The organism is Flavobacterium tiangeerense (assembly GCF_007830355.1).
Lineage (GTDB): Bacteria > Bacteroidota > Bacteroidia > Flavobacteriales > Flavobacteriaceae > Flavobacterium > Flavobacterium tiangeerense.
In genome coordinates, this window is the sequence record NZ_VLKO01000010.1 from 115,343 (window position 1) to 173,013 (window position 57,671).

Annotated in this window: 45 protein-coding genes and 1 pseudogene (2 of these 46 running past the window's edge); 22 read left to right on the top strand and 24 right to left on the bottom strand. The window is 35.4% G+C overall.

The window, feature by feature from the left end:
- The 10 genes from IQ05_RS12640 to IQ05_RS12685 form a co-directional block, all read left to right on the top strand.
- On the top strand, positions 1–293 hold the final stretch of the coding sequence (locus tag IQ05_RS12640; protein WP_144893489.1) for a lycopene cyclase family protein. The gene continues 889 nt to the left of window position 1, outside the view; 293 of the gene's 1,182 nt are visible here — the last part of the coding sequence; the start codon falls outside the window, past its left edge; it ends in the stop codon at positions 291–293.
- Positions 294–362: 69 nt separating this feature from the next.
- Positions 363–773, top strand: coding sequence for a BrxA/BrxB family bacilliredoxin (locus IQ05_RS12645; protein ID WP_144893491.1), 411 nt, complete (start codon positions 363–365; stop codon positions 771–773).
- Positions 774–988: 215 nt separating this feature from the next.
- The gene (locus IQ05_RS12650) at positions 989–1,552 is read left to right on the top strand and encodes a helix-turn-helix domain-containing protein (protein ID WP_144893493.1); all 564 of its coding nucleotides are present in this window, start codon (positions 989–991) and stop codon (positions 1,550–1,552) included.
- Between the two features lie 106 nt (positions 1,553–1,658).
- Entirely contained in the window at positions 1,659–3,137 is a 1,479-nt protein-coding gene (locus tag IQ05_RS12655) for a serine hydrolase (protein WP_144893495.1), read from the top strand.
- Positions 3,138–3,544: 407 nt separating this feature from the next.
- Complete coding sequence (gene trhO, locus IQ05_RS12660) at positions 3,545–4,912, top strand: oxygen-dependent tRNA uridine(34) hydroxylase TrhO (protein WP_144893497.1); 1,368 nt, start codon at positions 3,545–3,547, stop codon at positions 4,910–4,912.
- 185 nt (positions 4,913–5,097) lie between these two features.
- Positions 5,098–6,453 carry a PSP1 domain-containing protein gene (locus IQ05_RS12665; RefSeq protein ID WP_144893499.1) on the top strand — a complete coding sequence of 452 codons (1,356 nt, stop codon included), beginning with the start codon at positions 5,098–5,100 and terminating at the stop codon, positions 6,451–6,453.
- Positions 6,437–6,916 (top strand): gliding motility lipoprotein GldH, encoded by a 480-nt coding sequence (locus IQ05_RS12670; protein ID WP_144893501.1) that lies wholly within the window; start codon positions 6,437–6,439, stop codon positions 6,914–6,916. The genes IQ05_RS12665 and IQ05_RS12670 overlap by 17 nt, the downstream gene beginning before the upstream one ends.
- 9 nt (positions 6,917–6,925) lie before the next feature.
- On the top strand, positions 6,926–9,235 hold the full coding sequence (locus tag IQ05_RS12675) for a penicillin-binding protein 1A (protein WP_144893503.1): 2,310 nt from the start codon (positions 6,926–6,928) through the stop codon (positions 9,233–9,235).
- A 160-nt stretch (positions 9,236–9,395) separates the two neighbouring features.
- On the top strand, positions 9,396–10,094 hold the full coding sequence (locus IQ05_RS12680; protein WP_144893505.1) for a CoA transferase subunit A: 699 nt from the start codon (positions 9,396–9,398) through the stop codon (positions 10,092–10,094).
- Between the two features lie 99 nt (positions 10,095–10,193).
- Positions 10,194–10,853: a 3-oxoacid CoA-transferase subunit B gene (locus IQ05_RS12685; RefSeq protein ID WP_144893507.1), complete on the top strand. Its 660-nt coding sequence runs from the start codon at positions 10,194–10,196 to the stop codon at positions 10,851–10,853.
- A gap of 526 nt (positions 10,854–11,379) precedes the next feature.
- Here the strand turns inward: IQ05_RS12685 and IQ05_RS12690 are convergent.
- The 4 genes from IQ05_RS12690 to IQ05_RS12705 all read right to left on the bottom strand — a co-directional run bounded on the left by IQ05_RS12690 (position 11,380) and on the right by IQ05_RS12705 (position 25,441).
- The gene (locus IQ05_RS12690; protein WP_144893509.1) at positions 11,380–12,255 is read right to left on the bottom strand and encodes a type IX secretion system membrane protein PorP/SprF; all 876 of its coding nucleotides are present in this window, start codon (positions 12,253–12,255) and stop codon (positions 11,380–11,382) included.
- 60 nt (positions 12,256–12,315) lie between these two features.
- On the bottom strand, positions 12,316–15,651 hold the full coding sequence (locus tag IQ05_RS12695; RefSeq protein WP_144893511.1) for a cadherin domain-containing protein: 3,336 nt from the start codon (positions 15,649–15,651) through the stop codon (positions 12,316–12,318).
- A gap of 73 nt (positions 15,652–15,724) precedes the next feature.
- Complete coding sequence (locus tag IQ05_RS12700) at positions 15,725–24,505, bottom strand: LamG-like jellyroll fold domain-containing protein (RefSeq protein WP_244289575.1); 8,781 nt, start codon at positions 24,503–24,505, stop codon at positions 15,725–15,727.
- Between the two features lie 9 nt (positions 24,506–24,514).
- Positions 24,515–25,441: a tail fiber protein gene (locus tag IQ05_RS12705; protein WP_144893513.1), complete on the bottom strand. Its 927-nt coding sequence runs from the start codon at positions 25,439–25,441 to the stop codon at positions 24,515–24,517.
- Between the two features lie 416 nt (positions 25,442–25,857).
- On the opposite strand from IQ05_RS12705, the pseudogene IQ05_RS15540 reads away from it, so the two are divergent.
- Positions 25,858–26,016 (top strand): annotated as a pseudogene (locus IQ05_RS15540) (IS1595 family transposase); the annotation flags it as partial.
- Between the two features lie 135 nt (positions 26,017–26,151).
- On the opposite strand, the gene IQ05_RS12710 reads toward IQ05_RS15540, so the two are convergent.
- Both IQ05_RS12710 and IQ05_RS12715 read right to left on the bottom strand, forming a co-directional pair.
- Complete coding sequence (locus IQ05_RS12710) at positions 26,152–27,216, bottom strand: helix-turn-helix transcriptional regulator (RefSeq protein WP_144893515.1); 1,065 nt, start codon at positions 27,214–27,216, stop codon at positions 26,152–26,154.
- A 439-nt stretch (positions 27,217–27,655) separates the two neighbouring features.
- Entirely contained in the window at positions 27,656–29,257 is a 1,602-nt protein-coding gene (locus IQ05_RS12715; RefSeq protein ID WP_144893517.1) for a fumarate hydratase, read from the bottom strand.
- Between the two features lie 542 nt (positions 29,258–29,799).
- Here IQ05_RS12715 and IQ05_RS12720 point away from each other — a divergent pair.
- Positions 29,800–32,556 (top strand): M4 family metallopeptidase, encoded by a 2,757-nt coding sequence (locus IQ05_RS12720; RefSeq protein WP_144893519.1) that lies wholly within the window; start codon positions 29,800–29,802, stop codon positions 32,554–32,556.
- A gap of 356 nt (positions 32,557–32,912) precedes the next feature.
- On the opposite strand, the gene IQ05_RS12725 is transcribed toward IQ05_RS12720, so the two are convergent.
- The 12 genes from IQ05_RS12725 to hemA form a co-directional block, all read right to left on the bottom strand.
- Positions 32,913–34,352 (bottom strand): nucleoside recognition domain-containing protein, encoded by a 1,440-nt coding sequence (locus IQ05_RS12725; protein WP_144893521.1) that lies wholly within the window; start codon positions 34,350–34,352, stop codon positions 32,913–32,915.
- A gap of 120 nt (positions 34,353–34,472) precedes the next feature.
- Positions 34,473–35,186, bottom strand: a complete 714-nt coding sequence (locus IQ05_RS12730; protein ID WP_144893523.1) for a 3'-5' exonuclease — start codon at positions 35,184–35,186, stop codon at positions 34,473–34,475.
- An 83-nt stretch (positions 35,187–35,269) separates the two neighbouring features.
- On the bottom strand, positions 35,270–35,740 hold the full coding sequence (locus IQ05_RS12735) for a methylated-DNA--[protein]-cysteine S-methyltransferase (protein ID WP_144893525.1): 471 nt from the start codon (positions 35,738–35,740) through the stop codon (positions 35,270–35,272).
- A 170-nt stretch (positions 35,741–35,910) separates the two neighbouring features.
- Positions 35,911–36,297: a c-type cytochrome gene (locus tag IQ05_RS12740; protein ID WP_144893527.1), complete on the bottom strand. Its 387-nt coding sequence runs from the start codon at positions 36,295–36,297 to the stop codon at positions 35,911–35,913.
- The gene (hemB, locus tag IQ05_RS12745; protein WP_144893529.1) at positions 36,297–37,295 is read right to left on the bottom strand and encodes a porphobilinogen synthase; all 999 of its coding nucleotides are present in this window, start codon (positions 37,293–37,295) and stop codon (positions 36,297–36,299) included. Before hemB ends, IQ05_RS12740 begins: the two co-directional genes overlap by 1 nt.
- Before the next feature lie 48 nt (positions 37,296–37,343).
- Complete coding sequence (locus IQ05_RS12750) at positions 37,344–37,700, bottom strand: four helix bundle protein (RefSeq protein ID WP_144893531.1); 357 nt, start codon at positions 37,698–37,700, stop codon at positions 37,344–37,346.
- Positions 37,701–37,745: 45 nt separating this feature from the next.
- Positions 37,746–38,648 carry an oxygen-dependent coproporphyrinogen oxidase gene (gene hemF / locus IQ05_RS12755; protein ID WP_144893533.1) on the bottom strand — a complete coding sequence of 301 codons (903 nt, stop codon included), beginning with the start codon at positions 38,646–38,648 and terminating at the stop codon, positions 37,746–37,748.
- The gene (locus tag IQ05_RS12760) at positions 38,638–39,171 is read right to left on the bottom strand and encodes a GNAT family N-acetyltransferase (protein WP_244289576.1); all 534 of its coding nucleotides are present in this window, start codon (positions 39,169–39,171) and stop codon (positions 38,638–38,640) included. Before IQ05_RS12760 ends, hemF begins: the two co-directional genes overlap by 11 nt.
- 1 nt (position 39,172) lies before the next feature.
- The gene (gene hemE, locus IQ05_RS12765) at positions 39,173–40,225 is read right to left on the bottom strand and encodes a uroporphyrinogen decarboxylase (RefSeq protein WP_144893535.1); all 1,053 of its coding nucleotides are present in this window, start codon (positions 40,223–40,225) and stop codon (positions 39,173–39,175) included.
- 76 nt (positions 40,226–40,301) lie between these two features.
- The gene (locus IQ05_RS12770; protein ID WP_144893537.1) at positions 40,302–40,979 is read right to left on the bottom strand and encodes a uroporphyrinogen-III synthase; all 678 of its coding nucleotides are present in this window, start codon (positions 40,977–40,979) and stop codon (positions 40,302–40,304) included.
- Positions 40,979–41,899 (bottom strand): hydroxymethylbilane synthase, encoded by a 921-nt coding sequence (gene hemC / locus IQ05_RS12775; protein ID WP_144893539.1) that lies wholly within the window; start codon positions 41,897–41,899, stop codon positions 40,979–40,981. The genes IQ05_RS12770 and hemC overlap by 1 nt, the downstream gene beginning before the upstream one ends.
- A gap of 63 nt (positions 41,900–41,962) precedes the next feature.
- Positions 41,963–43,219, bottom strand: coding sequence for a glutamyl-tRNA reductase (hemA, locus tag IQ05_RS12780; protein ID WP_144893540.1), 1,257 nt, complete (start codon positions 43,217–43,219; stop codon positions 41,963–41,965).
- Positions 43,220–43,446: 227 nt separating this feature from the next.
- Here hemA and IQ05_RS12785 point away from each other — a divergent pair, with 227 nt between their 5' ends.
- The 7 genes from IQ05_RS12785 (at position 43,447) to IQ05_RS12815 (ending at position 50,229) form a co-directional block, all read left to right on the top strand.
- Positions 43,447–44,322, top strand: coding sequence for a helix-turn-helix transcriptional regulator (locus IQ05_RS12785; RefSeq protein ID WP_144893542.1), 876 nt, complete (start codon positions 43,447–43,449; stop codon positions 44,320–44,322).
- A 99-nt stretch (positions 44,323–44,421) separates the two neighbouring features.
- Positions 44,422–45,471, top strand: a complete 1,050-nt coding sequence (gene hemH / locus IQ05_RS12790) for a ferrochelatase (protein WP_144893544.1) — start codon at positions 44,422–44,424, stop codon at positions 45,469–45,471.
- Positions 45,472–46,806 (top strand): MATE family efflux transporter, encoded by a 1,335-nt coding sequence (locus IQ05_RS12795; RefSeq protein ID WP_144893546.1) that lies wholly within the window; start codon positions 45,472–45,474, stop codon positions 46,804–46,806.
- 7 nt (positions 46,807–46,813) lie between these two features.
- Positions 46,814–47,362, top strand: a complete 549-nt coding sequence (locus IQ05_RS12800; protein ID WP_144893548.1) for a CopD family protein — start codon at positions 46,814–46,816, stop codon at positions 47,360–47,362.
- Between the two features lie 53 nt (positions 47,363–47,415).
- Positions 47,416–48,888, top strand: coding sequence for a PAS domain-containing sensor histidine kinase (locus IQ05_RS12805; RefSeq protein ID WP_370514400.1), 1,473 nt, complete (start codon positions 47,416–47,418; stop codon positions 48,886–48,888).
- Positions 48,889–48,897: 9 nt separating this feature from the next.
- Positions 48,898–49,680, top strand: a complete 783-nt coding sequence (locus IQ05_RS12810; RefSeq protein WP_144893550.1) for an enoyl-CoA hydratase/isomerase family protein — start codon at positions 48,898–48,900, stop codon at positions 49,678–49,680.
- Positions 49,681–49,824: 144 nt separating this feature from the next.
- Entirely contained in the window at positions 49,825–50,229 is a 405-nt protein-coding gene (locus IQ05_RS12815) for a hypothetical protein (RefSeq protein WP_144893552.1), read from the top strand.
- A 152-nt stretch (positions 50,230–50,381) separates the two neighbouring features.
- On the opposite strand, the gene IQ05_RS12820 is transcribed toward IQ05_RS12815, so the two are convergent.
- From IQ05_RS12820 to IQ05_RS12830, 3 genes are all read right to left on the bottom strand, one after another.
- A complete protein-coding gene (locus IQ05_RS12820) occupies positions 50,382–51,035 on the bottom strand; it encodes an HD domain-containing protein (protein WP_144893554.1) in 654 nt (217 codons plus the stop codon).
- Positions 51,036–51,124: 89 nt separating this feature from the next.
- Entirely contained in the window at positions 51,125–52,114 is a 990-nt protein-coding gene (locus IQ05_RS12825) for an acyl-ACP desaturase (RefSeq protein WP_144893556.1), read from the bottom strand.
- Positions 52,115–52,124: 10 nt separating this feature from the next.
- Positions 52,125–52,859 (bottom strand): lysophospholipid acyltransferase family protein, encoded by a 735-nt coding sequence (locus IQ05_RS12830; RefSeq protein WP_144893558.1) that lies wholly within the window; start codon positions 52,857–52,859, stop codon positions 52,125–52,127.
- Positions 52,860–52,974: 115 nt separating this feature from the next.
- On the opposite strand from IQ05_RS12830, the gene rnpA reads away from it, so the two are divergent.
- Genes rnpA through IQ05_RS12845 form a run of 3 tightly spaced genes read left to right on the top strand, consistent with a single transcriptional unit; the run spans position 52,975 to position 55,867 of the window.
- On the top strand, positions 52,975–53,355 hold the full coding sequence (gene rnpA / locus IQ05_RS12835; protein WP_144893560.1) for a ribonuclease P protein component: 381 nt from the start codon (positions 52,975–52,977) through the stop codon (positions 53,353–53,355).
- Positions 53,356–53,397: 42 nt separating this feature from the next.
- Positions 53,398–54,225, top strand: coding sequence for a DUF4349 domain-containing protein (locus tag IQ05_RS12840; protein ID WP_144893562.1), 828 nt, complete (start codon positions 53,398–53,400; stop codon positions 54,223–54,225).
- A gap of 4 nt (positions 54,226–54,229) precedes the next feature.
- Complete coding sequence (locus IQ05_RS12845) at positions 54,230–55,867, top strand: S41 family peptidase (RefSeq protein ID WP_144893564.1); 1,638 nt, start codon at positions 54,230–54,232, stop codon at positions 55,865–55,867.
- A gap of 1 nt (position 55,868) precedes the next feature.
- On the opposite strand, the gene IQ05_RS12850 is transcribed toward IQ05_RS12845, so the two are convergent.
- The 3 genes in view from IQ05_RS12850 to IQ05_RS12860 are tightly spaced (at most 47 nt apart) and all read right to left on the bottom strand, a layout consistent with a single transcriptional unit that may run on beyond the window.
- Entirely contained in the window at positions 55,869–56,315 is a 447-nt protein-coding gene (locus tag IQ05_RS12850) for a GNAT family N-acetyltransferase (protein ID WP_144893566.1), read from the bottom strand.
- A gap of 30 nt (positions 56,316–56,345) precedes the next feature.
- Positions 56,346–57,329 (bottom strand): DUF4837 family protein, encoded by a 984-nt coding sequence (locus IQ05_RS12855; protein WP_144893568.1) that lies wholly within the window; start codon positions 57,327–57,329, stop codon positions 56,346–56,348.
- A gap of 47 nt (positions 57,330–57,376) precedes the next feature.
- A protein-coding gene (locus IQ05_RS12860; RefSeq protein ID WP_144893570.1) for a LysM peptidoglycan-binding domain-containing protein crosses the window boundary here: on the bottom strand, positions 57,377–57,671 show its 3' portion. Its footprint extends 1,718 nt past the window's final position; 295 of the gene's 2,013 nt are visible here — the last part of the coding sequence; its start codon lies off the right edge, out of view; its stop codon occupies positions 57,377–57,379.

Genomic DNA, 57,671 nt, shown 5'->3' on the forward strand with positions numbered 1-57,671 from the left:
AAAGAGAAACCGACTTTACTAAGTTTCATAAAAAAACAAAATTCTGGTTTTATGATTTGCTTTTATTAGATATTTTAGATAGAAAAAACGAATTGGGTTCTCACATTTTTTCATCCATGTTCAAAAAAGGAAACCCAGCGGTGATCTTCAAATTTTTGGACGAAGAAACTACTTTAATTGAAGATATTCAGGTTATTTTAAAATGTCCGAAAATGTTGTTTATCAAAGCCATTTTTCATGTGGCTTCCAGAGCAATAAATAACAATAAAACTATAACAAAACTTTATACTTGAACACTTATTGTTGAATGTAAACTTTGTAACTTTGCAGGACTTAATTACTAATGATTTAAAATAAAAGATATGTATCCAGAAGAAATGGTAAAACCAATGCAAGCAGAACTTACTGTAGCAGGTTTTCAAGATTTACATAGTGCCGAAGCAGTAGAAAACGCATTAAAAGCAGAAGGAACAACGCTAGTAGTTGTAAATTCGGTTTGTGGTTGTGCTGCACGTAATGCACGCCCCGGAGCAAAAATGAGTTTAGAAGGTGGTAAAAAACCAGATCAATTAATTACTGTTTTTGCAGGAGTTGATAAAGATGCAGTTGATGCAGCAAGACAACACATGTTCCCTTTTCCTCCATCATCGCCAAGTATGGCTTTGTTCAAAAACGGAGAATTAGTACACATGTTAGAGCGTCACCACATTGAAGGTCGCCCAGCAGAACTAATTGCTGAAAACCTAAAAGACGCTTTCAACGAGTATTGCTAATACCTGATAAAGTATAAAATTTAAAACCACGTTTCGGCGTGGTTTTTTTATTTGGAGCCACTTCCAGCTATTCGTTTCAATCTTTTTTTTCGCTAAAAAGCGGATAAAAAAGGATTTTCACTGCTATCTGGGCTATAAGATATTTAGTCCAGTAAATAGATAAGTTGCATATCTTTGATACTATTAAATGTTAGCGGTAATTTCACAACCATCTTATGTCAAAATTAAAATTTATAAGAGACTTCCAAAATCTGACTCAGAAAGAGTTGTCTGAAAAATCAGGAATCTCAGAAAGAACCATTCAGCGAATAGAAACAGGAAAAGAACCCAAAGGTTATACACTTCGAATTTTAGCTAAAGCATTAAAAGTAGAAGAAAGCGAATTACAAACTCCCAAAACTGAAGCAGAAAACACCACGATTACTGAAAAATCAGAAGAAGCGAATTTAATTAACTATTCCTTACTAAAATTAATCAACCTTTCATCACTTCCATTTATAATAATCCCGCCATTTAATATCATCGTTCCAATTGTTCTGATGCTTGTGTTGAAACAAAAAAATGTATTAACAAAAGAACTCATTTCTGTTCAAATCCTTTGGACAATAATTGCACCTATCGTATTTATACTAGGGATTTTTTTAAAGCTTGGGAATCAATTCACACTAATTCTTATAATACTCATTGCTTTATCTAATGTTTTCATTGTCATTCGAAATGCAATAGAAATAGACAGGTCTAAAAAACTTCGTTACAATCTAAAATTTAGCATGTTATAAAAATTGTCTGGGGTTTGTCGGGTTATTGTCGGGTGGATTTTTTGGCCAAAAATGGGGAGATTCACACCTTTGTCTCAAAATAATCATAGCTTAAACAAAATCCATTATGACAAAAAAAAATCTCTTATGCTTCATAATTGCTATCACTTTTTGTTTAAACAGCAGCGCTCAAGTTGACAAAAATTCATACCTCTATAAAACAATACTATCAAAAGACAGTCTACTATTTAATATTGGTTTTAACACCTGCGACATAAAAAAGTTTGAAGTTTTATTGAGTGATGACCTCAAATTTTATCACGACAAAGACGGAATATCTGATAAAACAAAATTTCTTTTAGACTTAAAAAACGGACTTTGTAAAAGTCCAGAAACTCGCCAAGTAAAAAGATTTTTAATAAAAGAAAGTACCGAAATTTTTCCGCTTTATAAAAATGGAATTCTCTATGGTGCTGTTCATAATGGAGAACACATATTTTCTGAAAAACGAGAAAGTCAATCCGGTATTGCAAAGTTTACCAACGTTTGGCAATTGGAAAACGGGGATTGGAAATTAGCGACCTCATTTAGTTTCGACCATCAAGCCTATGAAAATAAAACAACAGAAAATCCAATTTTTGATAACGATGTTGAAATTGAAAAATGGCTGAAACAAAACAACATTCCAACACTTGGATTGGGAATTATTGAAAACGGAGAACTTAAACAAATAAAAGTTTTCGGAGAAATTACAAAAGGCGTATCAGCGCCTTACAATACTATTTTCAATGTGGCTTCATTAGCAAAACCTGTTACAGCAATGATAGCTTTGAAACTAGTTAGTTCATGTAAATGGAATTTAGATGAACCTATTTATAAATATTGGACAGACCCAGATATTGCTAACGACCCACGCAATAAAAAACTAACAACAAGACATATTTTAAGCCACCAAACAGGTTTTCCTAATTGGCGATGGATGAGTGATAACAAAAAACTCAGTTTTCAATTTGAGCCTGGAACGAAATACCAATATTCAGGAGAAGGCTTGGAATATCTCAGAAAAGCAATAGAGAAAAAATTTAAAAAATCTTTACAACAATTAGCCGATGAATTAATTTTTCAACCGCTAAAAATGGATGACACCAGATATGTATGGAGTGAAAAAATCGATACATCAAGATTTGCTATAAGTTATGCCAAAGACGGAAGTACTTATGAAATGGTTAAAAACAGAGTGCCAAATGCAGCGGATGATTTATTAACAACCATTGAGGACTACGGAAATTTTTTAGTCAGCGTAATGAATAGCGATGGATTGACACAAAAAGTATTTAATGAAATGATTTCGCCTCAAGTAGCAAGCTCAAAAGGAAAACATTTTGGACTTGGTTTTGAAATATACAATTTTAATGATGGAAACATCGCACTTACGCACGGTGGTGCAGACAAAGGCGTACAAGCCATTGCATTTATTTTCCCAAAAACAAAACAGGGATTTCTAATTTTCACAGACGTTGATGATGGTTATAAAGTGTACGAAAAATTATTATTTCATTATTTAGGTGACTATGGAAAACAGATATTTGAAATAGAAACAAAATAAACACAATACAGCGAACAACTAATGGAATGAGAAAGTAGGACTTTCATACTAAATTTAAAAATTTGGAGTTCTATTAAACATTTGCACTTTGAAGTTCCATAAACTATCGCAAATCTTTTTCTATTGCTCAAAATCATAAATACGATTTTGGAAAACGTAACCTTCAATACACCACAACTCCCCTAGCCCAGATTGCAGCGGCATCCTCTTGTTGTAGCGATAGCGGAAATAAGAGATATAGCGGAAAGCTGGAAGAAGCTCCCAAAAAAATGAAACCATTAAGACTTTAAGGAAAATTGAGAATCCGTTTATTGATTGCAAACCTTAGTCCCTTTAAAACTTTGCGCCTTTGGACCTTTTTGCTTACTTTTGCAAAAAATACATTTCTCACTTAAACTGTTTATAGCATGCAACTGTACAACACCTTAAGCGCACAGGAAAGAGCCATCATGATTGATGATGCCGGAAAACAAAGACTCACTTTGTCATTCTATGCTTATGCGCAAATTCAAGATCCAACTCAATTTCGAAACGATTTATTCCGCGCTTGGGATCCTTTAGTAGTTCTAGGCCGAATTTATGTCGCCAAAGAAGGTATCAATGCACAATTATCATTGCCTGCCGATAATTTTTATGACTTCAAGGACACGCTTGAGGAATACGATTTCATGCAAGGGATGCGCTTGAACATTGCGGTGGAGCATGACGATCACTCGTTTTTGAAACTAACGATTAAGGTGCGTGACAAAATTGTTGCCGACGGTTTGAATGATGAAACCTTTGATGTTACTAATATAGGCGTGCACCTAAAAGCAAAGGAGTTCAACGAAATTCTAGATGATCCCAACACGATTGTAGTCGATTTTAGGAACCATTACGAGAGTGAAATTGGCTATTTTAAAGGCGCCATCACTCCTGATGTAGATACGTTTAGAGAATCGTTGCCTATTATTAATGAGCAACTACAAGACTTTAAGGAAGATAAAAACTTGGTGATGTATTGCACAGGTGGCATTCGTTGCGAGAAAGCATCGGCTTACTTCAAACACCAAGGTTTCAAGAATGTTTTTCAGCTGGAAGGAGGTATTATCAACTACGCCAAGCAAATAAAGGAAGAAAATCTAGAGAGCAAATTTATAGGTAAAAACTTTGTTTTTGATCACCGCTTGGGCGAACGCATTACAGATGATATTGTTTCGCAATGCCATCAATGCGGTACCGCTTGTGATGTACATACCAACTGCGAAAATGAGGGTTGTCATTTACTTTTTATTCAGTGTGAATCTTGTAAAGAAAAAATGTACGGCTGCTGTTCTGCTGAATGTGCTACGATTATTCATTTGCCAGAAGAGGAGCAAAAAGCTATACGCAGAGGGGTTAAAAATGGAAATAAGATTTTCAAAAAAGGAAAATCAGATAAGTTGCTTTTTAAAAATAATACAGATTCGTTAGCGGCTATTCCCGACTTGACCGAACTTGCAAAACGCAAACCGGTTGCAAAAAAAGCAGCGAAAATTAAAAAAGAATACCTTGGTAAAGGCGCTCATTTTTTCCCGAAGTCAAATGTTGGACAGTTTTTAATTGAAGAAAATGAGTTGAAAATAGGCGATACGGTATTGATTAAAGGGAGCACTACTGGGGAACAAATTTTAAAAATCGAGAAAATGATGGTCAATGACACCGCACAACAAAAAGCCGTTGCTGGCGATACGTGCACGTTTCAACTCCCTTTCCGAATTCGATTGTCTGATAAATTATACCGCGTTTTAGAGTAATCCCAAAACGCTATTTGAAATATTACCAACCCATTACAATTTAAATTGTGATGGGTTTTTTAGTATAAATTTATGAATTATTGCCCTAAATTGGCGTTGTTCCATAAAATTAAAAAATACTATCTTTACACATTAAACGTTTTAAGAACTTAAGTTGTGCTCGTCACAACACTACATATAAGATTATGGCATGTACAAGTTGTTCAACTTCTGATGGTGGCGCACCAAAGGGTTGTAAAAATAATGGGACTTGCGGCACCGATAGCTGCAATAAATTAACGGTTTTTGATTGGCTTTCGAATATGAGTTTGCCCAATGGCGACGCCCCTTTTGACTGTGTTGAAGTACGTTTCAAAAACGGTCGTAAAGAATTTTACCGCAATACTGAAAAATTAACTTTGAGCATGGGAGATATTGTTGCCACGGTAGCTTCTCCAGGACATGATATCGGTATAGTAACGCTAACAGGTGAGTTGGTTCGCATTCAAATGAAGAAAAAAGGAGCGAATCCTAGCAGCAACGAAATTCCGAAAATTTATAGAAAAGCATCACAAAAAGACATTGATATTTGGTCTGCAGCTCGCGACCGCGAAGAGCCTATGAAAGTTCGCGCACGTGAACTTGCCATTGCTCAAAAACTGGAAATGAAAATTTCGGATATTGAATTTCAAGGAGATGGATCAAAAGCTACTTTTTACTATACCGCAAACGATCGAATTGATTTTAGAGCATTAATCAAAGATTTCGCAAAAGAATTCAGCACGCGTATTGAAATGAAACAAGTAGGTTTCCGTCAAGAAGCAGCTCGTTTGGGCGGGATTGGCTCTTGCGGAAGAGAGTTGTGTTGCTCTACTTGGTTGACTGATTTTAGAAGTGTAAATACCTCAGCTGCACGTTACCAACAACTGTCCTTGAACCCACAAAAACTAGCAGGACAATGCGGTAAACTGAAGTGTTGCTTGAACTATGAGCTAGACACTTACATGGATGCTTTAAAATATTTTCCTGATTTTGACACGAAACTAGTTACTGAAAAAGGAGATGCGATTTGCCAAAAACAGGACATCTTTAAAGGGCTTATGTGGTTTGCCTATACCAATAATTTTGCTAATTGGCATGTACTAAAAATTGATCAAGTCAAAGAAATCATTGCCGAAAACAAGTTAAAAAACAAAGTTTCCTGCCTAGAAGATTATGCTATTGAAGTTATTGTTGAACCAGAGAAAAACTTTAACAATGCTATGGGTCAAGAAAGTTTAACGCGATTTGACCAACCTAAACCAAGGAAGAAAAATAATAAAAAACGCAAACCTACTAGCGAAAACGCCATTGTAGCAAATGCAGGTAAACCGGCTGCTAACAAAATAACCAGCAATAAACCAGCAAATACAACAAATACAGCAAAACCTGCTAATAAAATAACCAATAACAAACCCGCAAATACGGCAAGACCTAACAATAACCGTCCTGCTCCTGCTGATAAAAAACCAGCAGAACCCCGCAAACCAATAATTATTACAAAAAATGTGGATAAGAAATAGCACCATACTCTTTTTGGTTACGATACTCTTCTTTTCTTGTGACAAAAAAAGGAGTTTTGATGAATACCACTCAGTGGGCAATGCATGGCATAAAGACAGTACTGTTACCTTTAACTTACCTATACTTGACTCTACGAAACGCTACAACTTGTTTGTAAACTTGAGGGCAAATAACAATTATCAATTCAATAATTTGTTTTTGATTGTTGCCATGGAATTGCCTAATGGATTTACCAAGGTTGATACACTAGAATACCAAATGGCTGATGTTGATGGAACACTTTTAGGAGATGGGTTTTCGGACATTAAGGAAAGTAAACTTTTTTATAAAGAAAATGTTCGATTGCGATCAAAATACAAAGTACACATTAAGCAAGCAGTACGAGAAAACGGAAAAGTTCCCGGTGTAACAGCCCTTAACGGAATCACCGAAGTAGGATTTAGAATTGAAAAAAAAGAATAAATTAGTATTATGGCTATCAAAAAAAACAACAACCCAACAAGAAACGATGATAAAAGCATCGCGTATTATCAAAAGAAATTTTGGAAAATATTCTTCATAGGTTTAGGAAGCGTAGGCTTATTTTTCCTCTTTGCTTCTTGGGGATTGTTTGGCTCCATGCCTTCCTTTGAAGACTTAGAGAATCCGGATTCTAACCTAGCTACCGAAGTTATTTCGGCTGATGGTGTGGTCATTGGTAAGTATTTCGAAAAAAACAGGTCTCAATTAAAATACTCTGATTTACCAAAAAACCTGGTTCAGGCCCTAGTAGCTACTGAAGATGCTCGTTTTTACGAACATTCTGGAATTGACGGTAGAGGAACCTTAAGAGCCATTTCAAGTTTTGGAACCAGTGGAGGAGCGAGTACGTTGACACAACAATTAGCCAAACAACTTTTTCATGGAGAAGGTTCAAAATTTTTGCCTTTTCGAATTGTACAAAAAATAAAAGAATGGATTATTGCTATTCGTTTAGAAAGACAATACACAAAAAATGAAATCATAGCCATGTACTGTAATGTATATGATTTTGGAAACAATTCTGTAGGAGTAAGTTCTGCTGCCAAAACTTATTTTTCTAAGGAGCCAAAAGATTTAACCATCAGCGAGTCAGCAATACTAGTCGGTATGTTTAAAAACTCTGGATTGTACAATCCCGTTCGCAATCCGCAAGGAGTAAAAAACCGCCGAAATGTAGTGCTTTTGCAAATGGAAAAAGCCGACATCATCTCTTCATCAGAAAAAGAAAGATTGCAAAGTTTACCTATAAAATTAAACTTTAAACTCCAAACTCACAAAGACGGAACTGCTACCTATTTTAGAGAGTATTTGCGTGATTACATGAAGAAATGGGTTGAAGAGAATAAAAAACCAGACGGTACTGATTACGATATTTACAAGGACGGTCTTAAGATTTATACCACTATTGATTCCAGAATGCAGTTGCATGCTGAAGAAGCTGTAAAAGAACACATGGCAAACTTGCAAGAAGAATTTTTTATTCAGTCAAAAGACAATAAAAACGCGCCATTTGTAAATATTTCAACTGTAGAAACACAGCGTATTATCAACCAAGCTATGAAATCTTCTAGCCGCTGGTCTATCATGAAATCATTGGACAAAACCGACGAAGAAATCATAAAGTCTTTTAGCGAAAAGACCAAAATGAAAGTCTTTACTTGGAAAGGGGAACGCGATACTATCATGACTCCTTTAGACTCTATCCGTTACTACAAACACTTTTTACAAGCTGGGTTAATGGCCATGGAACCACAAACCGGAAACATCAAGGCTTGGGTAGGCGGTATTAATTACAAATATTTCCAGTACGATCACGTAGGTCAGGGAGCTAGACAAGTAGGATCTACTTTCAAACCTTTCGTATACGCAACCGCAATTGAACAATTGAATATGTCGCCATGTGACTCTATTGTCGATGGTCCGTTTATGATTCGTAAAGGGCGTCACCACGTAACCGAAGATTGGGAACCTAAAAACTCTGACAACAAGTATCGCGGAATGGTAACGTTAAAAAGAGGTTTGGCAAACTCGATCAATACCGTATCTGCAAAACTTATCGATAAAGTAGGTCCCGAAGCAGTTATTGAATTAACGCATAAATTAGGAGTAAAATCAGAGATTGTTACTCAGCCATCCATAGCACTTGGTGCCGTAGAAATCACTGTTCATGATATGGTAGCGGCGTACAGTACCTTTGCTAATGAAGGTGTGTATAGAAAACCTCAATTTATCACCAAGATTGAGGACAAAAGTGGGGTGGTTATTTATGAGCCTATTCCAGAATCACACGATGTATTGAATAAAGACATTGCATACGCAGTAGTAAAATTACTCGAAGGCGTAACCGAGGGTGGCTCAGGTGACCGTTTGCGTACGACTGGAGGCGGTAATGGAGACAACCGTTGGACAGGTTATCCTTATTCTTTTAGAAACCCAATTGCAGGAAAAACAGGAACTACACAAAACCAATCTGATGGTTGGTTTATGGGAATGGTACCAAATCTAGTAACCGGAGTTTGGGTAGGTTGTGAAGACCGTTCTGCACGTTTCAAAAGCATTACGTACGGTCAAGGAGCTACGGCAGCTCTACCAGTTTGGGGATATTTCATGAAACTGTGTTACGAGGATCCTGCTCTAAAGGTATCTAAAGAACCATTTGAAAGACCGGCTAACTTATCTATAAAAGTAGATTGCTACGTTCCTAAAAAAGTGGTAGACACTACAGCAGTAGAACAAGATACAGAAGAGTTTGAATTGTAAAATTTTCATTTGGAGCTAATCCAGCTATACGTTGCAATCTTTTTAAATGCGATGAAAAATCGCTTTTAAAAAGGATTTCCACTATTATCTGGGCTAGGGCATTCGTACTTAAAACTCAATTCATCAATAGATTAAAATTCGATAAATAGACCTTATTTTTATGATTAACAAAAAAGTAAATACCGTTCAAGATGCACTTCAAGGCATTGAAAATGGCATGACTATCATGCTAGGCGGTTTTGGATTATGTGGAATTCCAGAAAATAGTATTGCAGAATTGGTTCAAAAAAACGTAACCGATTTAACCTGTATTTCAAACAATGCCGGTGTAGATGATTTTGGACTTGGATTGCTTTTGCAAAAGCGCCAAATCAAAAAAATGATCTCATCGTATGTGGGTGAAAATGCCGAGTTTGAACGTCAAATGCTCTCAGGAGAATTAGACGTAGAATTGACACCTCAAGGAACACTAGCCGAAAAATGCCGTGCTGCACAAGCGGGAATTCCTGCATTTTTCACACCAGCAGGTTACGGAACTGAAGTAGCTGAAGGAAAAGAAGTTCGCGAATTTAATGGCAAAATGCACATCATGGAACTGGCTTACAAAGCTGATTTTGCTATAGTAAAAGCTTGGAAAGGTGATGAAGCAGGGAATTTGATTTTTAAAGGAACTGCCCGTAATTTTAATTCTAGTATGGCTGGAGCTGCAAAAATTACCATTGCCGAAGTGGAAGAACTTTTGCCTGTAGGCGCATTAGACCCAAACGAAATTCACATTCCTGGAATCATGGTACAACGTATTTTTCAAGGAGAAACGTTTGAGAAAAGAATTGAACAACGAACTGTGAGACAAAAATAGTATTCAGTTTGCAGAGAATTATATGAACTTCATTTTTATAATTTAAGAATGCTCAAATTATAAAAACTTATTTGACTTACAAGTTTCAAAAATAAAATTATGGCTTTAACAAAAGAAGATATAGCAAGAAAAATTGCCAAAGAAGTACAAGACGGCTATTATGTTAACCTAGGAATTGGAATTCCTACCTTGGTGGCTAATTATGTTCGTACCGATATTTCGGTAGAATTTCAAAGTGAAAATGGCGTATTAGGCATGGGACCATTCCCTTTTGCTGGAGAAGAAGATGCCGACATCATCAACGCAGGAAAACAAACCATTACAACCTTGCCTGGAGCATCGTTTTTTGACTCAGCATTGAGTTTTGGGATGATCCGCTCTCAAAAAGTAGATTTAACCATTCTTGGCGCTATGGAAGTTGCAGAAAATGGTGATATCGCCAACTGGAAAATCCCTGGTAAAATGGTGAAAGGAATGGGCGGCGCAATGGATTTAGTGGCTTCTGCCGAAAATATCATTGTAGCTATGATGCACGTAAATAAAGCAGGCGAATCAAAAATCCTTAAAAAATGCTCTTTGCCATTAACGGGTGTAGGCTGCGTTAAAAAGGTAGTAACCGAACTTGCGGTACTAGAAGTTACTCCAGCAGGTTTTAAGCTTTTAGAGCGTGCGCCAGGCGTTACAGTGGAACACATCATCGCTTCTACCGAAGCAACACTAATCATTAATGGTGAAATTCCAGAAATGGCAATAGATTAATAGTAATTAACGAAAATATTTTACAACAAAATGCATCCCTAATCAGGATGCATTTTTTGTTTTCAATCTAATTACTACGCTTTATTAGAACGAAAAACCGAAACACAAAAGAGTTAGCCTGACAAACGTGAGTTTTCTTAAAATTCGCACCAACTGAAAATAAAGCAGTAAATAAAACTCAAAATACAAGCGAAGCTATTGCAGCTACCCGAAATTACGGGAAACAATCCATCAGAACTACATTAAGCGGAGCTATCTACATATTAACGGGGGCTGCACACGGATGCGAAATAATGACTTACAACATGAAAAAAGGAACAAATTATTCTAGTACTATCAACTTTGTAGATACAGAAAATAATTGGACTGCTGCAGAATTCAAAAATGTTAACAAAGAAAATGGAACATTAGACGCACATTGAGGAGCAGGAAATAAAGCAAAAAAAAACACAGACACACAAATAATAAATATTTGAATATCTGTGGTTAAAAGTTGATAAGACTAATGTTAGCCCATCTTTTACAGTTACAAATTGAAGAACAGGCCAAATTGATGGCTGTTTCCAAAAATGGCACTGACTTTGCCTTGCTGAACATAGCCGAAATTGTAACCAACTCCAAGCCCTTTTATATTCAATCCAAAGCCCATATTGATCTGGCCATTATCTACATAACCAACCTGTAGCCAACCTCTTTTTTGGTAATTCAAATTCAAACTATTGGTAAGTTCATATCGATTCCTTTGTGTTTGTGCATACAAAATGGATGGAACAAGATCAAGGTCTTTGCCTACTTTAAACTTGTACTCTGTGTAGGCAGTAACTTCATTGTTATACGGTTTTTCTTTACCTAAAGAAGGAAGCGCTACTGAGAATTGGAAGTTTTTAAACTTGTACACAAAACCAAGTTCTAAGCCCAGCTTATTTTCATAGAAATTCTCTCCAGACAAATAAGGATCATTTAAATCCACAAAACTATTTGGCGTAAAGCCAGTTTTGAAATCGATATTTTGCTGATTAAAACTCAGTCCAAAACCAACGGATAACGTTTGGTTTTCGGATAAATCCACCCGATAAGCGAAGGCTTGTTTAACTTGCATTTGCGAAAAACTACCCGCAGTTATTTTAGTAAACACCGTTGCTGTTGATAACTTACTGCCCAGTGGTAAATCAAGGGTTAGTTGCTGCCATTTGAGTGTATTAGCATCTTCGACTTTGTTTGGAGTTGATCCTGCTACGAGTGACATGCGCATTTTATCAAGCTCACCAGCATAGGCAACATTGACACCCAACTTATTTTGCTGAATCAAGCGATTGTTTAATTGGTACTGCGCTTTACCCGAAGAGATAATGAACAAGACAAGAACTACACTGTACACTATATTTTTTGCTAAATATTTCATTTATTTTTTAATTATTGATCATTTACAAAGTTTAACTTATGGTTATTTGAGGTTGTTACACTAATTGTAAACCAGCCTAACAAGCTCTTTGTAAACACGTTCTTTGTTGCTTGGGTCCTTTCCTGTAAAATATAAATAATACTCTCCTTCTGCTAAGCCATTACCCGTCCAGTCATTTTTATAATTGCTCGTACTGAGAACCATTTGACCTTTAGAATTATAAATAGCCAATACATAATTACTGTACAACTGTATATTATTAATGAGTAATCGATCATTGAGACCATCTCCATTTGGCGAAACCAAATTGTTGTACATCAAAGTATCATTAACTGTAAACTCAATAGTTACGTTTACAGTAATGGTATCAGACAGTTTAGGAGTTCCATTATCTGTTACTTTAACGGTAAAACTATAACTCGTTTTATTGTTAGGATCAATTGTACCATCAAAGCTTATAATTCCGTCTTTAGTAATGGTAAAAGGAACTTGCTGACCCGGGCTTATTTCCCAACTTAGGGCGCTATTTGCATCCACATCTGTTGCTTGTACTTTGCCAACTTCAATAGCATTATTAGACAAACCTGCTAACACAAAGTTTACTGCATTTGATCCAACATTTTTAGTGATTACTGGATTTTCGTTTACGTCTAGGGCGTAAATAGTCATTTTCTCCTTTACTTCACCACCTCTTTGATCATTACTAATAAGCTCAAATTGAAAAACGTTTTGCTTTTCGAAATCCAAACTTTTCTTTAACACCAACTGTTCACCTACAAGATCAAAGTTCAAATAATCAGAACCGCTTATAGAAAAACGATAGATACTAGAATCCTTATCTTGATCCTTTGTCTTTAATGTTCCTATGACAGTACCTGCAGGTAGATTTTCATTGATTTTATCATTACTGATTGTGATTAAAACAGGCGTATCATTGATGTCATTGATAGTAATTACATAGTTAGCAAACAGTACTTCGCCCAATGTATTTTGTGCCTTAATACGAATTTTGTAACTATTCTTAGTTTCAAAGTCAAACATTTCTTTAGACTTCAAGCTATTTCCTGTGATTTCGAATGAGGCATTATCCTCTCCGCCTACACCATCAACTAATGATAAGGCAAATACAGTGCGATTTTCCTTAATCACCGTAAAATCGCCCACTACAGAAGCAACAACTTGGTTCTCGTCAATGTTCACTTTTGACAAACTAAAAATAGTTGGTAATTTATCATCTAGTACTGTGATCGTAAAAGATTGCTCTAAAACATCTCCACGACTACTTGCCGCTTGAACACGAATTTTGTAAGTACTTTTTGATTCGAAGTCAAAAATACTTTTCACCTTCAGGCTATTACCAATAATTTCAAAAGAAGCATTATCATCTGCACCCACACCTTCGATAAAACTTAATACAAATGCAGTTCTATCTTCTCTAACAACCGTGAAGTCTCCAACTACAGTTGCAACTGGTTGATTTTCGTCAATTGTTAATTTTGATAACGTAAAAACCGTAGGTAATTTATCATCTAGAACTGTTATCGTAAAATTTTGCTCTAAAACATCTCCACGACTACTAACCGCTTGAACGCGAACTTTGTAAATATTTTTAGTTTCGAAGTCAAAAATGCTCTTCACCTTCAAACTGTTTCCTGCGATTTCGAATGAAGAATTATCCTCACCACCTACTCCGTCAACTAATGATAAGGTAAATGCAGTTCTATCTTCCTTAGCTACTGTAAAGTCTCCTACAACAGTTCCTCCAGGTTTGTTCTCATCAATAGTTGATTTAGATAAAGTAAAAACCGTTGGTAATTTATCATCTAGTATCGTGATTGTAAAATTTTGCTCTAAAACATCTCCACGACTACTAACCGCTTGAACGCGAATTTTATAAATATTTTTAGTTTCGAAGTCAAAAATGCTCTTCACCTTCAAACTATTTCCTGTGATTTCAAATGAAGAATTATCCTCACCACCTACTCCGTCAACTAATGATAAGGTAAATGCAGTTCTATCTTCCTTAACAACCGTAAAATCTCCTACAACAGTTCCAACTGCTTGGTTCTCATCAATAGTTGATTTAGATAAAGTAAAAACCGTTGGTAATTTATCATCTAGTACCGTGATCGTAAAATTTTGATCTAAAACATCTCCACGACTGCTCACTGCTTGCACGCGAATTTTGTAACTACTTTTTGCTTCGAAGTCAAAAATGCTCTTCACCTTCAAACTATTTCCTATGATTTCGAATGAAGAATTATCCTCACCGCCTGCACCGTCAACTAATGATAAGGTAAATGCAGTTCTATCTTCCTTAGCGACTGTAAAGTCTCCTACAACAGTTCCAACTGCTTGGTTCTCATCAATAGTTGATTTAGATAAAGTAAAAACCGTTGGTAATTTATCGTCTAGAACCGTTATTTCAAAAATTTTCTCGACAATTTCTTTACGATTGCTTATCCCTTGAACACGAATTTTATAAATACTTTTCGTTTCAAAATCGAAGATGTTTTTCACTAATAGTTTATTTCCTATGATTTCAAATGAAGAATTATCAAAACCTCCATCACCAGCAACAAGCGAAAGATCCGAAACGACTCTATCTTCTATCAGTACATTAAAATCGCCTACTACAGTCCCAACAGCTTGATTTTCGTTTATCGTTAATTTTGACAAAGTAAAAACAGTCGGTAAGGTTACAGGATAGGTAGGCATTTGCACCGCAACAGTCCATTCCTTCACAACATTTAGATCTTCAGAATAGACTTTAAAAACAACCGGATTGCTAAAATCCAAACTATTTGAACCCGAAGTTTGTTGCACATTTCCAATATAGACGGTAGACCCAGGGCTACTTGTAAAAGTAGTATTTAATGCTGTTACCGTTTGTCCTGGATTAAGAAACACTGTTACTTTATTACCTACAATGGTTATATCATTGCGAGTCACGCCAACAAAACCAACATCTAAAAGATCTGCACCTTGACGTAAAGCATTGTTTGAAAAAATATACGTTTGAGACAGATTTCCAAAATTAGCATTGGATGTAAAACTTGCTGTTTTAAAAACATCTTTAACAACATTTTTTTCCGAATCATACATTTTAAAACTTATCGTTTCATTATTTGTATTCGAAAAAACAGTCAGATAAGCATAGTACTTGTTTTCGGTAGCCACATAAATCAAATTAGTTACACCGCGACATTCTCCGTTTACAAATGCAGCTACTTTATCATTAACATTAGCTAATCGAACTCCATCAATATTTAAAGATCCAACAAAAGTCATTGTGTATTGAAAATTATTTTCATTCAAAGTCCAAGACGGAGACTGACCAAAAGTGCTAAAACTCACCAGAAACAGTACAATAGTACTGTATATAAAATTTTTCATAGATTAAATTTTAAATTGATTTAAATTGCCAAAACACCTAAAATGGTGTCTTGGCATCTAAATTCATTTAATACTAGTTCTTCATCACTTTATGAGTGATGATTCCTCCATTTATATTAATTTGAAGTACATAAACACCAGATGCAACGGTTGGTTGAATTTTCAATACATTTTCCCCTTTGACAACATTTTGTTTAACATCTAGTACTACTTTACCAGATAATGAATACAGTGTGATGCTAATATTTTGATCTTGAACTGCGTTCGCTCTTATAGTTATTTCATTATCAAATGGACTTGGGTAAACACTAACACCTTCTGTCATCTCTTCCAACATGATTGGTTTTGAAATTGTTCCTAGTACATCGTTTCCTTTGAAAGTAAATTTCTTCGATGTTTTCTTAGTACTTATTCCGTTACCAATGTAAAATGCTAGCTCTTCAGTAGTATCGCCATAAACCGTTATAAAACTCAGTTTACTATCATTTACAGATTGATTAGTCGCTGACCCTTTTAAGACACCTTGAGCATCATAAACAAACAATTCATTGTATCCTGCAGGTAATAAAACCACCGCATTCATGTTGTCAGCATATTGCTTAAACTCAGCTCTAATAGGTTCTTGACTAACTTCATTTGCATTGTCAGACTTTTTAGCCGTTTTGATTTTACTCGTACTTGCTAAATAACTTGGATATTTAAATGTTTGTGCTTTCGTAGATTTCACCATGTAACCTTTACCAGATTCTAAGTAAGTAAGGGTTCCATTCCATCCAATAAGCGGATCGTAAATTGCAAACAAGTTTTGTGATTTAATCACATCCCCATCTGCTGCTTCAAAATAGGCTAGAGCTTCATTTATTTGCTGGTTTCCTCCTAAAGTATACGGAAGCCAGTTCCATTTTTCTTGCATTGGAAAACTCCAATTACTAACATCAATAGCAGTTCCTTTAATAGTCAAAGGTTGCTCATGCGTTAAGTATACTTTTACCATTTTAGAATTAGTTAAACCACCATTAGCTGAAATAGTTCCAGACCAACCACTATTAGCCGGTATCGCTTCATTCTTAAAGTAGGTTTCCAAACGCGCTGGCGAATTGATCAACATACGATCAGAAGTTTCTAATTTCAATGCACTAGTCAATGTATTAAGATTAGCAAAATTAGGATCATTCACATTCAACGACAACCAAGTCCAACCCGAATTAAGATTGATTTTTTGCTCTATGACTGCAGAGTTTTCAAAAATAACTGGCAAACTAAGTTTACCTAGAATTTCATTTTCTTCAAACGGAATTGAAGCTTTCGCATTCATGTTTGCTATTAGAATTGCTCCTTGAGAAGCATCCCATATTTTAAAGTCGATATTCTCACCACTAGTAGAATTACTATATACTGTCAAGAATACAAAATATTCTTTATAGGCAGCATTGTAAACTAACTTTGTAGATCCTCTAACCACTCCATTTGAAAATGCAGCTATTTTATCGTAACTGTCCTCAGAAAATTTTCCGTCTATTTTAATTCGACCTACAATATTCATACTGTACTTATAATCGGTCGGTTTTACTGTCCAAACTGGTTCTTGACCGAGTACTCTAAGCTTAATTTGCATTTTTTCATCGTATCCAAAATCTGTTTTTAAATACAGGTTTTCTAGATATTCTCCGGGAGTTAAGTCCTTATCAATAGTAGCAGTAATTACCACCTTGCTAGCAGGTGAAATCGTACCAGATGTTTTACTTAAAGTCAACCATTTAGGTAGATTATTAATAGCAAATGGCTGCCCTTTTCCTCCTTTATTCAATATAGTAATATCAAAAGATTTTTCTTCGCCTGTTTTCTTAACAATATCGACAATATCATTATAACCTTCTGCAAACCAACTTACTTCGTTGCGTTTTACATAAGCAGTCCACGTAATAGGCGATTGTTGCATATTATTTGCACTATCAAACATTTTATCAACTGTAATATCAATAATCTGACCTTCTAATGAAGCCCAGTCTGTTACCACTGGTTCTAAAATCATTTGATCTTGATTGACCACATTGTTTACTTGAAATTTGATTAACGTACGCTCTGGCTTAATTGGAGGTACATCATCTGAATATTTAACAGTACCACTACTTAAAACAGCATTGTCTGGAAAACCAGCCTGCCCTTTATCTACATGATAATAACGAGGGCCATTAGCCGTTTTTGGATCTGGCTCGTTCATTCTAGCATAGAGCATCAATCCGATACTTTCTGGGCTAACTTCATTATATCGGTCACGAGTGATTTGCTCCACGTTACGTAAGGTGTTCCATAACTGAACTTCATCTAGTTTACCTGTATATGCACGATCAACTATTTCGGCACCACCTAAATCAGTGGTTCCACGTGCTCCTAACCAAACTTTGTTTCCAGAGAAACCACCAATATTCACCATTGGATTTGAAGAAACTGCAACAGCATCAACATACGTACGTAACGAACCTAACCTGTTAAACAGTAATGTTACGTGATGCCACGTATTGTCGGCCATATTTTGACTTGCTAATTCATACGAATTACCTTCAGTCTCCAAGGTCAATTTACCTGTAGATTTCAAGTTGATAGCCCATTTATTACTAAAACCATTGGATTGTTTTAGATCAGTACCATCACCTTTTCCGTTCGAGAACAAAGTTGCTTCTTGCGAAACACCCGTTTTCATCCAGAAAGAAACCGTAGCATCCATCTCTTTAGTTAACTGCACAGAGCCAACTTGATCTAATTTTAAATTTTGACCGTTTGCAAATTCATACGAAGTTCCTTTTGGCTTAATATCCCATGCTTCTTTAACAATAGCATGCTTGAATCTTGCTTTGTCGTTAGCTAGAGTTCCTCTACCTTCATCCATAGGCCAATATCCAACTAGATTGGCTTCATTCCCTATTAGTTTTGCATACATTTTGGAGTAAGCCTCATCTAAATTAATGTCTTTAGTCCAAAGGCGTAAATCATGCATGTTCCCCACAAATGTATTACCACCAATAGTTAACGCATTGTTGTTCGAAAATTGTACATTGCTGACACCTGTACTAGCTCCAATTTCTTTATCATCTTGATAGATACGAAGCGTTCCAGTATTGTTTTTATGAGTAAAGGTATAATGATGAAACAATCCGTCATTGGCAATACCTCCATTAGCTTTTAAACCACCCAATTCAAAATATACTGAACCATTTTCTAATTTGATATTAACCCCATCTTTTTGGGTAATAATAGTCGCTGCTGTTGCAGTAGTACTATTTTTCATCCAGAATTCAAAAGCTAAATCTCCTGTTGTAATTCTTGGGCTATTGATTACGGCTTCATTCGTAGCGCCATCAAATCGTAAGGACACATTGTGATCAATTTCTAGTTGATTCGTCTGCCCTTTTATTTCAATAGTAGAAACTGCCGAATTATAGAAAATAGGTTCGTTAAAAAACACTTTCAAATCTTCGCCTGCTCCTAGAATTCCATTGATAGGTAATGGGGTTCCAAAACGTAAAGGCGCATTCAAATCTACTCTACCAGTTGTAATATCAGAAATGAATTCGGTATCATTTGTACAAGTACTTCTAGCACGAATTTCATATTTTCCATCAATTAATTTCTTAGCAGCAATATCAAATGCGTAGTTTAAAACCACATCTGAACCGATTAATTTAATACTTGTTTCGCCCGCCGCAACTGCTGCATCTAAAAAAGCTTGTGTTCCATAGTAGGTTTGCAGACGTGTCCAGTTAGAAGCTGTTGCCAATCGATATTCTAGATCGATCTTTTTAAAACTCTTGAATTTAGTACTATAGCCATTCAATTTTACTTGTAACGGTTTAGTGGATCCATCGGTATTATAAGCTACTTCTCTGTTATACACCCAGTTGTTCAAAGGTGCGTTTACAAGAACAATCGAACAAGATGGAACAAAGCTCGCAGAAATAGCAACTTCTGAACTTACGTCTTCACCATCGCAAAGCGATTCTAACCTAATTTTTATATTCTTATAATCGTATACATCCGAAATAGATTTCCCTAACGTCAACTTGTAGGTAATCTTTTTTCCATAAGGTACACGAACAATAGTACCATTAGGCTCGATGTTTATGATCGCATTATCCGGATTTGTTGTATTATCAACTACCAATCTGTAATCAGCATCAATACCAGCAGCACTTTGATTTTCTAATATCAATTCATACTCTGCATTTCTACCTTCGGTTACATTACTAATGTCAGCAACAGTCACTTTTAAAACAGGTACTTCTACTTTTTGAGTAGCATAGCTCAACTGTGCTATTGCATTACCATCTGTACAATTAGATGTAGTACTTGAAAAGCTTGAAAAGGCTGTATCATACTTTGTTTTTTCTTCTACTAAAGTTTGTCTACTCTGTATTAATACATTTAATTCCCCTATATTTATTGCTTTTTTAGCCAGAGAAGCAGGATCATTACTTCTATTTTTATCTATTTCACTTTGCTTAGCATTTATTGCACTTTGATTGTCTGCAATCCTCTTGTCAACATCAATAGTTTTAGCAACGTAATCTTTAAACACGCCATTGCAATAGAACAAAGATTCTTCTGCTCCTTCATAAGGACAAGATGTTCTACCTCCTTGCGTGATAAAGATTGGACCATTTCCATCAAAGGCATTAACAACATCTACACTCAAAAAGTTAGCTTGATCATTATCTTTTAAGGTATAATTAATGGTTGTTGTTTTGGTAGATTCTTCTGTAAGTGCGGAATTAATATCTTGTTGAAAAACAGCTTTTGTAGAATTATTAAATCCAATTCCATTTAAACTAACACCGATTTCTAGCCCTAAACTTTCATCTATTGTTAGATTATAAGCTAAAGAAGAAGACGCAACAATACTAGTTTCAACACTCTGAGTATATTCGCCTACACCAGAGTCAAAAGAGATATTTTTTTGGAAATATTTATCCAATAGTTCACTCGTTTTTTTAGATTCAGCTAATTTATTCTTAAGATTTGCAATCGCTACAGGTCCTGCTCCCCCACTATTGATTTCACTGTTGATTGAACTGTTAAATTCAGTAAGTACATTGGTCACTTTTGCCTTATAGGCTGTGCGATTGTTTTTGGCCAAATATTTATTTAACTCATTGTCCAAAATTAATTTTTTCCACAAACGAATTCTTTCCTCATATTGCGCTATGGTTAAAGTTCCATCTTTTCCCTCGGTCAAAATTTTATTTTTTATATTATCTATAAACAAAACGTATTCTGGAATTAAAGTCTCCAAAATGTGTTTTTGCGAATAGATAAAAAAGGTTTCTGATGGTTCATCAACAAAATAAACCGCTTTTTGCTTGCTGATATATAATGGTGCTTCAGTAGTTCCTAAATTAATGTATTCCCCATCTGCTAATGCTACCTTATCCCCATTAACAGTTTTCGTAGGTATTGTTTTAGATGGTTTTACATCATCAAAAGAACCATAAAATTGATTTTTAGAGTTTCCAATATACAAATCCCCCATTGAACCTACATAATCAGGATCATCACTAGTAGAAATAGTTTGATTAAAAGTATAGGTTTTAGTTAAACTTTTTCCATCAGTTGAGGACTGCGTTAACCCAATTCCAAGATTAACATTGTTCGTGCTCTCTGCTTCAATTATAGGACCAACGATTCCTCCACCGGCTTTAAATATTGGCCCAAGCAAAACTTTAAATTCAGTTGATATGCCTGCAGAATTTGACAAAGAACTTTCTGTAGTAAAAGAAATACTCTCTCCCTTTTCAATAGATGCAAAACTATTAGAACCCGGAGGGTCTCTTAAAACGATCTCTGGAATGTCTGGTGCCGCTGTTACAAATGTTTGGCTACCATCTGACTTACCTCCTAAGATAATCCCAAGCGGTTCATAATCTACAACACCATAATCCTTCTCATTAATTCGGTATTTTAAACTACTACTAATTTTAAACGGCGGTGCAACTGATGGCAGTCCTGCTTTGAAACTATAAGTCAATTTACTTGAATCATTTGGATCAACAACCACCGTTTCTGAGTTGATTAAAGCCAAATTATTATTTACAATCAATTCCCCATCACTAACGGGAACTTGTACTTCTACAAAAGGCTTACTATCTTGATTCGTATAGCGTTCAAAACGACTTAACACAATAGAATAAGGACTAAATTGCGTATAAACTGGAGTAGTAAAATTTGTAGTCTCTATGTTAGTACCATCGACTACTATTTTTTTATCCGAAGTTTGCTCTATTACTTTTAGTATCGGAGTAGACCTGTACACAAAACTTTTTTCGTAATGGTATGGTTTCCCCTCCAAAGTTTTTTCGATTTTATTGTCAGTGTAGGTAAAAATAGGTTTAGTAGTTGCTACTACTTTCGAGAAATTAAGCGTTTCAGTTGTTCCCGCTTTTATCAATGCAATATCAGTATTTTCAGGAATCGTTAAATTTGCTGCTTTCAAATCATATTGCAACGGCAAAAGCGATACACGATATTCTCCCGAAGTTGCTTTGGTTTTGAATTCAGCCTTAGTATACGGTGTCGCAGCACCTCCTAGGGGTTTGTATTCTAAAGTAAATGAAGCTACTCCAATATTGTTTCGAGTACTAACGTCAATTGTTTTAGAATTGCCACTCGCGTCTGTTATTGGTAACGTTTTGAGGCCATCCTCTCCAAAACCAGCATCTTTAGCTGCCTCAACTGATCCACCAACCACTTTCCCTATTACGGTAACGCGGGTATTATCAACAAACACAACTGCTTCGTTTGAATCTTCAAAAAATTCTTTGGTAGATCCTGATGCTGCAGGGAATCGTCCGTTGTAGGTAAACTCATGACCGTCTTTTTTTACGGTAATGTAGTGATTACCAATAGGGACACTAATATCAAAATAGCCAGCATCATCAGACACTACGGGAATACTATTGGCATCCAAAACAATGTTGCCATCGATATACACATTGGCACCTGCTGTTTTAATGCTTGCATAACGATCTAAATAATCATCTGTTCCATTTTTGTTTAGCCAATATTCTCCTTTTGAGAATTTTTCGCTTCCTTTTGTATAATAATTGTATCCCTCGTCTACAATTCCGGTCCCCTCTATCCAAGATGTTCCTTTATTCTCAAGTTTTTTCGTGTCAATATCTACATAGGAAGGAAATACCCCTCTTGTGTCATACACTATTGTTCCTTTGAAACTAAAAGAAGAATTATCAATAAAACTAATTTTATTAACCACCTCAGAACCTTGCCCCAAAAACACCAATTGTTGTCCAGGTTCAAATTTATGCTGTCCGTATAAAGGTGTTATGGTAAAAGATTCACCCGTACCTGAGTAAGGAATAGAACTTATCTCATAGTTTCCATTTACATCCGTAACCCCAAGAACGCCTAATTGACTCGCGGTTGGAAAATCACCTGAACCACTTGACCATGTAACTTCGGTACCCGAGTTGCCTAATTTTCCGTGGTTTTTGTTATAATTAAATCCATCTCTAGATAAATCATAAGCAAATTGACCTACTTTTTCATTGGCTCTTAAATACGCTACCAATCGAGAATCGTTCCCACTGATGTAACGAGAATAATCGGTGCGAATTTGTTGTGTTTCTAAACCAGCTTTCCAGACTCTAATTTCATCCAGAAAAGCATCTTTTCCACCACCGGCATACACATTTTTCCATTGTGTATCAGCACCACTAATTTTTAAAGTATTGGTTGCCGTTGGAACGCTTACATTAAAATAAGGTGCCGTATAGGCTACATCAATTCCTTTGAGTTTGGAATCAGCAAGATCTTTGTATGCTGTTGTTATCGCTCTACCGTTAATCAATAAAGTAGGCACAACACCGTCCTTCATGATAACTGAAAAATGAACAAAGTTAGTATTGAAATTCGAAACTGGAATCAGTACATCATCACCTCTACCATTAATATCGCCAGACGGATAATAATTTTCAAGAACATATACACTACCTCCAATGGTAACTTCTAGCTTCTTGGTACTTGCTTTTAATTTTACCGATGCCTCAATGGTTTTGTTGTCCACACTCTTCAGTTGAAACAACTTTATTGCACTTCCTGCATCATCCGTGTAAGCTGTTTTGGGTTTTACCCAAGCTTGGTAGGTTACCGCAGTAGTAATTGCTTTGTTTGTATTTTCGATATTCAAACTTGATGCAGCAGGGATCAACAAGGAACTCCCTTGATTGACGCTTGTTCCTGCCGAATTAGCCATTACAATTACATCCTTTACAGGATTCCCCCCTTTGTAACTAACATTTCCAGTTACAATAGCCGTAGGATTTCGATATCCAAAACCTGTGATGTAGGTATTATATAAACTTTCTATATTACTTACGCCTTCAGCAACAATTTTATATTGAAATAACACATTACCCTCAGCATAACGATCCTCGTATTGGGTTACACTGGGCGCAACACTTCCTACAAATTGATAGGGTTTATCTTGTGCTAGATTGTATTCTCTTTTGTAGATTTTAATACTACTAATTTTTTCAAAATTACTTCTCAGGTCCCAACTAATTAATATTTTGTCTCCAAAATATCCTTTGGAAACATCAAAAGAATCTTCTGTAAAAGTAGGAAACAAGTACAATACACCCCACGGAAAACGTAGATCCGCAGGTTTTGTTGGACGGGTAGCTGCACTTTGATTTTGCCCTAAATAAGGAAGACCTACCTGAATGGTAAACCCGTTTTTTTGTATTGCCTGAGAGACGGGAACTATTTTAGCCCCTTCGGTATTTTGTGCTCTCAGTCCTGTGGCGATGAGCCCTAGGAATAAAGCTATAATTATTTTTTTCATAATTATAACTTATAGTTTAATAATGTAGTTTACACCGTAATTAATAGGACGAGATTCTGTAGTACCTGCGGTAGCAGTAGTAAAGCTGTGGTTGTGATCTCCATTAGTTGATGTTCTACCTTTATCTATTACATCACTTGTTTGAAGAGGTGAATACTTTAATTCAGTGTCCCATCCTCCACCTCCATCCCTCCTTGGTGCAACTTTGTATAATTGATCACTTGTTGCGACGTCAGTAATATTAGCTTGACCACCACCACTAGTTGCATTAGTAAACATATTATGATAATGATTACCATCATTACTAGTATTCCCTGTATGATTATGACTTTTATTATCAGAACTTTGAACAGCTTTTAAATTATTTGATTGTATTTCTGCGGCATAATCAGGGTTTTCTCCTGCTCCTCTTAAAAACATTCCTCGTAAATCTGGAGCTTTATCCCCAACAAGCGCTCGTAAGGGAGCTCCACCCAAAGCATCTGCAGGTAAGGCAGATCCATCACACATTACCCACCCTACTGGTGCAGTAGTCCCAACAAAGGGCATAATAGAACCTGTTGGCACACCATTGCTCGCTGCAATAGCATACGGTACTTGTTTTAGTTTTTCATCAGAAATGGTTGTTGAACCTTCTGAAATTCTTAGATAGGCCTGCGTATTAGCTATCACTATATTATTAGTTTCTCCTGGTTCCAAAACTGCTGAAAAAACACCAAAAGCATCTGTAGTAACTGTTTTAGTAACTTCATAAATAGCAACATTAGAGCCGTAATAAATACGAAAAGTCAAACTAATAGTCGAACTAGTTCTTGCAACATTATTATTATCTCTTGCAATTCCTTGAATAGCAATTCCAGCCACATTTGCAGATGATTGCCCGTAATTGATTGCTACTGTAAGCAACATTAATAACGAAAGTAATTTTGTTCTCATAACGAATTGATTTTAAATTTATTTTTACTGGTTGTATTGCGTTTTATTGCCCCTTTGTGAAGGCGAAAAATTAAATTAAGGCGCGAAAATAATTGCTTTTTATTGAATACCACTAGCCCATTCAGACAAATCGATAGCCCATTCGGACATTTTTTAACAAAAATTTCTGTTAACAACCTTAAATCCGCAAGTTTAAAGCACCAAAGTTTGTAGATTTTATTTTGACAAATACCCAATATCTTTTGGGTAGAAAAGCACGATTATTCCATTTTGACTATATTTTTTTCTGAAAGTTGCTAAGTAAAAATTATTGTAGCCCCTTATACGTTTGGAGTACTATTTTAAATTTCAAATAGTACATTTGAGATTGGAAATACAAGAAATAGAGTTTAAAAGAAAAGCTAAAATTCCTATGATTTTCATGGATGCTGGAACAAAATATCGAAAGATACTTAGATGAATATAGCTATCGATTATACAGGTCAATACACCAGTAAAGTATATTTGATAATCTAATTATAAAGATGATGAGCCAAAATCATATTGTTTTACAGAAAATTAAAACAAGTAGATAACTGTACAGCTCTACTGATTTATTTTCTTTAAACCACGTTAAAGAAGTGAACAAATTTAAACGACACTATAATGAACCGAATAGCTCATTAGGACACTTTTTGGGAATAGGTATTGAAATAAAAAATAGAAGTTGATTATTTTAGACGTAAATCAGAAGGTAGTTTGTCATGCTTTTTTTTGAAAGCAGCGCTAAATTTACTGGGACTATCATACCCTACTTCTAGCGCAATTTGTTTGATTTGCATACTCGAATTTTCAAGTAGTTGCAAAGCCAGTTCCATTTTTTTATCTATATTATATTGCAGAATCGAAATTCCGTAAACCGACTTGAAGTCTGTTTTTAATTTTGAATTCGAGATACGGAGCTTCTCAGCCAACGCATCTATCCCAATAAAAGGTTTGGATAAATTTGTACTAATCAGCAATTCACATTTTGCTATTTTTTTATAATCAACAATTCCATTTTCTTGGTAATCATCTGCTCGATTATCTGCAAAAACATTATTAAAAAAAGAAGTTAATAAGCTCAAGGATTGTGATTTCAAAATAGTTTTATTTAAAACATTCGAATTAAACGTTTTATACGTATCTAAAATTTCTTGAGACAATTCTACAGCATTAGGCACAATATCTTGATAAGACACAAAACCTTTATCTGAATCTAAAAACTTTTTAAAAGGAAGCGCGCTATCCAATTGATCCAAGGGAATATGATCTTGAATCCAACTTGGACTTACATAATAGATATAAAACAGGCATTTAGATCCCTTGTAAAAACAAGCACCTACATCAACCCCTGGTTTTTTAAAAGCCCAAAATTTATTTTGGAAAGGCATTTTATTAATAAAGACATTATTTAATTGCACTTCGCTATTAAAAACTGAAAATGTTATTGAATAATGCTCACTAGGAATATCTGGAGCATAGACTGATTTGATTACGCTATCGTGCTTAAATTCTATATCGGTTATCGTTAGCCATAAACCTTCATCAATTTTCCGATAACGCATTGAACCCTTTATAAAAAGATTATTCCGTACTACTAATTGCTCCTGTGCAATATGTTTGCTACCGGGGCTTTTTATAGTAGACTCTATGAATAATTCGGGCGTGTTTGCCACAAATGGGAATTCGAAAAAACCGTCCTGATAGAACTTAAAATTAGGCTTAATAAATTGGAACCATTTTTTTAAATTCATACCATATAACAATTGAAAAACTTTTTTTTATTATTCTTATCCTCCTTTTGTACGGGATAAAATTAAAGTAGCGTACGAAAATAACTTTTTTTTTGTGAATATTACAACTCCATTTTTACATTTTTTTTAAAAAACAACTATTAAAACTAAATATAACTTAAAGATTGACAGAACTTTCGTGTTAGCGCGCTACATGTTTTTGCTTATTTACTGTAGAAAAATACAATTTATTGCTAAACCATCAGTCTCTAGATTAAAAGAATGAAGATGCAAAAAAAGTAATCGTCATCTGCTTTACCCTAGAAATAACAAGAGCGAAGCGCCATAACCACGTAATAACTTGACAAAAAAAAACGCAAATCCACAGATGATTGCATCTGCGAATTTGCGCTAGAATATTTTTTTCTACGAAAACCTATTGAGTACTTGTATTTAAATGTTACAAATTTTCAAAGAAATCATTTCCTTTATCATCTGTAATAATAAAAGCAGGGAAGTTTTTCACTGTGATTTTACGTACCGCTTCCATACCTAATTCTTCAAAGTCTACTACTTCTACTTTTAAGATGTTATCTTGAGCCAAAATAGCCGCTGGACCACCTATAGAACCTAGGTAGAAACCACCGTAAGTTTTACATGCATCCATTACTTGTTTGGTTCTATTTCCTTTGGCAAGCATAATCATACTTCCGCCCGCTTTTTGAAATTCTTCTACATAAACATCCATTCTACCAGCCGTGGTTGGACCAAAACTTCCCGACGGCATTCCGTCTGGAGTTTTAGCTGGACCGGCATAATACACGGGATGATTTTTAAAATACTCTGGCATAGGTTTACCTGCATCTAATAATTCTTTGATTTTAGCATGTGCAATATCACGCGCTACAATTAAAGTTCCGTTCAATTTCAAACGCGTCTTAATAGGATATTGAGACAGTTTTTTAAGAATATCAGCCATAGGTTGGTTCAAATCAATTTCAACAGCAGGCTCTAAATGTGGTGGAGTTGCCGGCAATAAACGCCCTGGATTCACCTCAAGCTGCTCTACAAAAATACCGTCCTTAGTAATTTTTCCTTTTATATTTCTATCAGCAGAACACGAAACTCCTAATCCTACAGGGCAAGAAGCGGCATGACGCGGCAAACGAATTACACGTACATCATGCGTAAAATATTTCCCTCCGAACTGTGCTCCAATAGCACTTTCTTGGCAAATTTGTTGCACTCTCTGCTCCCATTCTAAATCGCGGAATGCTTGACCAGCCATGTTTCCTGTAGTTGGCAAGTGATCAAAATATCCAGCAGAAGCTTTTTTCACTGCTGCCAAATTGGCCTCAGCAGAAGTACCACCAATTACAAATGCCAAGTGATATGGCGGACAAGCAGAAGTTCCTAAATCCATAATTTTGGCACGTACAAATGCATCCATCGACTTTTCGTTCAAAAGCGATTTTGTTTGTTGGTACAAATAGGTTTTGTTGGCTGAACCTCCACCTTTTGCTAAAAATAAGAATTCATACGTAGCTCCTTTCTTAGAGTAAATATCAATTTGTGCTGGAAGATTAGAACCGGAATTCTTTTCTTCGAACATACTGATTGGCACAATTTGAGAATAACGCAGGTTTTTCTCTTGGTAGGTGTTGAAAATCCCTTTTGAAAGCCACTCGGCATCATCTACACCTGTGTATACATTTTCTCCTTTTTTAGCCATTACAATCGCTGTTCCGGTATCTTGACAAGATGGCAATTGTCCATCAATAGCTACTGCAGCATTTTGCAATAAATTATACGCCACAAAACGATCGTTATCGGTTGCTTCTGGATCATCCAAAATAGCACGTAATTTTTCTAAATGTGACGTACGAAGCATAAAAGAAACGTCTTTCATGGCCTCTTGCGAAAGCAACTCTAAACCCTTTGGATCAACGGTTAAGATTTCTCTGTCGCCTAATTGCTCTACTTTTACAAAATCGGATGTGATTTTTCGATACTGTGTATCATCTTTTAAAATTGGATAGGGATCCTGGTATATAAAGTCCATTGTTTTATTGTTTTTTTTAGAATCCAAATATAAGAATTGTACCAGAAACTACTATTAATTTATATCATCTTATGACTTAGAATAATTATAAATAGAAGGATTTTTGTGTATTGTAACTATTTAAGTTGCTATTCGAATTGTAAAAAAAGTACTTATTTACATTAAATTGGAAACAAGATATTAACGTTTTATAAGGAAATGCATTAAAAAGAGTATTCTTTTAAAACATTATTTCAACAATTGAAAGTGATTTAAAAGCAAATAAATTCAAAACAAAATTGAATATGTTTCGAAACGTTCCTTGCGATAATTACAATTGAATTCAGGTATCACATGTAACTTATAGCAGAATATTTAAAATATAAAACTGTAGTATTTTTTTGTAATCAATAATTTAAAATACACATATTACAGTATTATTAACAATAAAAAGCATTTATTTTACATTTTTTTAACATAAAATATACATCGTAATGTTTTTTTGTTAAATTCGTCTCCAGTTTAAATCATTTTTTTAAACAACTAACTAAAACCCAAAATCAATGAAAACAAAATTACTAGGTAAAATTGTGCTCTTTGCATCCGTTTCCTTATTAACAATCGAGGGATACGCACAAGATGCCTCAAAATTCGTGAAACAAAAAACTACAGATGAAAAAGGAAAGCCATCGCTAATTGTTTTTTATAAACAATCCACCTACAAATCATCAGATGCAGAAAAGGTATTCACAGAACAATTAGGTCTAAAAAGCAACTCTAATTTTCATAAAACAAGGTCTGAAACTGATAAATTAGGATATTCACATGAAAAATTTCAATTGTACCATCAAGGTATAAAAGTGGAATTCTCTACGTATACCTTACACTCTAAAGAAGGAAAATTAGAATCCATGAGTGGTGATTTTTATTCCCCAGAAAAAACCAACACTAAAGCGGCTTTAAGCAACCAACAAGCTTTTGAAATAGCACTACAAAAAATAGGAGCTAAAAAATATCTTTGGGAATCACCAGAAGATGCTAAAATGATGAGCTACGAAAAACCTACTGGAGAATTAGTTTTTCTTCCAGCGGGAGTAAGTTTACAATCAAAACAAAAGGACAACAACTTGAGGCTGGCTTACAAATTTGACATGTACGCTTCATTCCCTGTAAGTCGCGGAGATGTTTACATTGATGCCGTTACAGGAGAAGTTTTGCTTTATAATGCTACCATCAAACATTTAGGAGAATATAGTCATGGTCGTCAAACTAATTCTACTGAAAGAGCAACTGCAAAAACTACTTCTAGTGCGGCTGTAATTGCAAATGCTGCAACACGATATAGCGGTACTCAATCTATTCAGACAGCTTTAAGCGGTTCATCTTACATATTATCTGATGCTACCCGAGGTTTAGGTGTACAAACTTATAACTCAGCTAGAACAGCCACTTATCCTACCACTAATTTTACCGATGCAGATAACAACTGGACTGCAGCAGAATTTAACAATACCAACAAAGATAACGGAGCTCTAGATGCGCATTGGGGAGCCGAGAAAACATACGATTATTTTTCAACGAAACATGGACGTAATAGTTATGATAATGCAGGAGCAAAAATAAAAAGTTATGTTCACTACAACCTAATTGCAGCTGGATATCCTGACAACAACAATGCTTTTTGGAACGGTTCAGTGATGACTTATGGCGATGGAAGTGGTACTGGCGGATTTGATGTATTAACAGCATTAGACGTAGCGGGTCACGAAATAGGCCATGCCGTTTGTAGCAACACAGCTAACTTAACGTATCAAAACGAGTCTGGAGCAATGAATGAAGGATTCTCAGATATCTGGGGAGCTTGTATTGAGTTTTCAGCAGCACCAACAAAATCAACATGGCTTATTGGAGAAGATATTGAAAGAAGAACTGGTCATTTATCACTTCGTTCAATGAGTAATCCAAATGCTGAAGGTCAACCAGATACCTATAAAGGAACTAACTGGTATGCAGGAACCGCAGATTCAGGCGGAGTACATACCAACAGTGGAGTTTTAAATCACTGGTTTTATATTTTATCTATCGGGAAATCTGGTACAAATGACATCGGAAGTGTTTTCAATGTAACGGGAATTACGATTGCAAAGGCAGAAAAAATAGCATACCGTTTAGAAAGTGTTTATTTATCAGCAAATTCAAATTATGCTAATGCAAGAACATACGGCATTCAATCAGCAGTAGATTTATATGGAGCAGGTTCACCAGAAGTAATAGCAACAACAAATGCATTTTATGCTGTAGGAATTGGAGCTGCTTATGCTGGCACAGCAGATACTGTTGCACCTTCGGCACCAGCAAGCTTAGCAGCTTCAGGAACAACTGCAACCTCAACCAACTTGACTTGGACTGCCTCAACGGACAATGTTGCGGTTACTGGCTATAATGTGTACCAAGGAACAACCTTGCTAACTACTGTTACAGGAACATCCTATACCGTTTCAGGATTAACAGCAGCTACTGCTTATACTTTCACCGTAAAAGCAAAAGATGCCGCGGGGAATCTATCAGCTGCTAGTAATGCAGTAAACGTTACTACAACTGGAACTACTGTAACTTACTGTGTTTCTAAAGGAAGTAATGCAACTTCAGAATACATTGATTATGTTGCATTAGGAGGAATTGCCAATACATCTGGCGCAAATGCAGGATACGGAAACTTTACAGCTTTGACAGGAAATGTACCTTACGGATCAAATACGATCACTTTTAGTGCAGGTTTCAGTGGAACTGCTTACACTGAATATTGGAAAATCTGGATTGATTATAACAAAAATGGTGTTTTTGAAACCACAGAACAAGTTGTTTCTGGATCTTCGTCAAGTAGTACAAACCTAACTGGTACCTTTACGGTTCCTACAACAGCATTATCTGGACCTACCCGCATGAGAGTTTCCATGAAATACAACGCAGCACAAACAGCTTGTGAAACTTTTTCATATGGTGAAGTAGAAGATTATACCGTAAACATTGGTGGAGCTGCAATAGCAGGGTTTACTACAAGTATTGCAGATGGTCTAGGAAATGAAAACAATATTTTTGATTACACTATATCTCCAAACCCGTCTTCAGAATTTTTAAATGTTAGAATGGTAGATAATCGCAACGCTAATTACACCATTTATAATTTATTAGGAAAACAAGTAGAAATAGGGAAAGTTTCTGAAAATGCAATTAATGTAAGTAAACTAGCTTCTGGGGTTTACCTTTTAGAAGTAAATGACGGTCAAAAGACAATGACCAAGAAATTCATTAAAGAATAAATTATCTCATACATTGATCAAAAAAGGGGTTGTCTATTGTAGACAACCCCTTTTTAATTTTTATTTCTACCAACATTTACATGATAAAAAGATAATCCTGAAACACTATAAAGCATTATCTACAGCTCAAATGATTTTGTTATATGCTCCAAAACAAATCTCCTTGCTAAATAATACTAGTATCAAAAACGGATCTAGCTAATCGTCTTAAAAACATCCTAAAACCTAAATTGGGAAAATTGTTCAAGCACTATTTATACAATCCTATTTAGGGTCAAAAAAGAGTATTAAAGACTATATTTTAAATCTTAGAACAAAACTGTCTGTAATATTATAGTATTTACATGTAACTATTTTTAAAAAAACCAGCTCGCCACAAAAATAGCCGTAATTACACATATCACGTCTACCAGCAACATGGTTCCTAAAGCGTAACGAGTATTTTTGATGTTTACCGAACCAAAATAAACCGCAATTACATAAAAAGTACTTTCGGCGCTGCATTGAAAAATACTACTCAAGCGAGCCGTTAAGGAATCAGGACCAAAAGTATTCATAGAATCTATCAAAAACCCTCTAGAACCCGCAGAGCTAAATGGACGTAGCAAGGCTACTGGCAACGCATCTGTGATTTCTTTGCTTACGCCCATGTTAGAGAAAATAAAAGCAATCCAGTTGCTAATGATTTCAAATAAGCCACTGTTTCTAAACAAGGAAATTGCCACAAGCATACCTAACACATAAGGAAATATGGTAACTCCTGTTTTAACACCATTGTTAGCACCTACCACAAAGGCATCAAATACCGTAGTACTTGCATCGGTAAATTTCTTTTCGTTTATGAAAGCAAAAATCAACGTAAAAGCGATAATAGCTATCAATATCAAAGCAGAAAGATTAGAAGTAAAGTAATTTTTACCAATTAAATCCAACTGATTCACGTACATCAACAAACCTATTATAGCTGCTATTAACGTAATTAAAACCAATACTAAAGAAGCACTCTTGAAATTAATTTTTTGCTTAATACCCACAATCAAAAAAGCAGCAATTGTACCTATGAAGGACGTAATAATACAAGGCAACATCACATCGGCTGGATTGCTTGCATTTGCAGCAGCACGGTAGCCAATAATTGAAGTAGCTATCAAAGTAAGTCCTGAGGCATGCAAACACATAAACATGATTTGCGCATCACTAGCTTTGTCTTTTTCAGGATTTATTTCTTGTAAACTTTCCATAGCTTTGAGGCCAAAAGGTGTTGCAGCCGAATCTAAGCCAAGAAAATTAGCTGCAAAATTCAACGTCATATAGGATATCGATGGGTGATTTTTGGGAATACTCGGAAATACTTTTACAAAAACAGGACTTAAAGCTTTGGCTAATTTCCCTGAAGCGCCTGAAATTATTAACAGCTCCATCAACCCACAAAAGAAAGCCAAATAGGCCATTAATGGCAAAACTAAATCCAGTAAAGTACTTTTACAAGTAGGTAATAAACCATCTGATTTTTGTACGCCACTATAGATTTTTACCGTTTTATTTTTAAATACATAAGTTGTATCCGCGTTTAAAGTATCGCGATTGACAATCATGGTTTGATCTGGTGCATTTTTGATACTGTCTTTGATAAAAAGCGGCAATTGCTCCGGCATTTTTTCAGAAATCAAAATCGGGTCGTCTTTTTTTCCATTTAAGACATAATCAATTGTGTAGGTATTTGAAGTGAACAAACTCACTACCACAAAAACAATTGATGAAATAAAAATAACCAGCCAAAATCTACTCAATACCATAACTTATAATTTTTGTAAATGTAATAAATCAATGTTCAATGTCAATTGCAATGTCAATTTCAGTAAAAGAATTTTAAAATTGTATTTGCCATTGAATTTTGATATTGCCATTGAAGTTACTTACACATGAATAATCTCGTCTTCAATCAACAACTCTTCTCTACGCAAACGCAAAAATATTTGTGCTACAGCAATCGTATCTCGCTCGCAATAGGTTACAATACGATCAATGTCCGTTTCTACATAAAATACATGACCCACTTGACTGCCATCGATATCGCCTTTTGAAGAAGGAATTCCGAGCACTTTACACATTAATTTCAAGGACGTAAAATGTTTGTAATCGCCAAATTTCCATAATTCTAGAGTATCTAAATGTGGAATTTCCCAAGGTTTTTTTCCAAATAAATTCAACTTGTCTGGAATTGCAATGTTATTGATAATCATTCGCCTAGCCAAAAAGGGAATGTCAAATTCTTTGGCGTTGTGTCCGCACAAAACATGCTGCGGTTGATTGAAGTGATTGTTGAGCAAATTATTAAAGTCGGAAAGTATTTTTTTCTCATCGCCAAAAAAACTCGTTACTCGAAAATTACGAATGTCACCTTTGATGGTAAAATAACCTACCGAAATACACACAATTTTACCAAACTCGGCCCAAATACCTGCTCGATCATAAAAATCTTCGGGAGAAAACTCTTCTTTGCGTTGGTATTGGGTTTTGTGTTCCCACAGCGATTGCATTTCCGGATCTAAAGCATCGTAATTTTCAGATTCAGGAACAGTTTCGATGTCTAAGAAAAGGATGTTGTTGAGATTTATTTTTTCGATCATTTTTTATGGCACGCAGATGACGCTGATTTAAAAGATTTACACGGATATTCCTAAACGAATATAAAAAAAATATTCATAACCAACTAAAATAAACTATGTTGCGGGGAAGGATTTTCGTGTTCTAATAACCATTTTTTGCGCCATAAACCTCCTGCATAGCCTGTTAATGAACCATCACTACCAATTACTCTGTGACACGGAACCACAATCCACAACGGATTTTTCCCATTGGCCGAAGCAACAGCTCGAATGGCTTTTGGGTCGCCGATAAATTTGGATTGTTCTAGATACGTTCTTGTTTTCCCATACGGAATATCAAGTAATGCGTTCCAAACTTTTTGTTGAAAATCAGTTCCCTTGGGATTGAGTTTAAAGGTAAAATGTCTTCTTTTGGCATCGAAATATTCTTGAAGTTGCTGTACAGCCTCTTGTAAAAAGTCGGGAATTTGAGCTGATACTTCACCCTCTTCTAACACTCTTATTTCAGAAATACCATTTACATCACCGGTAATAGCAGCAATTCCTAACGGCGTTTTAATGTAGACTGTTTCCATTTTTTAAAGGTAAAAAAATAATCATTGTAGACTACATACGGTCATAAAAAAACCATTCGTACTTGCGAATGGTCTTTGTTTTTAGCCCTGATAGAAGCGGCATCCTCTTGTGGTAGCGCTAGCGAACACAAGAGATATAGCGGATAGCAGGATATAGCTCCTAAAAAACTTTATTTTACATGAGAATATACGTAGGCTTCTAGCGCTTTCAATTCCTCGTCAGACATGGCTTTTGTGAGTGCAAAATTAGCTTTCATCACCTCGTATTGACTTGGGTCTACAATTGGCTCGCCTTCACCTTTTAAAAACGTGACCATGTCAGCATTTTTACTTTTATAAATACCTGCAATATCTTGTAAGCTGGGACCAATTACCTTTTTGTCAATTTGGTGACAGGCGATGCAATTTCCCTTTCCTTCAAAAATTTCTTTTCCTAAATCTACTGGAGTTTGAGCAACTTCTTCAGTAGTTGTTGGGTACAAGGATTCTTTCTTTGTTTCTTCTTTTTTACAAGATAGAAAGCAACATACAGCAATCATGCAAAGGATCTTTTTCATTATTTTTTATTTAAAAGTATTGCCGCTTCTTTGGCAAAATAAGTCGAAATCAAACTAGCTCCTGCACGCTTGATGCACATTAACTGCTCCATCATGGTTTGATCGTGATCTAACCAACCTCTTTCGGAAGCGGCTTTGATCATGGCATATTCGCCAGAAACATGATATACCGTTACAGGCACATGCACTGCATTTTTTACTTCGCGAACGATATCTAAGTATGCAATTCCAGGTTTTACCATGACCATATCAGCGCCTTCTTCAACATCCCAAAGTGCTTCTTTGATGGCTTCAAGACGATTGGCATAATCCATTTGATAGGTTTTTTTATTTTTTGGAACTACTACATCAGCGTCTTTTGGAGCAGAGTCTAAAGCATCGCGAAACGGTCCGTAAAATGCCGAAGCATATTTAGCAGAATAACTCATGATGCCCACGTTATGATACCCTGCAGCATCTAAACCTTGGCGCAAGCGTAGTACACGTCCGTCCATCATATCGCTTGGCGCTACAAAGTCGGCACCGGCTTGAGCGTGAGACACGGCCATTTTTACCAAAGCTTCATTCGTCGAATCGTTTTCTACATCACCGTTTGCAATGATTCCGTCATGACCATAAATAGAATACGGATCCAAAGCCACATCAGGCATGACAATCATTTCTGGACAAGCGGCTTTGATGGCGCGAATGGCATTTTGCATGAGTCCGTTTGGGTTCCAGGCTTCAGTACCGGCGTTGTCTTTTAGATTTTCGTCGACTTTTACATAAATATTTACTGCTCGAATTCCTAAATCGAATAATTCTTGCACTTCTTTTACAGTTAAATCAATAGAACGACGAAAAATTCCTGACATAGATGGAATTTCTACCTGTACGTTTTCGCCTTCGGCAATAAACATTGGAAACATAAAATCACTTGGACTTAATGTAGTTTCTCTAACTAACGAACGAATTGATTCGTTTATTCTTAAACGACGACCTCTTTGTAATGGGAACATATATATTAGCTTTTAGCTTTCAGCAATTAGCTTTCGGCAATTAAAATTTTATTTGTTATATAGCTTAGATATTAAACTATTGAGCATTTTTTTAATTTCTTCAACTTGAAATAATAGTTTTTCACTTGACTCATTATTGATGAAATTTAAATCTCGACTCAGTATAAATTGATATTCTAATTCATTTGCTGATCCAAATGCAATTATTAAAAATCGAGCAAAATCTTTATCTGAATTCCTTCCACAACCTTCAGCAATATTAGTCGAAATTGAACTTGCGGATCTTTTCATTTGGCTAGTTAAGCCGAAAAGCTCTTCTTTTGGAAAATTATGTGTCATTTTATAGACATCAAGAGTTAATTGATGTGATTTTTGCCAAACTACAAAATTTTTAAAATCCTTCATGCTTTTAAATTTAGGCTAATGGCTACAAGCTGAGCGCTAATTGCTTTAAATCCACTCAACAGGAATCTCCAACACTTTCAATAATTTCTCCTCTTCACTTCCTGATTCTGGATGATGGTCGTAAACCCACTGAACATGTGGCGGCAAACTCATCAAAATACTTTCGATTCTTCCATTGGTTTTTAGGCCAAATAAAGTGCCTTTGTCGTGCACCAAATTGAACTCAACATAGCGACCTCTTCGTATTTCTTGCCAGGTTCTTTGTTCTGCGGTATATGGTAAATTTTTTCGTCTTTCTAATATTGGAACATAAGCGGTTAAAAATGAATTACCAACTTCGGTTACAAAGTTAAACCAGTTTTCCATCGACATTTGCTCGGTTGCTTTGCAGTAATCAAAGAATAATCCGCCGAGTCCGCGAGCTTCATTACGATGTGCGTTCCAGAAATAGGCATCGCATTGTTTTTTAAACTTGGGATAAAAATCTAGATTGTGCTTATCACAAGCGGTTTTACAGGTTTGGTGAAAATGAATCGCATCTTCTTCAAATAAATAATAGGGAGTTAAGTCCTGTCCGCCACCAAACCAACTGTTGATAATATTTCCTTTATCGTCATACATTTCGAAATAGCGCCAATTGGCATGAACCGTAGGTGCCATTGGGTTTTTAGGATGTATTACCAAACTCAATCCGCAGGCAAAAAAATCGGCTTCACCTACATTGAATAATTTTTGCATCGAATCGGGTAATTTTCCATGCACTGCCGAAATATTCACACCGCCTTTCTCGATAACATTTCCGTTTTCGATTACACGTGTTCTTCCTCCGCCGCCTTCTGGACGTTCCCAAAGATCTTCCTTGAATTTGGCTTGACCTTCAACGGCTTCTAAGCCAGCAACAATCTGGTCTTGAAGATTTTGTATGTATTGGTAAAATTTATTTTTCATTGTACAATTCATATAATTCCATGTCTAATGGCTCATCATTAGTTGGAGTAAATTCATTTTGCAAAGTTTTTTGCCAAACGAAACCGTTATTCTCAGCTACTTTTACACTTCCTAAATTACTTTTATGAGCTATAATCTGAAGTGTTTTCAAACCTAAATACTCAAAAGCAAAATTTGTCATTTCTTTTACCGCAAATGAAGTCAAACCATTTCCTTCATATTCCGAACCAATACAGTATGCAAATTCTCCTTGGTTTTTATCCCAATCGAGTTTTTTAATAATAATTAAACCTATAATTTGTTGGTTGTTTTTATCTCGAATAGCAAAAGTAAAATTTGTCTTCTCTTCTATTTCTTTATTTTTAATTGAAATATAGGCTTGTGTTTTTTCTAAAGAACTATTCATTTCCAATGTTACTGGAAAAAATAATTTTAATCGTTCCTTATTATCCAACATAAACTGATACAACTGATTGGAATCAATTGGTTGCAGTTTGTAAACTATGTAATTTTCAAATTTCAAACTATTGTTTATACTCCTTCACCGCATCAATAAAGGCTTTGGCGTGATCCACAGGGATATTTGGTAAAATACCGTGGCCTAAATTCACAATATATTTGTCTTTTCCGAATTCGTCAATCATTTCATGAACCATTTTCTTAATTACTGGAATTGGAGAAAATAATCGAGAGGGATCAAAATTACCTTGTAAAGTGATGTTTCCACCTGACAAATAACGTGCATTTCTAGGCGAGCAAGTCCAATCTACTCCTAGTGCAGAGGCTTTACTTTTACCCATTTCGTTCAAAGCAAACCAACATCCTTTACCAAAAACAATAACTGGAGTTACCTCAGCTAAGGCATCAATGATTTGGTTGATGTATTTCCAGGAGAATTCTTGATAATCAACTGGCGATAACATACCGCCCCAAGAATCAAAAATCTGAACGGCATTCACACCTGATTTTACTTTTTCTAATAAGTATAAAATAGTGGTATCGGTAATTTTTTGTAATAAAGTGTGCGCCGCTACTGGATCAGAGAAACAGAATCCTTTGGCAGTATCAAAACTTTTAGAGCCCTTGCCTTCAACAGCATAACAAAAAATAGTCCATGGCGAACCCGCAAAACCTATTAAAGGCACCTCATCGTTCAACATTTCTTTGGTTAATTTTACCGCATCAAAAACGTATCCCAAAGTTTCATTTACATCCGGAACATAAACTTGGTTTACTTGCTCCATGGTACGAATAGGATTCGGGATAATTGGTCCTAAATTGTCTTTTAATTCCACGTGAATTCCCATAGCACGAGGCACTACAAGAATATCCGAAAATAAAATGGCAGCATCTGGAGCAATTCTACGAATAGGTTGAACCGTAATTTCGGCAGCTAATTCTGGTGTTTCGCAACGAGTGAAAAAATCATATTTGTCACGCAAAGCTCTAAATTCTGGTAAATACCTACCCGCTTGACGCATCATCCAAACTGGCGGACGCTCTACTACTTCTCCTTTTAACGCTCTTAAAAACAGGTCATTTTTAAGTACTTTTGCTTGATTATCGGTGCTGTTCATTTTAATATGCTTTGTGACTTTTAGTTTGTCTAATTTTTTAATTTATGATCTTTACGTAAACATTCCGCAGTGGGAATTACGATTCTTTATAATATGCAATCACTTCCTCAATTACTTCTTCGATAATAGGAAATTCAGGTATGACAATGTTCTTAATTTTCTTTGATTCTAATGACGATGCTGTTGTGGTGCCAATACAAAAACAAACTTCGTCTTGAATTGTATTATTAGTGAAATAACTTTCCACAGCCGATGGACTAAAGAAAAGAATACCATCAAATTTTTCCTGACTTGAAATCTTAAAAGGAGTAAGTGTAGTTTGATACACCTCAATCTCATTAAAAATGATTCCAGCATCTTTTAACGCAGCAGGAAGTGTTTCCTTACGCAGGTTCCCACTCAAAAAAGTAAAATGCTCTTTATTGTAAATCAGTGTAATTATCTCTGCAAGTTCAGAAGCGTAATCCATATACACATCTACAGTAAAGCCATGTTGCTCTAGCAATTCTTTGGTTTTTATGCCTACACAAAACACAGGTTTAGTTTTTAAAACCTCCCAACCATTTTGTTCTATTAAACTCAAAACTGCATTTTGACTGCTGAAAATCAAATTCGCATTGATACTTTTTAAATCAAACAAATTGTTTTTTATTTCGATAAAATCTTCTTCTAAAAGATCAAAATCAGCATCAATAAAAACTTTTCTTTGAGCATCTGTTAGTGTTCTGGTCGATAAAATACTTTTTTGACTCATTATTTTTTTAATTTCTCTTTTATAGATTTCATCAATGCTACACCGCCATTTTCAAGGATTTCTTGTGCGCAGAAATACCCTAATTTTTTCCATTCTTGCATGGGAACTGTTTTCTCAATTTCGATTTTTTCTTTACCATCAATAGAAAACAAAACTCCTTTGAAGACAATATCATCGGCTACAAAAACGGCTAAAGCACCAATAGGTGCCGTACAACCACCTTCTAAAGTTTTAAGAAATTGTCTTTCAATGTGGGTACATATTTCAGTGTCAATATCATTCAGTTCGTGCAATGCCTGTCGAGAATACTCATCATTTGCCATTGCTACAACAAGCATAGCTCCTTGCGCTGGTGCTGGAATCATCCAGTCTAGATCAATATAATCTCCTGGTTTAAGATTGATTCTTTCTAGCCCTGCTGCTGCAAATACGGCTCCACTCCAGTCGCTTTCTTGTAGTTTTTTCATGCGTGAATTTACATTTCCGCGCAAATCAACTACAGTATGATTGGGGTATTTATTAAGCCATTGTGCTTGACGGCGTAAACTACCCGTAGCGATTGTTCCTGTACTATTTAAAAAATCTAGATTTCCTTTATGAACTAAAATATCGAGTGTATTGGCTCTTTCAAGAACTGCAGCTTGAACAATTCCTTGTGGTAATGCAGTTGGAACATCTTTCATAGAATGTACCGCAATATCAACATCGCCATTAATCATAGCAACATCCAGTGTTTTGGTAAAAATTCCGGTGATTCCTAATTCGTAAAGTGGCTTATCAAGAATGATATCACCTTGAGATTTTACGGCAACAATTTCGGTTTTGTATCCTAAATCGTTTAACTTATTTTGAACAGTGTGGGCTTGCCAAAGTGCGAGTTCACTATCACGGGTTCCTATGCGTATCGTTTTGTTCACTATTTTAATTTTTTCAACCCATGAGAAATGAAGTTCTCTCCTGATTTGATTTTAATGGCGCCAACTTTATTTAGCCGTTGCTCCTATTTTAAAAACTTTCTCAATCCATTCAATACTTTCATCCACCATAGTGTTATCATCTTTTAAATGATTGGCAAAATGGGTAGTAATTTTTTGGATAATGCGGTTGCTGATTATTTCCGCTTGCTCTTCATTGAAATTTGATATTTTCTTGCTTTGAAAATCAAGTTCAGAAGCTTTTATCGCGTTCAATTTTGCTTTCAAAGCATTAATTGTTGGCGCAAACTTTCTGCCTTTGGTCCAAGTGATGAACTCTTCCTTAATTTCTTCGATAATCGCTTCGGCAGCTGGAATGTGTTTTTTTCTGTTTTCTAAAGTTTCATCTGTCAACTGTGACAAGTAATCCATGTGAATTAAGGTCACTCCATCCAGTTCTTCCACGTTTTCATGTGCATTTTTTGGAATTGACAAATCTAAAATCAACAATGGTTTTTTTAAATTCAAAATCGCTTTATCAATAGTTGGATTTTGTGCACCAGTGGCAACCACAACAACATCCGCTTTTTGTAATTCAAGATGCAATTCTGAATAATCCTTAACAATAAGATTTAATTTCCCAGCCAGTTTTTCTGCCTTTTCTTTAGTTCTATTGATTAAGGTTATGTGTTCGTTTTTAGTATGCTTTACTAGGTTTTCACAGGTATTTCGACCAATTTTTCCCGTACCAAAAAGTAATATGTTTTTGTTACCAATATCTTCTACATTTTTGATAATGTATTGCACTGCCGCAAAAGAAACTGATGTAGCTCCGGAACTTATCTCGGTATCCGTTTTTATTTTTTTACTGGCTTGGATGACAGAATTGACCAATCGTTCCATAAAAGCATTGGCTAAACCTAATCCTTTTGACTGTGAAAAACTGGATTTAATTTGAGCGATAATTTCAAAATCTCCTAGAATCTGACTATCAAGACCCGTTCCCACTCGAAATAAATGACTAATGGCTTCATGATTTTTATAAACAAATCCTACATTTTGAAAGGATTCAACAGAACCTTGACTATTCTCACAAATCAATTTGATCAATTGAAATGGATGTTCTGCAAAACCGTAAATCTCAGTACGGTTGCAGGTTGAAGTCACTATTAAACTCTCTATTCCTTCATTCTTAGCTTGCTCTAACAAACGAGTTTTTGCAACACCATCTAAACTAAACTTCCCTCTAATCTCTGCATCGGCTTTCTTGTAGCTTAACCCAACCGCGTAAAAATATTGATGCTTTGATGTGTTATTGTTTTCCATATTTGCACTTTTCCAAAAAGTGAAACAAAATTAGTACTACAGTAGTTATAAAAATAACGCTAGAAGTTCTTTTTGTATCGCTTAATGATTTTTTGATTCTAATTGTATTTATTAACCAAAAAAACTTATTTTTGTAATGAAATCAAGTGCTTTGAATCTCTTTATTTAGAGTTGTTCTAAATAAATACGTTTCCTAAATATGATTTTTATATTAAAAAAATACCGCTATGAGTTCTGAAGAAATTATAAAAATTGAAGACGATTTTACGCTAATTCGGTTTCAAAATGATGGTATAAACCCTTTCCATGCACAACGCGAGGTGAGCAGCGGATTGATTCAGTTTCATTTTGGACTAAAAGGAAGTGCTAAATTTATTTTTAATCAAGGAAACTATGCGCTAGAACTCAAAGAGGAAAAATCATTATTACTTTACAATCCACAAAAAGAATTACCTCTTAATTTAGAACTAGCTCCAAATTCTTGGGTGATATCTGTAATTATTTCAATCAAAAAATTCCATGCGCTATTCTCTACCGAGGCAGATTATATTACTTTTTTGAGCGCTGATAATAAAGATAAAAAATATTATAACGAAGGAAACATTAGCCCATCAATGGCAATTGTGCTATCACAGTTGTTTCATTACAGCTTGCATCCATCCATAAAAAACTTGTATTACAAAGGCAAAGGGTACGAGTTATTGAGCCTTTACTTTAATAGAACAGAAGATCCAAATGCAGAGCAATGTCCTTTTTTAATAGATGAAGACAATGTGATCAAAATAAAAAAAGCAAAAGAAATCATTATTGCTAACATGGCTGAACCGCCAGGTTTACAAGAACTAGCAGATGAAATAGGTTTGAATTTAAAAAAACTCAAAATGGGTTTCAAACAAATTTATGGTGATACCGTGTACGGATTTTTATTTGACTATAAAATGGATTTTGCTCGAAAACTACTAGATAGTGGCTCCTATAACGTAAACGAAGTGGGGTTGAAAATAGGGTACAGCACCGGAAGCCATTTTATAACGGCATTCAAAAAGAAATTTGCTACCACTCCCAAAAAATATTTGATGTCCATAAACCCTAATATGCAGTAAACGATTGTTTTCGTATATTAAACAATAAATAAAAAATAGTTAATCGCAAAGTATAAAAAAGCAGGTTTAGTTACTTTTGCTTCATAAAAAAAAGACAAGATGAAAGGTGTATTATTAGTAAATTTAGGTTCTCCCGAAAGTCCAACTCCAAAAGATGTAAAACCTTATTTAGATGAGTTTTTAATGGACAAATATGTAATTGACGTTCCGTTTTTATTACGTGCATTACTAGTACGCGGAATCATTTTACAAACAAGACCTAAGAAATCAGCGGCAGCGTACGCTAGAATTTGGTGGGACGAAGGTTCTCCACTTGTAGTAATCTCTAGAAGAATGCACGAAAAGGTTCAAAAACTCGTGGATGTTCCTGTTGCTCTTGCTATGCGTTACGGCAATCCATCGCTTTTATCTGGATTACAAGAATTACATGATAAAGGTGTGACCGAAGTGATGCTTTTTCCGTTGTATCCGCAACACGCAATGGCTTCAACTACGACTATTCTAGAACTAGCAGAGGAACACCGCAAAAAGTACTTCCCAGAAATGAAATTCACAATTGTTCCAGCTTTTTACAACAAACCTGATTATTTGAAAAATCTAGCTGATTCTATAAAAGGGCATTTAGAAGGTTTTGATTACGATCATTTGTTGTTTTCATACCACGGAATTCCAGAACGCCACATTCGCAAAACAGACATCACCAAATCACATTGTAAAATAGATGGCTCTTGTTGCAATACACCATCACCAGCTCACGAATTTTGTTACCGTCATCAATGCTACGAAACCACAAAACAAGTGGTTAAATTGCTAGGAATCCCAGAGGGAAAATACAGCCAGACCTTTCAATCACGTTTAGCGGGCGACAAATGGTTGACTCCCTACACAGACGTCGAAGTTAACAAAATGCCAAAAAACGGCATTAAAAATCTAGCTGTAGTGACACCTGCTTTTGTATCAGACTGTTTAGAGACTTTAGAGGAAATTGCTATGGAAGCCAATGAAGAATTTTTACACCACGGTGGCGAAAAATTCATGGCCATTCCTTGTTTAAATGACGATGAAGATTGGTGTAAAACAGTAGGAAACTGGATTACTACCTGGACAGGCGTATCTACAACAGCAACGCTAGAAAAAACTACTGCATAAATGAATACCAGTACCGATGAGTTGGGAACGCAACCAATCAAAAAACTCTTGATTAAACAAGCGGTTCCTTCCTCTATTGGGATTCTCTTTATGTCTGTTAATATTTTGATAGACACCATATTTGTTGGGCAATGGATCGGTTCACTTGCAATTGCTGCAGTAACCGTTGTATTGCCCATCACTTTTTTAATTTCGTCATTAGGCATGGCTATTGGCGTAGGAGGCGGATCGGTTTTGTCACGTGCTTTGGGTGCAAACAACAAAGAAAAAGCATTGCAAACTTTTGGGAACCAAATAACGATGACTTTCATCCTAGCCTCAGTTTTTGTGGTATTCGGTTTGATATTTAGTGATGAAATGCTTTTACTTTTTGGGGCAAAAGGCGCCATTTTTAAACCCGCGCAAGAATTTTATTTTCCTATTATCATAAGCGTTCCCTTTCTAGCATTGTGCATGATGGGCAATAATGTCATTCGGGCTGAAGGAAAGGCAAAATTTGCCATGGTAGCCATGATCATTCCCGCATTTGTAAACATTGCTCTGGATATTCTTTTTATAAAATACATGGACATGGGTATTTTTGGAGCAGCTTTGGCCACAGCCATATCCTATACTACTTGTTTTTTATTTGTAGTATGGTACTTTGTTTTCAAGAGTCAATTGCAACTGCAACTCAAACATTTTTTATTCAACAAATCCATTGTCAAACAAATTACGTCCCTTAGCATTGTTACGTTTTCCAGGCAAGGTGTCGTTAGTCTTTTATCCATACTGTTAAACCACACATTGTATACCTATGGCGGTGAACACTCTGTTGCCATTTATGGGATTATCAGCAGAATGTTAATGTTTGCTTTGTTTCCTATACTTGGAATCACACAAGGATTTTTGCCTATTGCTGGTTACAATTATGGTGCTTCTAATTTTGCTCGTGTTAAGGAGAGTGTTCAGTTGTCCATTTTATATGCAGCGGTATTGGCTTCTCTAATATTTGTGGTCATCTTGGTATTTGCTCAACCAATTGTATCAGTTTTTACCACTGATCCCGAGGTTATAGCCCAAACGCCCAATGCCTTGCGATGGGTTTTTGCAGCATCACCTATTATTGCCATTCAATTGATTGGCGCTGCTTATTTTCAAGCTATTGGCAATGCCAAAAAAGCTTTACTTTTAACGTTAAGCAAACAAGGATTTTTCCTCATCCCGCTTGTGCTAATTCTACCAAATTTTTTCGGTATTTTTGGCGTATGGATTGCTTTTCCTATTGCCGATGTTTTATCAACAACATTGACTGGCTATTTATTAAAAAAAGAAATACATACTAAACTACTATAACGGTACTATGGAATACTATAATTACATAAAATCATTACACCTCATCTTTGTAATTACTTGGTTTGTGGGGCTTTTTAATATTGTTCGCCTTTTTGTTTACCAAATTGAAGCTGCAGATAAACCTTCACCCGAAAAAGAGATTTTACAAAACCAATTCAAAATAATGACGTACCGCATGTGGTACATCATCACTTGGCCATCGGCAATATTAGCCAGTATATTTGCATTTTGGATGTTGTTTTTCACCGATTTAGGTCGGGCGTGGCTTCAAATGCCTTGGATGCATGTCAAACTAGGATTTGTGTTTCTATTGTATTTGTACCATGCCAAATGCCACCAAATCTTTAATCAATTGCAACGAAACGAAGTGAGATACACCTCTAATTTTATGCGATTATGGAACGAAGGCGCTACAATTATACTTTTTGCCGTAGTATTTTTAGTGATTTTAAAAAATGCATTCAATTGGATTTACGGAGTAATTGGGATCATTTTGTTCTCTGTCATTTTAATGCTGGGTTTCCAATTTTACAAAAAAATTAGAGAAAGAAAATAGTTGAATTTTCAGTTCCCAACCGGGACTGAGACTGAGACTGTAAACTAAAAACCATGTTCAAAAGCTTCAAAATAGCAATGCTTTCCTTGCGGATTAGGATTTTCCTGTCCATGATTGTATTGATATTGATGGCCTCCGTTATATTAGCTTCGATTTCGATCATTCAATTTAAAAACGAAGCCAAAGAATACCACCAAGAACGACTGGAACGGAACGAAAATGCGGTTAAACAGCACATCAATTTTATTCTTTCAACTACTACTTATCCTTTAACGGCAGCAAACCTAGACCTCATCTTTAAGGATAAAATTCATGAATTGGCACACATTCATAATGTCGAAATTAATATTTACAGCCTTAACGGTCAGTTGTTAAAATCTTCAAAAGAATCTTTTTCGGTTGACAAAGTTGCACCACCAGTACCCAAATACATTTTGAAACTGGTGCGTTCCTCCATTGAAAAAAGGTATGTAGACATTAAAACCATTGACGGCAAAAAAAATCGTTCGGCTTTTAGCCAAATCAAAGATGACAAATTCAAGCCACTCGGAATTTTAAACTTGCCTTATGTAGAAGACGATGGATATTATGAAAATGAACTTAAAAATTTCTTAGTAAGACTAGGTCAAGTGTATACTTTTATGTTGCTCATGGCCTTTGCGCTAGCGTACTTCTTATCTTCCTACATTACAAAATCTTTAAAAACCATTTCGGATAAATTAAGCGAAACCAGTTTAAACCAAAAAAACGAAAAAATTGTTTTAGAGGCCAATAGCAAAGAAATAAATTTACTTATCAAGGCGTATAATGCCATGGTAGATGAACTGGAGAAAAGCGCCATCAAACTAGCACAAAGTGAGCGCGAAGAAGCTTGGAGAGAAATGGCAAAACAAGTGGCCCATGAAATTAAAAATCCGCTTACGCCAATGAGACTCACAGTTCAAAGTTTTCAACGCAAGTTTGACCCATTGGATGCCAATGTAAAACAGAAAATGAACGACTACTCTGAAACGCTCATTCAGCAAATCGACACCATGAGTGCAGTAGCTTCGGCTTTTTCTAACTTTGCCTCCATGCCTGCCCAACAAAACGAAACCCTGAATGTAGTTGAAGTTGTAGAGCTTACCATGGATATTTTTAATGAAGATTATGTTGAATTTCAAAGTGAATCTCCAGAGATTATTTCAAAAATTGACCGTACACAATTGATTCGAGTTATTACCAATCTTGCCAAAAACGCTATTCAATCTATACCGGAGCAACAAGAACTTAAAAAAGTACTTGTAAAAATAAAAAAAGAAGACAATAACGTACTTATAACCGTATCAGATAACGGAATAGGAATACAAGCTAGCGATGCGCATAGGATTTTTGAACCTAAATTTACTACCAAAAGTAGCGGTATGGGTCTTGGTCTTGGAATTATAAAAAACATTATCGAAAATTACAAAGGAACGATTATCTTTGAATCTGAATTTGGTAAAGGAACCACATTCATTGTGTCACTCCCCATCATCAACTCTTAAAAAATACTTATGAACTACGAAAATATTTTGGTTACTACCCAAGAAAACATTGCTACTGTAACTATCAATAGACCTACAAAGTTGAATGCTTTGAATGTGGCAACCATTTCTGATTTGAACAAAGCCTTTAAATTACTGTCAAAAAACAATGAGATTCGTGCTATTATTTTAACAGGAAGTGGCGAAAAAGCTTTTGTAGCAGGAGCTGATATTTCAGAATTTGCAAATTTCTCCATAGAACAAGGATCCCAACTTGCAGCAGAAGGTCAAGAAAAATTATTTGATTTTATCGAAAATTTAAAAACACCTGTTATTGCCGCAGTTAATGGTTTTGCACTAGGAGGCGGACTTGAATTGGCTATGTCGTGTCATTTTAGAATTGCCTCTGCAAATGCTAAAATGGGATTACCAGAAGTTTCATTGGGTGTAATTCCAGGTTATGGTGGAACGCAAAGATTGCCTCAACTAGTAGGAAAAGGCCGCGCTATGGAAATGATTATGACTGCTGGAATGGTTACTGCAGATGAAGCTTACAGAATAGGATTAGTAAACCACGTGGTTTCAGAAGACGAACTAATAGAATTTTGTACCAATATAGCCAATAAGATAATTAAGAACTCTCCATACGCTATTGGCAAAGCAATAAAAGCAGTTAATGCTAATTTCAAAGAAGGGAAAAACGGATTTGAAACAGAGATTAAATCTTTTGGAAAATGTTTTGGAACCGAAGATTTTAAAGAAGGAACAACGGCTTTCCTAGAGAAAAGAAAAGCAGTTTTTACTGGAAAATAAAAATAAGAGAGAACCAGATTGGTTCTCTTTTTAGTTTAAACACACATTGTTTTAAATAATTTTTTTCACAAAAAGGATTTGTTTGCCGCACAAGGCTTAGTTTTGCACTTCATTTGTGATTATCTCACTCTTTAAATTCTAATTATGTCCTTCCAACCTGTATTTGATCTGTTCTGGGAAAAAGTAAAAGAAAGTATCGATAACTATACGTATGCAAAGTTAACCCTAGCCAAAACCATTGGTGATACAGAATTGAAAAATATTTATGTGCGTCCTGTTTTACAAGAAAACGATGTGTTTTGTATGTCCATAACGGCGCGTTACAAAACCGAAGAAATAGAAAGTTTCCATACCCTTGATGAGGCGTTTATTGTATTGGCTCCGTATATGAACAACCCTTTTTTAACGGCTTTACTCTTCACTACAGAAAACGACATTACGTTTAAACTTAATAAAAAAAGAGTAGGAACTATCATTGAGCAAGCACCTACCTTTAAAAACGCTTCGGATGTGATTCTAGAAATGAAAGAAAAAGGGATTTCAGCATAAATTTTTTGATAACAACTGCTGGTTTTCAAGTCGAAAACCAGCAGTTATTAAACAGAGCTCGTAATGGATTACATATCATTCAAGCCTGAGTTTTATTTTTTTGAAAGATAACAATCTCAAAAACTGTAAACTGCACACTGAAAACTGCTAACTTATTTCTCCCCTTCCCATTCTGCATAAAACTGAGCTAGAAAACCCTCCATGTATTGGTGTCTTTCTTGAGCTATCTTCTTACCGGTTCGGGTATTCATTTTATCTTTTAAGAGCAAAAGCTTTTCGTAGAAATGATTTATTGTAGGAGCATTATTCTTTTTGTATTCCTCCTTAGTCATGCTGGTGTTTGGAGCTATTTCAGGATCATACAGCGCTCTATTTTTAAAACCTCCATAATTGAATGCTCTGGCAATTCCTATGGCTCCTATGGCATCTAACCGATCCGCGTCCTGAACTACATCTAGTTCAATTGAGGAAAACTTTCGTTCAAAATTTCCACCTTTATAGGAGATGTTTTCAATGATTTGAACCACATGCGCAATAATTTCCTCGTCAACATGTTCCGATTCTAAAAATTTTCGAGCAACTCTAGGCCCTACCGTTTCATCACCATCGTGAAATTTACTATCGGCAATATCATGCAGCAACGCACCAAGCTGGGCAACAGTACTATCACAAGTTTCCGTGCTAGCAATTAACACCGTATTCTTAAACACTCTTTCGATATGAAACCAATCGTGTCCGCCCTCGGCATTTTTTAATTCTTCTTTTACAAAAAGAATTGTCTTGTTTATCAAATCAGGATTTGTCATTGTATCTTTTGTTTTTAAAAAAAATGTTGAACTTTAAAGCTTTAAAACTTTAAAATCCAACATTTATATTGGGTATTCGTAGGATTGAATTAGCGTATTAAGGCAGGCTCAACCCATTTGAAAATGTGAGATTCTTGAGGAATTACCAAACGCTCAGAGATTTTAGCCATTCTAGAAGGCAATTTCATCAAATAGTCACGGGCTTTTTCAGCTTCATCTGTTAAACCACCTATTTTATCAATTTCCCATTTGTCAATTAATTTTTGCATAATTTCAACATAGTCTACTGCGGTATACACCCCAATACGCTGTGCTGAATCAGAAAACTGTTCAAAAGCTGTACTTATTTTTTCACCAGATTCTCTCAAGAAATGAGCCGGCATTACAATTTTTGCTTTCATCATGTATTGGAAAGCAAGCATCATTTCGCTTGGGTCAATTTGGAAAATTCGGTTTACAAACTCACTATATGCATGATGGTGACGCATTTCATCGCCTGCAATCATTTTGCACATTTTAGACAATTTGTTGTCTCCGTATTTTTTAGCTATTTGAGCTACTCTGTTATGAGATACATAGGTAGCTAATTCTTGAAAACTAGTGTAGATAAAGTTCTTATAAGGATCTCTACCAGTACCAATATCAAAACCATCATTAATCAAATGCTGTGTAGTCATTTCTACTTCGCGCATGTTCACTCTACCGGATAAGTACAAGTATTTGTTTAATAAATCACCATGGCGATTTTCCTCACCTGTCCATTGTCTGATCCATTTAGACCATCCGTTACGCTCCACATTATCTATTCCTTCTACATCCATAAGCCAAGACTCATAGGTAGGCAACGCTTCCTCTGTAATGGTATCACCTACTAGTGTTACCCAGAAATCATAAGGCAAATCTTTAGCAATTTCACGTAGTTCTTTTACTTCATCAAAAAAAGTATCGCTCTGGGAATCTGGCAAAAAATCTGTGGGTTGCCATATCTTCTCAACAGGAATAAGATACTGATCGACAAAGCTATCTACGTTTTTCTCTAAAAACTGCATTACTTCTAATCGAATGTTTTTTATTGACATTTTATATATATTAAATTTTTATTCCATTCACAACGGCTGTTTCGGTTTTCACCATCAAATCAGCAAAATCATATTCGCTTACAGCAAGCGGTTCGTGTACTACAAAGGTAAGATGATTTCCTAAACCTACGGGAAAAAAACCAAATTTAACCATTTTCCAAGAGTTGTTAATGCTTACCGGAACTACGTAGGCCGATGGGGCATTCTTGCACAACATTTTTAATCCTGTTTGTGAAAACTCTTTTGGTTTTCCTGTTTTACTTCGGGTACCTTCTGGAAAAATAACGGCAGAACGATTGTGCTTTTCTATATACTCTGACAAACTTCTAATGGCAGGAATAGCTTGTTTGGGATCTTTTCTATCAATAAGTACAGATCCTCCATGACGCAAATTATAGGACACACTTGGTATTCCTTTACCTAATTCTTTCTTACTCACAAATTTACAATGAAAACGTCTAAAATACCAAATCATTGCTATAATATCGTACATACTTTGATGGTTGCACACAAAAATCAAGGGCACATCCTTTGGGATGATATCTCTATTTGTAAAAGTATACGTAGTTCCAAGCAAATTAGTGCATTTTACCAAGAAAAAATTCAAATAATCCACACTCTTCTTATGTGCTTGATAGCCAAAAACATTGAAACAAATCCATTGAATAGGATGAAATACAAGCAATGTTAGACTAAAACAGAGATAATAAACAACAGATATGGGGTATGAAATTATTTTTTGCATGCTTAAAAAATTTCTGCAAAAGTAATAAATATATTTTTAGTGGTATTTCATCTAGAAAAAGTCGCAAAAAACAGCTTTAATTGTACCTTTGCTGACCAAAATACGTTCCCTATATATGAATTTCAAGTACCCTAAAACCGAAAAACTAAAAAGCAAAATAACCATTGGTTTATTATTTACTGATGGTAAATCTGTATCCAAATACCCCTTGAGATTGGTATACAAAGCTGGTACTTTTGGCGAAAGTGAAAAAATAAAAATAGGCGTTTCCGTATCTAAAAAGAATTTTAAAAAAGCTGTAGACCGCAATTATTTCAAACGTGTACTTCGCGAAACCTATCGCCTAAATAAACATTTGTTGCTTGATAATCTTGATCAACCGTATTCCTTCATGTTTTTTTATCAAACCAAGGATCGCTTGACTTACCAAGAAATCAATACTAAAACTGTTCAATTGTTTGAAAAGTTTTTGCTACAAATAAAAAAAGAAGAGTAGCAATTCTATTTTTTGTATTTTTAGCATTAAAACAACCTATTTATGAAGTCAATACTCTTATTTATTCTTGTACTATTGTGTTTTGGGAGTTGTAAAAAGGCAGAAGCTGATTTAGATATGAAAATCACAGCTATTAAACTTCCTGCAAAAAGAGAATCTGGACAAAATGGCAACTACAGTGCTGATAAAATGGACTCGCCTGAAAAAGAAAAAACAGAACAAAAAATCATCAAAACAGGTAACCTTCGTTTTGAAACCAATGATTTAGAAGCTACATATACCCAAATACAAAATGCAGTAAAAAATAGTAAAGCAACGATCCAAAACGACAATGAAGGCAAAGATTACGAGTCGGTTTTTAGAAATCTAACAGTTCGTGTACCAAGCCAAAACTTTGATGTTTTTATAGCTTCGATTTCAAAAGGAGTTGCGTATTTTGACACTAAACAAATTACTTCACAGGATGTCACTGCTGAATTTATAGATCTTGATGCCCGATTAAAAGCAAAAAAAGTATTGGAAAACCGGTATCTGGAACTTTTGAAAAAAGCAAACAAGGTTACCGAAATGCTAGAAATTGAAAAACAACTTTCGGCTATTCGAGAAGAAATTGAAGCCAAAGAAGGGCAATTGAACTACATGCAAAACCAAGTTTCTTATAGCACCATCACAATAGAATTTTATAAATCTGTTGCAGAGGCTAGCGGCGCTACCGAATCATATGGAACAAAAATTTGGACCGCCATCAAATCAGGGTTCAATAGTCTTTCGAGTTTGTTTATCAATTTACTCAGCATTTGGCCGTTTATCCTCATTATGATTGCTTTAGGTTACTTTATTAGAAAACGATTTAAGTCAAAAAAAATATAAAAACATGTATTCTTTCCTCAAAAAAAAATTCATATTACCCGTTGTTGCATCGGCATTTTTATTCATTGGAAGCAGTTTCAAAGATGATTTCTTCGAAATTGCCAAACAAATCGAAATCTTCACCACGCTTTTCAAAGAATTGAACCGCAATTATGTAGATGAAACTAATCCAGGAGAGTTAATGGACAAAGCCATTAAGGCCATGTTGGCTAACCTAGATCCGTACACGGTCTATTTTAACGAGCAGGATGTTGTGAAGTTTAAAATCAACAATACGGGTGAATATACAGGCATAGGTGCCATACTCACCCGCAAAGAAGACAAACTGATTATCAAAGAACCGTATAAAAATTTCCCAGCAGACAAAGCAGGTTTAAAAGCAGGTGATGAGATCATTCAAATAGGTGATGTGCTTTTATCAGATTTCAAGGATGATGCCTCGCAATTACTCAAGGGTTCTAAAAACACAAAAATCACAGTAAAATACCTCAGACAAGGCAAGCCTAATACCACACAAATTGTACTGGATGAAGTAGAAATTAAATCGGTACCGTTTTTTGCAAAAATAGATGATAAAACGGGTTACATTGTCTTGTCTCATTTTAACAAAAAAGCCTCTTTTGAAACCAAAGAAGCATTAGAACAACTCAAAAAAGAAGGAGCAGAACGCATCATTCTAGATGTAAGAGACAATCCCGGTGGATTACTAAATGAAGCCGTAAATATTTGCAATTTATTTGTAGCCAAAAACGAAACTATTGTCACCACAAAGTCTAAAATTGACAAACACAATACTACCTATAAAACTACCAGAGAGCCAGTGGATTTGGACATTCCTTTGATTGTTTTGGTAAACGGCCGTAGTGCATCCGCTTCAGAAATTGTTGCAGGTGCGTTGCAGGATTTAGATCGTGCGGTAGTGGTAGGAAGTCGTAGTTTTGGAAAAGGACTAGTACAACGTCCTGTTGATTTAACTTACGGAACCCAACTCAAAGTGACCATTTCGCGCTATTACACTCCTTCGGGACGATGCATTCAGGCATTGGATTATTCTAAAAAAGACAAAAACGGAATGGCTTTAAAGACCGAAGAGAAGAACTTTAACGCTTTTAAAACCCGCAAAGGTAGAACTGTGTATGACGGCGGAGGTATTCAACCTGATGTAGTTTTAGAAGAAACCAAATCTAGTCCTATCACAAACGCCTTGCTTCGCAACGACGGAATCTTTAACTACGTAACCAGTTACTGTTACAAAAACCCAACACTTGGAAATCAAATTCCAGTGATCAGTGATGCTGATTATGCCGACTTTAAAAACTATTTAAAAGCTCAAAAATTCTCCTTTGACACAGAAACTGAACTGGCTTTGAAAAATACTTTGGCTGTAGCCAAAAAAGAAAAGCTAGACGAATCCATTCAAGTAGAGTACCAGCAATTATTGACCGCCTTGCAAAAATCTGAAAATGCATTGCTAGACAAACATCAAAAAGAAATCAAGGGCTTAATGGTTGATGAAATTATCAAACGTTTTCAATACCAAGAAGGTTTGTATCAATATTACACCAAAAACAACATAGAAATCAAGAAAGCAACGACACTCTTAAACGATGCCGCTGCCTACAAAGCTATCTTAAAAATGTAACTTACTGTTTTTGCATTTCTATGTGTGGGATATCATCTTCCAGATACATCTCACTGGTTTGTACAAAACCGTGGCTTTCGTAAAACTTTTTTAGGTACAACTGGGCTCCTATTGTGATTTGGCTTTCGCCAAAATGTTTCGCTATGCCCGCAATAGACTCGCGCATTAGATCATGACCCCATTTGCGATCACGGTAATTAGCATCAACAGTAACTCTACCTATTGAGGCAAAATCAAAACTTATTCCGGGTTGAAACAATCTAGAATGAGCCACTATTTTACCGTCATAAACGCCCATAAGGTGTAAGGCTACTTTATCTTTATCATCTAAGTCAAGGTACACACAGTTTTGCTCAACTACAAAGATCTCGCTTCGTAACTTTAAAATATCATATAACTCAAAAACTGTAAGTGCTTCAAATGCTTTTATTTCCCACTGTAGTGTCATGTGCTGTTTTTTTATACAAATTAAAGCAATTTAAGGCTCTTTTTTAATAATCCGCGCCGATTTTATAATGGATTCTAATTCGTGCATTAAATCCCTTTTATCTTTAGAAGGCGCATAACAAAAACCTTCTAGAATTAGCAATCGGTTGTATGTAGTGTCTAGTATTGCATAATTGATAAAAGGACCCGACATGAAGTCATTATTCAATTGCCAAGTTCCCTTAGTTTCATAAGCAGTGTATTTATTGAGTTTTGTCTTAGAAAAATAAGGAGAATACGCCTCCTCTGTAATCATGTTGGTATGAGGTTCTTTCCCTCTGATGTACAAATTGCCTATAGAATCGCGCAATTGAATCACCTTTGCACTCCAGTTTTTATCGGTTCTATATTTATCTAGAGGAACTTGGTAGAGCAAGAGACTAGTGTTTCCGCCAATAAATTCTTTTTTGAGCCACAAGAAATTTCGTTTTTGCAAGACATACACATAACCTGTAGGAACTTGAATGGCTGTATGAAACTTGTTCTCAATAATTTTAGGATCCAGTAAAGATTGTAAGTTTATTTTTTGACTAGCCGCTATTTCAGCATTTTTAATCATGCTGATCATTTGGGGTGCATTTTGCTCCATGATCGTCACAATATCACTAACTGTTCTTCCTGAAATATGAAAAACATTTTGAGGACTAGCGTATTGATTTTTCTTGATTTCAAATTTATTGACCTCGGTTTTTTTAACTACAATTATCGCTCGCGTATCGGTCATGAAACCTTCTAAAAGTTTAACGGGATATTGATTGATGTTAAAAAGAGGTTCTTCCTGAGGCAAGCCTATTACTGGCGCAGCAAATTTATTCCTGATGCTATCTCCTATCTCACCATTCCACAACTGATCTTCAATAATAACCGATATGGTGTTGATTTTACCTGTAGTAATGCGCGGCAACGAGCTGTTATCTTTTTGACAAGAAAACACAGAAAATGCCGCAAAAATGAATAAACAATAAAATCGATGCATTGCTGGGTGTTGTTTAGTAAAACCCAAATATAAAGAACAAAGCCGTATTATCCGTTTATTTTTAACTTCATACCTGGTTTGATATCTTCACCACTAATACCGTTCCACTTTTTCAAATCATTGATGGTTACACCTGGATATTTTTTAGAAATACTAAATAAGGAATCTCCTTTTTTCACAAAATATTCTGAAGCAGTTTTCGCAGCAGATGTATTTTTCTTTGTTTTAAAAGTATCTACAGTAGCTTTATCAGTATTGATTGCTATTTCATCCTTGGCAACAATAAGAGATTTTCCTATTGTAATCGTATTATCAGGTAGGTTATTCCACGATTTTAATTCG

Coding starts and splice junctions, on each gene's coding strand:
- IQ05_RS12685 (WP_144893507.1), top strand. CDS start 10,194: ATGGCTTTAACAAAAGAAGATATAGCAAGAAAAATTGCCAAAGAAGTA.
- IQ05_RS12750 (WP_144893531.1), bottom strand. CDS start 37,700: ATGAAGGATTTTAAAAATTTTGTAGTTTGGCAAAAATCACATCAATTA.
- IQ05_RS12830 (WP_144893558.1), bottom strand. CDS start 52,859: ATGCAAAAAATAATTTCATACCCCATATCTGTTGTTTATTATCTCTGT.
- IQ05_RS12705 (WP_144893513.1), bottom strand. CDS start 25,441: ATGAGAACAAAATTACTTTCGTTATTAATGTTGCTTACAGTAGCAATC.
- hemH (WP_144893544.1), top strand. CDS start 44,422: ATGAAAGGTGTATTATTAGTAAATTTAGGTTCTCCCGAAAGTCCAACT.
- IQ05_RS12785 (WP_144893542.1), top strand. CDS start 43,447: ATGAGTTCTGAAGAAATTATAAAAATTGAAGACGATTTTACGCTAATT.
- IQ05_RS12655 (WP_144893495.1), top strand. CDS start 1,659: ATGACAAAAAAAAATCTCTTATGCTTCATAATTGCTATCACTTTTTGT.
- IQ05_RS12700 (WP_244289575.1), bottom strand. CDS start 24,505: ATGAAAAAAATAATTATAGCTTTATTCCTAGGGCTCATCGCCACAGGA.
- IQ05_RS12805 (WP_370514400.1), top strand. CDS start 47,416: ATGTTCAAAAGCTTCAAAATAGCAATGCTTTCCTTGCGGATTAGGATT.
- hemB (WP_144893529.1), bottom strand. CDS start 37,295: ATGTTCCCATTACAAAGAGGTCGTCGTTTAAGAATAAACGAATCAATT.
- IQ05_RS12795 (WP_144893546.1), top strand. CDS start 45,472: ATGAATACCAGTACCGATGAGTTGGGAACGCAACCAATCAAAAAACTC.
- hemE (WP_144893535.1), bottom strand. CDS start 40,225: ATGAACAGCACCGATAATCAAGCAAAAGTACTTAAAAATGACCTGTTT.
- IQ05_RS12730 (WP_144893523.1), bottom strand. CDS start 35,186: ATGATCGAAAAAATAAATCTCAACAACATCCTTTTCTTAGACATCGAA.
- IQ05_RS12770 (WP_144893537.1), bottom strand. CDS start 40,979: ATGAGTCAAAAAAGTATTTTATCGACCAGAACACTAACAGATGCTCAA.
- IQ05_RS12800 (WP_144893548.1), top strand. CDS start 46,814: ATGGAATACTATAATTACATAAAATCATTACACCTCATCTTTGTAATT.
- IQ05_RS12815 (WP_144893552.1), top strand. CDS start 49,825: ATGTCCTTCCAACCTGTATTTGATCTGTTCTGGGAAAAAGTAAAAGAA.
- IQ05_RS12855 (WP_144893568.1), bottom strand. CDS start 57,329: ATGCATCGATTTTATTGTTTATTCATTTTTGCGGCATTTTCTGTGTTT.
- hemF (WP_144893533.1), bottom strand. CDS start 38,648: ATGAAAAATAAATTTTACCAATACATACAAAATCTTCAAGACCAGATT.
- hemA (WP_144893540.1), bottom strand. CDS start 43,219: ATGGAAAACAATAACACATCAAAGCATCAATATTTTTACGCGGTTGGG.
- IQ05_RS12650 (WP_144893493.1), top strand. CDS start 989: ATGTCAAAATTAAAATTTATAAGAGACTTCCAAAATCTGACTCAGAAA.
- IQ05_RS12710 (WP_144893515.1), bottom strand. CDS start 27,216: ATGAATTTAAAAAAATGGTTCCAATTTATTAAGCCTAATTTTAAGTTC.
- IQ05_RS12845 (WP_144893564.1), top strand. CDS start 54,230: ATGTATTCTTTCCTCAAAAAAAAATTCATATTACCCGTTGTTGCATCG.
- IQ05_RS12675 (WP_144893503.1), top strand. CDS start 6,926: ATGGCTATCAAAAAAAACAACAACCCAACAAGAAACGATGATAAAAGC.
- IQ05_RS12665 (WP_144893499.1), top strand. CDS start 5,098: ATGGCATGTACAAGTTGTTCAACTTCTGATGGTGGCGCACCAAAGGGT.
- IQ05_RS12690 (WP_144893509.1), bottom strand. CDS start 12,255: ATGAAATATTTAGCAAAAAATATAGTGTACAGTGTAGTTCTTGTCTTG.
- IQ05_RS12670 (WP_144893501.1), top strand. CDS start 6,437: ATGTGGATAAGAAATAGCACCATACTCTTTTTGGTTACGATACTCTTC.
- trhO (WP_144893497.1), top strand. CDS start 3,545: ATGCAACTGTACAACACCTTAAGCGCACAGGAAAGAGCCATCATGATT.
- IQ05_RS12825 (WP_144893556.1), bottom strand. CDS start 52,114: ATGTCAATAAAAAACATTCGATTAGAAGTAATGCAGTTTTTAGAGAAA.
- IQ05_RS12735 (WP_144893525.1), bottom strand. CDS start 35,740: ATGGAAACAGTCTACATTAAAACGCCGTTAGGAATTGCTGCTATTACC.
- IQ05_RS12740 (WP_144893527.1), bottom strand. CDS start 36,297: ATGAAAAAGATCCTTTGCATGATTGCTGTATGTTGCTTTCTATCTTGT.
- IQ05_RS12695 (WP_144893511.1), bottom strand. CDS start 15,651: ATGAAAAATTTTATATACAGTACTATTGTACTGTTTCTGGTGAGTTTT.
- IQ05_RS12720 (WP_144893519.1), top strand. CDS start 29,800: ATGAAAACAAAATTACTAGGTAAAATTGTGCTCTTTGCATCCGTTTCC.
- IQ05_RS12850 (WP_144893566.1), bottom strand. CDS start 56,315: ATGACACTACAGTGGGAAATAAAAGCATTTGAAGCACTTACAGTTTTT.
- IQ05_RS12820 (WP_144893554.1), bottom strand. CDS start 51,035: ATGACAAATCCTGATTTGATAAACAAGACAATTCTTTTTGTAAAAGAA.
- rnpA (WP_144893560.1), top strand. CDS start 52,975: ATGAATTTCAAGTACCCTAAAACCGAAAAACTAAAAAGCAAAATAACC.
- IQ05_RS12725 (WP_144893521.1), bottom strand. CDS start 34,352: ATGGTATTGAGTAGATTTTGGCTGGTTATTTTTATTTCATCAATTGTT.
- IQ05_RS12810 (WP_144893550.1), top strand. CDS start 48,898: ATGAACTACGAAAATATTTTGGTTACTACCCAAGAAAACATTGCTACT.
- IQ05_RS12645 (WP_144893491.1), top strand. CDS start 363: ATGTATCCAGAAGAAATGGTAAAACCAATGCAAGCAGAACTTACTGTA.
- IQ05_RS12840 (WP_144893562.1), top strand. CDS start 53,398: ATGAAGTCAATACTCTTATTTATTCTTGTACTATTGTGTTTTGGGAGT.
- IQ05_RS12680 (WP_144893505.1), top strand. CDS start 9,396: ATGATTAACAAAAAAGTAAATACCGTTCAAGATGCACTTCAAGGCATT.
- IQ05_RS12715 (WP_144893517.1), bottom strand. CDS start 29,257: ATGGACTTTATATACCAGGATCCCTATCCAATTTTAAAAGATGATACA.